This is a genomic window from Enterobacter sp. MGH 38 (assembly GCF_000492855.1).
Taxonomy (GTDB): Bacteria; Pseudomonadota; Gammaproteobacteria; order Enterobacterales; family Enterobacteriaceae; genus Enterobacter; species Enterobacter hormaechei_C.
In genome coordinates this window covers 779,318-836,988 of sequence record NZ_KI535607.1, presented here as the reverse complement: position 1 = coordinate 836,988, position 57,671 = coordinate 779,318, and the positions used below count along the sequence as shown (strand labels likewise).

51 protein-coding genes (2 of these 51 running past the window's edge) are annotated in these 57,671 nt (G+C 56.3%); 27 read left to right on the top strand and 24 right to left on the bottom strand.

Going from position 1 to position 57,671, the window contains the following annotated elements:
* Window positions 1–30, bottom strand: partial view of a glycerol-3-phosphate dehydrogenase gene (gene glpD, locus L384_RS16840; protein WP_023314965.1) — the 5' end (the start) only. It extends 1,479 nt beyond the left edge of the window; 30 of the gene's 1,509 nt are visible here — the first part of the coding sequence; it begins with the start codon at window positions 28–30; the stop codon falls past the left edge of the window.
* Window positions 31–284: 254 nt separating this feature from the next.
* Between glpD and glpE the strand changes: the two genes are divergently transcribed.
* From glpE to L384_RS16855, 3 genes are read left to right on the top strand one after another with little or no spacing between them, the layout of a single operon-like run.
* A complete protein-coding gene (gene glpE / locus L384_RS16845) occupies window positions 285–617 on the top strand; it encodes a thiosulfate sulfurtransferase GlpE (RefSeq protein WP_003861590.1) in 333 nt (110 codons plus the stop codon).
* A gap of 47 nt (window positions 618–664) precedes the next feature.
* Entirely contained in the window at window positions 665–1,495 is an 831-nt protein-coding gene (gene glpG / locus L384_RS16850) for a rhomboid family intramembrane serine protease GlpG (RefSeq protein WP_003861592.1), read from the top strand.
* 16 nt (window positions 1,496–1,511) lie between these two features.
* On the top strand, window positions 1,512–2,270 hold the full coding sequence (locus tag L384_RS16855; protein ID WP_003861593.1) for a DeoR/GlpR family transcriptional regulator: 759 nt from the start codon (window positions 1,512–1,514) through the stop codon (window positions 2,268–2,270).
* A gap of 62 nt (window positions 2,271–2,332) precedes the next feature.
* On the opposite strand, the gene malT is transcribed toward L384_RS16855, so the two are convergent.
* Window positions 2,333–5,038 carry an HTH-type transcriptional regulator MalT gene (gene malT, locus L384_RS16860; protein ID WP_003861595.1) on the bottom strand — a complete coding sequence of 902 codons (2,706 nt, stop codon included), beginning with the start codon at window positions 5,036–5,038 and terminating at the stop codon, window positions 2,333–2,335.
* Between the two features lie 572 nt (window positions 5,039–5,610).
* On the opposite strand from malT, the gene malP reads away from it, so the two are divergent.
* Both malP and malQ read left to right on the top strand, forming a co-directional pair.
* Window positions 5,611–8,004, top strand: coding sequence for a maltodextrin phosphorylase (malP, locus tag L384_RS16865; RefSeq protein ID WP_023323832.1), 2,394 nt, complete (start codon window positions 5,611–5,613; stop codon window positions 8,002–8,004).
* A 9-nt stretch (window positions 8,005–8,013) separates the two neighbouring features.
* Complete coding sequence (gene malQ / locus L384_RS16870) at window positions 8,014–10,095, top strand: 4-alpha-glucanotransferase (RefSeq protein ID WP_023323831.1); 2,082 nt, start codon at window positions 8,014–8,016, stop codon at window positions 10,093–10,095.
* A gap of 85 nt (window positions 10,096–10,180) precedes the next feature.
* Here the strand turns inward: malQ and gntT are convergent, their stop codons facing one another.
* The 3 genes from gntT to gntX all read right to left on the bottom strand — a co-directional run bounded on the left by gntT (window position 10,181) and on the right by gntX (window position 13,120).
* Window positions 10,181–11,497 (bottom strand): gluconate transporter, encoded by a 1,317-nt coding sequence (gntT, locus tag L384_RS16875; protein WP_017384145.1) that lies wholly within the window; start codon window positions 11,495–11,497, stop codon window positions 10,181–10,183.
* Window positions 11,498–11,802: 305 nt separating this feature from the next.
* On the bottom strand, window positions 11,803–12,378 hold the full coding sequence (gene nfuA / locus L384_RS16880; RefSeq protein ID WP_003861601.1) for a Fe-S biogenesis protein NfuA: 576 nt from the start codon (window positions 12,376–12,378) through the stop codon (window positions 11,803–11,805).
* Window positions 12,379–12,439: 61 nt separating this feature from the next.
* A complete protein-coding gene (gene gntX / locus L384_RS16885; protein ID WP_023323830.1) occupies window positions 12,440–13,120 on the bottom strand; it encodes a DNA utilization protein GntX in 681 nt (226 codons plus the stop codon).
* A gap of 36 nt (window positions 13,121–13,156) precedes the next feature.
* Here gntX and bioH point away from each other — a divergent pair, with 36 nt between their 5' ends.
* Window positions 13,157–13,939, top strand: a complete 783-nt coding sequence (gene bioH, locus L384_RS16890; protein ID WP_003861604.1) for a pimeloyl-ACP methyl ester esterase BioH — start codon at window positions 13,157–13,159, stop codon at window positions 13,937–13,939.
* On the opposite strand, the gene feoC is transcribed toward bioH, so the two are convergent.
* The 5 genes from feoC to greB form a co-directional block, all read right to left on the bottom strand.
* Window positions 13,914–14,150 (bottom strand): [Fe-S]-dependent transcriptional repressor FeoC, encoded by a 237-nt coding sequence (gene feoC / locus L384_RS16895; protein ID WP_017384148.1) that lies wholly within the window; start codon window positions 14,148–14,150, stop codon window positions 13,914–13,916. The two genes, bioH and feoC, sit on opposite strands and share 26 nt — an antisense overlap.
* 10 nt (window positions 14,151–14,160) lie before the next feature.
* Complete coding sequence (gene feoB / locus L384_RS16900; protein ID WP_003861609.1) at window positions 14,161–16,479, bottom strand: Fe(2+) transporter permease subunit FeoB; 2,319 nt, start codon at window positions 16,477–16,479, stop codon at window positions 14,161–14,163.
* A 30-nt stretch (window positions 16,480–16,509) separates the two neighbouring features.
* Window positions 16,510–16,737, bottom strand: a complete 228-nt coding sequence (feoA, locus tag L384_RS16905) for a ferrous iron transporter A (RefSeq protein ID WP_003861611.1) — start codon at window positions 16,735–16,737, stop codon at window positions 16,510–16,512.
* Window positions 16,738–17,056: 319 nt separating this feature from the next.
* Window positions 17,057–19,387: a Tex family protein gene (locus L384_RS16910; RefSeq protein ID WP_023314958.1), complete on the bottom strand. Its 2,331-nt coding sequence runs from the start codon at window positions 19,385–19,387 to the stop codon at window positions 17,057–17,059.
* A gap of 87 nt (window positions 19,388–19,474) precedes the next feature.
* A complete protein-coding gene (greB, locus tag L384_RS16915) occupies window positions 19,475–19,948 on the bottom strand; it encodes a transcription elongation factor GreB (RefSeq protein ID WP_003861614.1) in 474 nt (157 codons plus the stop codon).
* 228 nt (window positions 19,949–20,176) lie between these two features.
* Here greB and ompR point away from each other — a divergent pair, with 228 nt between their 5' ends.
* Window positions 20,177–20,896, top strand: coding sequence for an osmolarity response regulator transcription factor OmpR (gene ompR, locus L384_RS16920; RefSeq protein ID WP_001157751.1), 720 nt, complete (start codon window positions 20,177–20,179; stop codon window positions 20,894–20,896).
* Window positions 20,893–22,239, top strand: coding sequence for a two-component system sensor histidine kinase EnvZ (gene envZ, locus L384_RS16925; RefSeq protein WP_003861615.1), 1,347 nt, complete (start codon window positions 20,893–20,895; stop codon window positions 22,237–22,239). The genes ompR and envZ overlap by 4 nt, the downstream gene beginning before the upstream one ends.
* Window positions 22,240–22,336: 97 nt before the next feature.
* Here envZ and pckA read toward each other — a convergent pair whose 3' ends face one another.
* Window positions 22,337–23,956 (bottom strand): phosphoenolpyruvate carboxykinase (ATP), encoded by a 1,620-nt coding sequence (gene pckA, locus L384_RS16930; protein ID WP_003861616.1) that lies wholly within the window; start codon window positions 23,954–23,956, stop codon window positions 22,337–22,339.
* A 376-nt stretch (window positions 23,957–24,332) separates the two neighbouring features.
* Between pckA and L384_RS16935 the strand changes: the two genes are divergently transcribed.
* Window positions 24,333–26,090, top strand: a complete 1,758-nt coding sequence (locus L384_RS16935; RefSeq protein ID WP_023323829.1) for a DUF4153 domain-containing protein — start codon at window positions 24,333–24,335, stop codon at window positions 26,088–26,090.
* 122 nt (window positions 26,091–26,212) lie between these two features.
* Here the strand turns inward: L384_RS16935 and hslO are convergent, their stop codons facing one another.
* From hslO to L384_RS16955, 4 genes are all read right to left on the bottom strand, one after another.
* Window positions 26,213–27,097 carry an Hsp33 family molecular chaperone HslO gene (gene hslO, locus L384_RS16940; RefSeq protein ID WP_006812239.1) on the bottom strand — a complete coding sequence of 295 codons (885 nt, stop codon included), beginning with the start codon at window positions 27,095–27,097 and terminating at the stop codon, window positions 26,213–26,215.
* A gap of 18 nt (window positions 27,098–27,115) precedes the next feature.
* Window positions 27,116–27,517 (bottom strand): ribosome-associated heat shock protein Hsp15, encoded by a 402-nt coding sequence (gene hslR / locus L384_RS16945; protein WP_003861618.1) that lies wholly within the window; start codon window positions 27,515–27,517, stop codon window positions 27,116–27,118.
* Entirely contained in the window at window positions 27,514–28,197 is a 684-nt protein-coding gene (gene yrfG, locus L384_RS16950) for a GMP/IMP nucleotidase (RefSeq protein WP_023314955.1), read from the bottom strand. Before yrfG ends, hslR begins: the two co-directional genes overlap by 4 nt.
* Before the next feature lie 64 nt (window positions 28,198–28,261).
* Window positions 28,262–30,400, bottom strand: a complete 2,139-nt coding sequence (locus tag L384_RS16955) for an intracellular growth attenuator family protein (RefSeq protein ID WP_023314954.1) — start codon at window positions 30,398–30,400, stop codon at window positions 28,262–28,264.
* Between the two features lie 327 nt (window positions 30,401–30,727).
* Between L384_RS16955 and nudE the strand changes: the two genes are divergently transcribed.
* Entirely contained in the window at window positions 30,728–31,288 is a 561-nt protein-coding gene (gene nudE, locus L384_RS16960; RefSeq protein ID WP_003861622.1) for an ADP compounds hydrolase NudE, read from the top strand.
* A gap of 94 nt (window positions 31,289–31,382) precedes the next feature.
* Here the strand turns inward: nudE and mrcA are convergent, their stop codons facing one another.
* The gene (gene mrcA / locus L384_RS16965) at window positions 31,383–33,935 is read right to left on the bottom strand and encodes a peptidoglycan glycosyltransferase/peptidoglycan DD-transpeptidase MrcA (RefSeq protein WP_003861623.1); all 2,553 of its coding nucleotides are present in this window, start codon (window positions 33,933–33,935) and stop codon (window positions 31,383–31,385) included.
* 120 nt (window positions 33,936–34,055) lie between these two features.
* Between mrcA and pilM the strand changes: the two genes are divergently transcribed.
* From pilM to trpS, 12 genes are all read left to right on the top strand, one after another.
* Window positions 34,056–34,829, top strand: coding sequence for a type IV pilus biogenesis protein PilM (gene pilM, locus L384_RS16970; RefSeq protein ID WP_023323828.1), 774 nt, complete (start codon window positions 34,056–34,058; stop codon window positions 34,827–34,829).
* Window positions 34,829–35,320 (top strand): PilN domain-containing protein, encoded by a 492-nt coding sequence (locus L384_RS16975; RefSeq protein WP_023314951.1) that lies wholly within the window; start codon window positions 34,829–34,831, stop codon window positions 35,318–35,320. Before pilM ends, L384_RS16975 begins: the two co-directional genes overlap by 1 nt.
* Before the next feature lie 276 nt (window positions 35,321–35,596).
* Window positions 35,597–35,776, top strand: a complete 180-nt coding sequence (locus tag L384_RS22750) for a HofO family protein (RefSeq protein WP_022651950.1) — start codon at window positions 35,597–35,599, stop codon at window positions 35,774–35,776.
* Window positions 35,766–36,170, top strand: a complete 405-nt coding sequence (locus L384_RS0120945) for a HofP DNA utilization family protein (RefSeq protein WP_003861627.1) — start codon at window positions 35,766–35,768, stop codon at window positions 36,168–36,170. Before L384_RS22750 ends, L384_RS0120945 begins: the two co-directional genes overlap by 11 nt.
* Entirely contained in the window at window positions 36,082–37,320 is a 1,239-nt protein-coding gene (gene hofQ, locus L384_RS16985; protein ID WP_023323827.1) for a DNA uptake porin HofQ, read from the top strand. Before L384_RS0120945 ends, hofQ begins: the two co-directional genes overlap by 89 nt.
* Before the next feature lie 286 nt (window positions 37,321–37,606).
* The gene (aroK, locus tag L384_RS16995; RefSeq protein WP_003861630.1) at window positions 37,607–38,128 is read left to right on the top strand and encodes a shikimate kinase AroK; all 522 of its coding nucleotides are present in this window, start codon (window positions 37,607–37,609) and stop codon (window positions 38,126–38,128) included.
* Window positions 38,129–38,185: 57 nt separating this feature from the next.
* Window positions 38,186–39,274, top strand: coding sequence for a 3-dehydroquinate synthase (aroB, locus tag L384_RS17000; protein ID WP_003861631.1), 1,089 nt, complete (start codon window positions 38,186–38,188; stop codon window positions 39,272–39,274).
* A 92-nt stretch (window positions 39,275–39,366) separates the two neighbouring features.
* The gene (damX, locus tag L384_RS17005) at window positions 39,367–40,671 is read left to right on the top strand and encodes a cell division protein DamX (RefSeq protein WP_023323826.1); all 1,305 of its coding nucleotides are present in this window, start codon (window positions 39,367–39,369) and stop codon (window positions 40,669–40,671) included.
* Window positions 40,672–40,738: 67 nt separating this feature from the next.
* A complete protein-coding gene (dam, locus tag L384_RS17010) occupies window positions 40,739–41,551 on the top strand; it encodes an adenine-specific DNA-methyltransferase (protein ID WP_023323825.1) in 813 nt (270 codons plus the stop codon).
* A gap of 39 nt (window positions 41,552–41,590) precedes the next feature.
* A complete protein-coding gene (rpe, locus tag L384_RS17015; protein ID WP_003861634.1) occupies window positions 41,591–42,268 on the top strand; it encodes a ribulose-phosphate 3-epimerase in 678 nt (225 codons plus the stop codon).
* Complete coding sequence (gph, locus tag L384_RS17020; RefSeq protein ID WP_023323824.1) at window positions 42,261–43,022, top strand: phosphoglycolate phosphatase; 762 nt, start codon at window positions 42,261–42,263, stop codon at window positions 43,020–43,022. The genes rpe and gph overlap by 8 nt, the downstream gene beginning before the upstream one ends.
* Complete coding sequence (trpS, locus tag L384_RS17025) at window positions 43,015–44,019, top strand: tryptophan--tRNA ligase (RefSeq protein ID WP_023298773.1); 1,005 nt, start codon at window positions 43,015–43,017, stop codon at window positions 44,017–44,019. The genes gph and trpS overlap by 8 nt, the downstream gene beginning before the upstream one ends.
* A 72-nt stretch (window positions 44,020–44,091) precedes the next feature.
* Here trpS and L384_RS17030 read toward each other — a convergent pair whose 3' ends face one another.
* From L384_RS17030 to tsgA, 5 genes are all read right to left on the bottom strand, one after another.
* Window positions 44,092–44,262 carry a YhfL family protein gene (locus L384_RS17030; protein ID WP_008503029.1) on the bottom strand — a complete coding sequence of 57 codons (171 nt, stop codon included), beginning with the start codon at window positions 44,260–44,262 and terminating at the stop codon, window positions 44,092–44,094.
* Between the two features lie 144 nt (window positions 44,263–44,406).
* The gene (cysG, locus tag L384_RS17035; RefSeq protein WP_023323823.1) at window positions 44,407–45,780 is read right to left on the bottom strand and encodes a siroheme synthase CysG; all 1,374 of its coding nucleotides are present in this window, start codon (window positions 45,778–45,780) and stop codon (window positions 44,407–44,409) included.
* 134 nt (window positions 45,781–45,914) lie between these two features.
* Window positions 45,915–46,241, bottom strand: coding sequence for a nitrite reductase small subunit NirD (gene nirD / locus L384_RS17040; protein WP_015571429.1), 327 nt, complete (start codon window positions 46,239–46,241; stop codon window positions 45,915–45,917).
* Complete coding sequence (gene nirB, locus L384_RS17045; RefSeq protein ID WP_023323822.1) at window positions 46,238–48,781, bottom strand: nitrite reductase large subunit NirB; 2,544 nt, start codon at window positions 48,779–48,781, stop codon at window positions 46,238–46,240. Before nirB ends, nirD begins: the two co-directional genes overlap by 4 nt.
* A 259-nt stretch (window positions 48,782–49,040) precedes the next feature.
* On the bottom strand, window positions 49,041–50,225 hold the full coding sequence (gene tsgA, locus L384_RS17050; protein WP_003861648.1) for an MFS transporter TsgA: 1,185 nt from the start codon (window positions 50,223–50,225) through the stop codon (window positions 49,041–49,043).
* 278 nt (window positions 50,226–50,503) lie between these two features.
* Here tsgA and ppiA point away from each other — a divergent pair, with 278 nt between their 5' ends.
* The 4 genes from ppiA (at window position 50,504) to L384_RS17070 (ending at window position 53,668) form a co-directional block, all read left to right on the top strand.
* Window positions 50,504–51,076, top strand: coding sequence for a peptidylprolyl isomerase A (gene ppiA / locus L384_RS17055; protein WP_003861649.1), 573 nt, complete (start codon window positions 50,504–50,506; stop codon window positions 51,074–51,076).
* A 105-nt stretch (window positions 51,077–51,181) separates the two neighbouring features.
* Window positions 51,182–51,766, top strand: coding sequence for a putative adenosine monophosphate-protein transferase Fic (locus L384_RS17060; RefSeq protein ID WP_023323821.1), 585 nt, complete (start codon window positions 51,182–51,184; stop codon window positions 51,764–51,766).
* A gap of 30 nt (window positions 51,767–51,796) precedes the next feature.
* The gene (gene pabA / locus L384_RS17065; protein ID WP_003861654.1) at window positions 51,797–52,360 is read left to right on the top strand and encodes an aminodeoxychorismate synthase component 2; all 564 of its coding nucleotides are present in this window, start codon (window positions 51,797–51,799) and stop codon (window positions 52,358–52,360) included.
* Between the two features lie 87 nt (window positions 52,361–52,447).
* Window positions 52,448–53,668 carry a bifunctional acetylornithine/succinyldiaminopimelate transaminase gene (locus tag L384_RS17070; RefSeq protein ID WP_023323820.1) on the top strand — a complete coding sequence of 407 codons (1,221 nt, stop codon included), beginning with the start codon at window positions 52,448–52,450 and terminating at the stop codon, window positions 53,666–53,668.
* Here the strand turns inward: L384_RS17070 and L384_RS17075 are convergent.
* Both L384_RS17075 and crp read right to left on the bottom strand, forming a co-directional pair.
* Window positions 53,665–55,752 (bottom strand): YccS/YhfK family putative transporter, encoded by a 2,088-nt coding sequence (locus tag L384_RS17075; protein WP_003861657.1) that lies wholly within the window; start codon window positions 55,750–55,752, stop codon window positions 53,665–53,667. The two genes, L384_RS17070 and L384_RS17075, sit on opposite strands and share 4 nt — an antisense overlap.
* 57 nt (window positions 55,753–55,809) lie before the next feature.
* A complete protein-coding gene (crp, locus tag L384_RS17080) occupies window positions 55,810–56,442 on the bottom strand; it encodes a cAMP-activated global transcriptional regulator CRP (RefSeq protein ID WP_000242758.1) in 633 nt (210 codons plus the stop codon).
* 310 nt (window positions 56,443–56,752) lie between these two features.
* On the opposite strand from crp, the gene L384_RS17085 reads away from it, so the two are divergent.
* Window positions 56,753–57,157: an OsmC family protein gene (locus tag L384_RS17085; protein WP_023323819.1), complete on the top strand. Its 405-nt coding sequence runs from the start codon at window positions 56,753–56,755 to the stop codon at window positions 57,155–57,157.
* Window positions 57,158–57,223: 66 nt separating this feature from the next.
* Here L384_RS17085 and L384_RS17090 read toward each other — a convergent pair whose 3' ends face one another.
* On the bottom strand, window positions 57,224–57,671 hold the 3' portion of the coding sequence (locus tag L384_RS17090) for a phosphoribulokinase (RefSeq protein ID WP_003861663.1). The gene runs 422 nt beyond the window's last position; the window shows 448 of its 870 coding nt (coding positions 423–870); the start codon falls outside the window, past its right edge; it ends in the stop codon at window positions 57,224–57,226.

Here is a 57,671-nt window from a genome sequence, read left to right as displayed (position 1 = left end):
GCCTATCACAATCAGATCTTTGGTTTCCATAACACCCTCATGCACTTTCGTTAAAGCTCAAAAATGTTCGATATCGCTCATAATAGCAAAGGAACGCGCTTTTGGTAACATCAAAAAAACAATTTAGAGTGATATGGATAACATAATGGCGTTTACCCGCCGCCAGGACGTACACTACGGGGTAAAATCGTGCGGTCTGATGCCCTCACCCCAGCCCTCACCCTCCGGGAGAGGGTAGGGTGAGGGGAAAACCGCACCACACCTGAATATAAGATGAGAACACCATGGATCAGTTTGAATGTATTAACGTAGAAGAAGCCCACCAGAAGATGCACCAGGGAAAAGCGGTGCTGGTGGATATCCGCGATCCGCAGAGCTTTGCGATGGGCCACACGCCGGGCGCGTTCCATCTCACCAACGACACGCTGGGCGCGTTTATGCGCGATAACGACTTCGATACCCCGGTGATGGTGATGTGCTATCACGGCAACAGCAGTAAAGGCGCGGCGCAGTATCTGCTCCAGCAGGGTTACGAGGCGGTATACAGCGTCGATGGCGGCTTCGATGCCTGGCATCGTCATTTCCCGGCAGAAGTTGAATACGCGTTTGAGCGCTGATCCCGCTATACTGTCCCCTTTTGTGTGGAAATAAGCGACCGCTGCCCATGTTGATGATCACCTCTTTTAGCAACCCGCGCGTCGCCCAGGCGTTTGTCGACTATATGGCGACGCAGGGCATTATCCTGACTATTCAGCAGCATACACAGACGGATGTCTGGCTGGCAGACGAAAGCCAGGCTGGGCGCGTGAACGCCGAGCTGGCGCGTTTCCTGGAAAACCCGGGCGACCCGCGTTATCTGGCGGCAAGCTGGCAATCCGGCCAGACCGGCAGTGGCCTGCACTATCAACGTTTTCCGTTTCTCGCCACCCTCCGCGAGCGCGCAGGACCGTTTACGCTGCTTTTAATGGTAGCCTGCATCATCGTCTTCATTATTATGAGCGTGGTGGGTGACCAGAGCGTGATGATTGCCCTCGCATGGCCGTACGATCCCTCCCTGCAATTTGACGTCTGGCGCTACTTCACGCATGCGCTGATGCACTTCTCGGTGATGCATATCCTCTTTAACCTGCTGTGGTGGTGGTATCTCGGCGGGGCGGTGGAGAAGCGGCTCGGCAGCGGCAAGCTGATTGTGATCACCCTTATCAGCGCCCTGTTAAGCGGCTACGTGCAGCATAAATTCAGCGGTCCATGGTTTGGCGGGTTATCCGGCGTGGTGTACGCCCTGATGGGTTACGCCTGGCTCAGAGGCGAGCGCGACCCGGATAGCGGCATCTATTTACAACGTGGATTAATAACCTTTGCATTAATATGGCTTATTGCCGGATGGTTTGATCTGTTTGGTATGTCTATCGCCAATGGTGCGCACGTTACCGGCCTGGCGGTCGGGCTGGCGATGGCGCTGGCCGATACGCTCCATGCGCGAAAGCGAACATAATTCCCAGGGATATTTCATGAAACAAACACAACGTCATGACGCCATTATCGAACTGGTAAAAAAACAGGGATACGTCAGTACTGAAGAGCTGGTGGAGCAGTTTGCCGTTAGCCCGCAAACCATCCGTCGTGACCTCAACGACCTGGCCGATCAGAACCGTATTCTGCGTCACCACGGCGGTGCCGCGCTGCCGTCCAGCTCGGTGAACACCTCATGGCATGACCGTAAGGCGACGCAAACGGCAGAGAAAGAGCGTATCGCCCGTAAAGTGGCGAGCCAGATCCCGAACGGCGCGACGCTGTTTATTGATATCGGCACCACGCCGGAAGCGGTCGCCCATGCGCTGCTGAACCACGAGAACCTCCGCGTGGTGACCAACAACCTGAACGTGGCCAACACGTTGATGCAGAAAGACGATTTCCGCATCATCCTCGCGGGCGGCGAACTGCGCAGCCGCGACGGGGGCATTATCGGCGAAGCGACGCTCGATTTTATCTCTCAGTTTCGCCTCGATTTCGGCATTCTGGGGATCAGCGGCATCGACACCGACGGCTCGCTGCTGGAGTTTGATTACCACGAGGTGCGCACCAAGCGCGCGATCATTGAAAACTCACGTCATGTGATGCTGGTGGTGGATCATTCCAAGTTTGGTCGTAACGCGATGGTGAACATGGGCAGCATCAGCATGGTGGATGCGGTTTATACTGATGTGATGCCACCGGCGGGCGTGATGCAGGTGATTAAAGATAATAATTTGCAGTTAGAGTTATGTTGAGAAGCCATTCTCCCTCTCCCTGTGGGAGAGGGCCGGGGTGAGGGCATCAGACCGCAGAGGATTTACACTCCGTACCCCATCATCTTCAACAGCTGCTGCGCATGCTGCACCGCATCCTGACGGTGCGCCACGCCCAGCTTCTGATACAGATTGCGAATGTGCGTTTTGATGGTGGTCGCCGCCACCGCCAGCTCACCGGCAATCTGCTCGTTGCTGTAGCCTGAATAGATCAGCCCCAGCACCTGCCATTCACGCTGGGTGAGCGGGCTGGTACGGATAAGCTCCGGCACTTCCGGATGGTTCAGCAGACGTTCAACAAAGTTCTCATCGAAGTGCGCAAACTTGTGGCGATGATGCTGGTTAATCTCGCGCAGAATGCGCTGGGCGCGATGCTGATCGAGTTCCGGCAGCGTGTTGAGTTGAATCAGCTGGCGCAGCTGCTGGGCCATCACTTCACCCTCAATTACAAAGTGGCTGATAAACCCGGTGCGGTTCGCCAGCTGCAACGCTTCCAGCAGTACGCGCTGGGCATCGTTTTTACGTCCTGCCTGCCAGTAAAGCTGGTTTAACAGCAGCAGGTTGCGGTTTAAATCGCTCATCAGGCGCAGGCTGCGGGCGTTTTCGTTTAACTCTTCCAGCACGATCTCGGCAGGCTCAAAGTCACCCAGCAGGATCTGCACGCGGGCAATATTGCGCCACTGGCTTTGCAGGAAGTGGTTATTGGCAAATTCCGGTTTAGGCGTGTGACGCAGCCAGTTGGCGGCGGACTTTTTATCGCCGGTCATCTGCCAGTAAATCACCCTGACCTTATCGGCGTTGGAGACCCAGTCGCTATGGTACTGTCCGTTGCCGAGCAGATTTTCCAGGCGGTTAAGGTGGTTACGGGCATTATCCAGGTCGCCGCGTGCCAGCGAGCACTGCACCAGCAGAGCCAGACACTGGAGCTGCTGCTGCGGCTGGAAGCTCGAAAGGACATTCAGACCCTGGCGGGCGCAGCTTTCTGCTTCATCCAGACGCGACCATGCCCACAGCAGCTGAGCGCGAATACGCAACAGGAACTCGTGCATCGGCAGCTGTTCCAGATGTTGTTCACGGATCAGCTGGAACGCTTTCTCCTGGTTTTCCCAGGCTGCTTGCAGAAACCCCTGAGCAAATAAAATCTCGCTTTGCTGGATCAGGCTCCACAGGGCGTAATGCCAGACATCGTGGCGGCGCGCCATCTGTTCGGTTTGCTGCATGAGTGAAAGCGAACGCGTGAGATCGCCCTTACAGTGCAGCACTTCGCCGTGTACCGAGGTGGCCACAATACGGCTGTAAAAATTCGCCAGCGGCAGCTCATCCAGCGCGACCATCGCCAGCCGTTCAGCTTCATCCGGGTCCCCGTCGTTAATCGCCACCTGTGCGCGCAGGGCGTTAAATTCGCCGTGCAGGGTGGTATCCATCTCGCTTTCCATCTCCTGCTCGGCGCGCGCCAGCAGGGTGTTCACTTCGCTGTAGCGATGCTGGCTCTGCATCAGCCAGGCCTGGAGCAGCACCAGACGCGGATTCTCCAGCAGGCTTTCCCACGGCAGCGCTTTTAACGACTCTTCCAGCAGCGTCAGTTCGCTGTGGTTGAACAGTCCCCACGCGTGGTTGAGCAGAATATCGCGCAGCATACCGGCATCCCCGGCGGCCAGCGCATGGTGGATAGCCTCGCTCGGGAAACCTTGCGCCATCCAGCTTTCGGCGGCGGCGCGGTGAATGTCAGGCAGCTCTGCGGCCAGCTCCCACTGGCAACGCTGGCGCAGGAAGCTGCCAAACAGCGGATGGTAGCTAAACCATTCGCCGTGATCGTCCATGCGCGTCAGGAACAGACCCTGACGTTCAATCTCTTCGAGCTGGAGCTGCCCGTTTTCAATACCGGTGACGCGCACAATCAGCGCGTCGTTCATGGAGCGCAGCAGGGAGCTTTTCAGCAGGAAATGGCGGGTGGAGAGGTCAACGCTGTCGAGTACCTCATCCACCAGATAATCCGACAGGTGGCTGGCGTTGATGCCCGCCAGGCGGCGTGCGGACTGATGCGTCGGGCTGTTGTTTTGCCGCGCGGAGAGGGCAATCAGCTGAAGCGCCGTGGCCCAGCCGGCAACGTCATCGCACAGGCGGCTGCTTTCAGACGCCTCAATCGGAGACGTCAGACGGCAGTCAAAGAACTGCTTCGCTTCCTGATGGGTAAAGGCCAGCTGCTGACTGCCGATTTCCAGAAGCTGATCGCGCACCCGCAGGTTGGCAATGCCCAACTGCGGAAGGTTACGCGACAGGACAACCAGCGTCAGGTTTTCCGGCTGATGGCGCAGGAAGAAACGCATGGACTCGTGAATAACCGGGTTGGTGATCAGATGATAATCATCAATCACCACATACAGCGGGCGATGCCATTCGGCCAGCTCGATAAACAGCTGGGAGAAAAGAGAGGACAGGCTGGCGTACTGGCGCTTTTGCACCATCACCTCGCTGGTGACGCAGTGTCCGTTGGTCGCCTGCTGAATCGCGGCAATTAAATAGCTGGCAAAACGCTCCTGCTGGTTATCACCTTCATCCAGGGAGTACCAGCCAAGATCGCTTTTACCTGCCGCCCATTGCGAAATGAGCGTTGTTTTTCCATAACCCGCAGGACTCGTAACCAGCGCCAGTCGGAAATTATGCGCACCGGAAAGTTTAGCCAGCAGGCGCTCGCGGACCACAGTATGGTCAAGACGAACCGGGCGACTTAATTTGGACGGAATCAACATAGTTTTCACTTCACTGTGGGGAACGAGAGAATTTATTTTTTTTGCGCTTCGTAATTAATATCTATAAGTTCGGCCAATAGAGGAACTATTGCAAGTTATGTCTGGGTTTGGAGGCTCTGAATTTGCACTCTGTCACAAAACATTCTCATCACTGATGGAACTTTCCGTAAATGGCTGGATGCCGCGCTGCTTCTGGCTTGTCTGCATGACGCTCGGTTGCGCTGAAACTGGTTTCAGAAAGAGATAATGACGGTGAAGTTAATTAACTTTGGGGAAAGTTGCATGGGCTTAATAGTGGTGCTGAATAATCCCGACGCGCGGAAATATTATTCTACGTAAGTAATCATTTCAGCGATGATTAATTTCTTCCGAAACTGCATTTCATTTCTTTGAGGTTCTTCCGGGATCGCTTTTTCCGCGAAGCGCACACTTACACAGTGGCCTCGATCACACTTTTATGCTCATCCCCGCTACTCCTCCCTGCCTAATCCCCGACAGGAGGAGGAAGAGGCGCAATGAGCCAGGCACACTAGCGCCAAATGTGTTTTCTCTCTACAGGATGCCGATTCCCTATGTCACAGCCTACTTTCAACAAAGCTCAATTTCAGGCTGCCCTGACGCGTCAGTGGCAGCGTTTTGGCCTTCATGCTGCAAACGAGATGACGCCTCACCAGTGGTGGCAGGCGGTGAGCGGGGCGCTCGCAGAACAGCTGGACGCTCAGCCTGTGGCGAAGCCTGTGAAAGGCCAGCGTCACGTCAACTACATTTCGATGGAGTTCCTGATTGGCCGTCTGACGGGTAACAATCTGCTGAACCTTGGCTGGTATCAGGAGGTCGGTGACGTGCTGAAAGAACACGACATCAACCTGACCGATCTGCTGGAAGAAGAGGTTGACCCGGCGCTGGGTAACGGCGGTCTGGGACGTCTGGCAGCCTGCTTCCTGGATTCCATGGCAACGGTGGGCCAGTCGGCGATTGGCTATGGCCTGAACTATCAGTACGGCCTGTTCCGTCAGTCATTTGCCGACGGCCATCAGATGGAAGCGCCGGACGACTGGCACCGCAATACCTATCCGTGGTTCCGCCACAACGCGCAGCTGGATGTGCAGGTCGGGATTGGCGGGAAAGTCACGAAGCAGGGACTCTGGGAACCGGCGTTCACCATTACCGGTGAAGCCTGGGACCTGCCGGTACTCGGCTACCGTAACGGCGTGGCGCAGCCGCTGCGTCTGTGGCAGGCGAAGCACGCGCATCCGTTTAACCTGACCAAATTCAACGACGGTGACTTCCTGCGCGCCGAGCAGCAGGGGATCGACGCCGAGAAGCTGACTAAAGTCCTCTATCCGAACGATAATCATCTGGCGGGTAAAAAGCTGCGTCTGATGCAGCAGTACTTCCAGTGCGCCTGCTCCGTGGCGGACATTCTGCGTCGACACCACCTGGCGGGCCGCAAGCTGGCTCAACTGCCGGACTTCGAAGTTATTCAGCTTAACGACACGCATCCGACCATTGCCATCCCGGAACTGCTGCGCGTGCTGATCGACGAGCATCAGCTGAGCTGGGACGACGCCTGGGCCATCACTAGCCGCACCTTCGCCTACACCAACCACACCCTGATGCCGGAAGCGCTGGAGTGCTGGGATGAGAAGCTGGTGAAAACGCTGCTGCCGCGCCATATGCAGATCATCAATAAGATTAACGACCAGTTCAAAACGCTGGTGGAGAAAACCTGGCCGGGTGACAAAGCCGTCTGGGCGAAGCTGGCCGTGGTACACGACAAACAGGTGCGCATGGCGAACATGTGCGTGGTCAGCGGCTTTGCGGTGAACGGCGTGGCGGCGCTGCACTCGGATCTGGTGGTCAAAGATCTCTTCCCGGAATACCACCAGCTGTGGCCGACCAAATTCCATAACGTGACCAACGGCATCACGCCGCGTCGCTGGATCAAGCAGTGCAACCCGCTGCTGGCCGGCCTGCTGGACAAAACCCTGAAGAAAGAGTGGGCCAACGATCTGGACCAGCTCATCAACCTGGAAAAATACGCTGACGACGCGAAATTCCGCGAACAGTACCGCGCGATTAAGCTGGAGAACAAAGTTCGCCTGGCTGAGTTCGTGAAAATGCGCACCGGGATTGAGATCAACCCGAATGCGATTTTCGATATCCAGATCAAACGTCTGCACGAGTACAAACGTCAGCACCTGAACCTGCTGCACATTCTGGCGCTGTATAAAGAGATCCGCGAGAATCCACAGGCCGACCGCGTTCCGCGCGTGTTCCTGTTCGGTGCGAAAGCGGCGCCGGGCTACTACCTGGCGAAAAACATTATCCTCGCCATTAATAAAGTGGCGGCGGCGATCAACAACGATCCGAAAGTGGGCGATAAGCTGAAGGTGGTGTTCCTGCCGGACTACTGCGTTTCTGCGGCTGAAATGCTGATCCCGGCGGCGGATATTTCCGAGCAGATCTCTACCGCCGGTAAAGAAGCGTCCGGTACCGGCAACATGAAGCTGGCCCTGAACGGTGCGCTGACCGTCGGCACGCTGGACGGTGCGAACGTCGAAATTGCCGAGAAGGTCGGCGAAGAGAACATCTTTATCTTCGGCCATACTGTTGAAGAAGTGAAAGCCATCAAAGCCAAAGGGTACGACCCGGTGAAATGGCGTAAAAAAGACAAAGTGCTGGATGCGGTGCTCAAAGAGCTGGAAAGCGGGAAGTACAGCGACGGCGACAAGCACGCGTTTGACCAGATGCTGCACAGCATGGACAAACAGGGCGGCGACCCGTACCTGGTGATGGCTGACTTCTCGGCTTATGTTGAAGCGCAGAAGCAGGTCGACGTGCTGTATCGCGACCAGGATGCCTGGACCCGCGCGTGTATCCTGAACACCGCGCGCTGCGGTATGTTCAGCTCTGACCGCTCAATCCGTGATTATCAGGCTCGTATCTGGCAGGCAAAACGCTAAGGAAGCGCGATGGAGAGTAAACGTCTGGACAGTGCCGCGCAGGCGGCGGGAATTAGCCTCAGTTACATCAATGCGCACGGCAAACCGCAGTCTATTGGTGCGGACACCAAAAGACGTTTGCTGGATGCCATGCACAAAACCGACGCGAAAGCGTCGGGTGCGCCGGTGCCGAACGTGAAGGTCTTTACCGCGGGCAAAAAGATGCCGCTGGCGGTGGAAGGGCGTGGCGAGTTCAGCTGGCTGCTCACCACCGAAGAGGGGCATCAGCACAAAGGCCATGCCACAGGCGGCAAAACCCTTAACCTTCCGGCGAAGCTGCCGGAGGGCTACCACACGCTTACGCTTACCCGGGACGACCAGCGTTTTCACTGTCGGGTGATTGTGGCGCCAAAGCGTTGCTATGAGCCGCAGGCGCTGCTTGAAGGCAAAAAGCTGTGGGGCGCCTGCGTGCAGCTCTATACCCTGCGTTCGGACAGTAACTGGGGCATTGGCGATTTTGGCGACCTGAAAAAGATGCTGGCATCCGTGGGCGAACGCGGCGGCGCGTTCATCGGCCTCAACCCGATCCACGCCCTCTATCCGGCCAACCCGGAAAGCGCCAGCCCGTACAGCCCGTCGTCCCGTCGCTGGCTGAACGTGATTTATATCGACGTTAACGCGTTAGACGATTTCAAAAACAGCAAAGAGGCGCAGGCGTGGTGGAAGCTTGAGACCACCCAACAGATGCTGAAACAGGCCCGCGATGCGGACTGGGTCGATTATGCCTCCGTGACCGCGCTGAAAATGGCGGCGCTGCGTCTGGCATGGAAGGGCTTTGCGAAGCGTGACGACGAGCAGATGGCAGCCTTCCGCCAGTTTGTGATGCAGGAAGGCGAGAGCCTTTACTGGCAGGCAGCGTTTGATGCGCTGCATGCGTATCAGGTCCAGGAGGATGAGATGCGCTGGGGCTGGCCGGTGTGGCCGGAAGCGTATCAGTCCGTGGATACCCCGGAAGTGAAGGCGTTCTGTGAGACGCATGCCGACGAGGTGGATTTCTATCTCTGGTTGCAGTGGCTGGCGTACAGCCAGTTTGCCGCCTGCTGGCAGGTGAGCCAGGGCTATAACATGCCGATCGGGCTGTATCGCGATCTGGCCGTCGGCGTGGCGGAAGGCGGGGCGGAGACCTGGTGTGACCGTGAACTTTACTGTCTGAAAGCCTCCGTCGGTGCGCCGCCGGATATTCTGGGCCCGCTTGGTCAGAACTGGGGCTTACCGCCAATGGATCCGCACGTGATGGCGGCGCGTGCCTACGAGCCGTTTATCGACCTGCTGCGCGCTAACATGCAGAACTGCGGCGCGTTGCGTATCGACCACGTGATGTCCGTGCTGCGCCTGTGGTGGATCCCGTACGGTGAAACGGCTGACCACGGGGCGTACGTGCAATATCCGGTGGACGATTTGCTCTCAATCCTCGCGCTGGAGAGTAAACGTCATCAGTGCATGGTGATTGGCGAAGATCTCGGAACCGTGCCGGTGGAAATTGTCAGTAAGCTCCGCGACAGCGGCGTCTACTCCTACAAAGTGCTGTATTTTGAAAACGACCATGAGAAAACCTTCCGCGCGCCGAAAGCGTACCCTGAACAGTCAATGGCAGTCGCGACGACGCATGATCTTCCTACGCTCAGAGGCTACTGGGAAAGCGGCGACCTGACGCTCGGCAAAACGTTAGGTCTCTACCCGGATGAAGAGGTGCTGCGCGGGCTATATCAGGATCGCGAGCTGGCGAAGCAGGGGCTGCTGGACGCGCTGCATAAGCATGGCTGTCTGCCGAAGCGCGCCGGGCATAAGGCGTCGCTGATGTCGATGACGCCAACGCTTAATCGTGGCTTACAGCGCTATATTGCCGACAGCAACAGCGCATTGCTCGGTCTGCAACCGGAAGACTGGATTGATATGGCGGAGCCGGTAAACATCCCCGGCACCAGCTATCAATACAAAAACTGGCGACGCAAACTGTCCACCACGCTTGAGGCGATGTTTGCCGATGATGGGGTGAACAGGTTGATTAAGGATTTGGACAAGCGCAGAAGAGCGGTGGGTAATAAGCGGTAGTTTCACCCTCACCCTAACCCTCTCCCAGAGGGAGAGGGAATAGAATGTAGGCCGGGTAAGCGTCAGCGCTACCCGGCTTTTTACATCAAACCACCATATTCAACAGCAGCACCCCGACCAGACCGCACACCGAAATAATGGTTTCCAGCGCGGACCAGGACTTGATGGTTTCACCGATGGTCAGGTTGAAGTACTCCTTGAACAGCCAGAAGCCCGGATCGTTCACGTGGGAGAAAATCACGCTGCCCGAACCGACCGCGATAACCATCAGTTCAGGGCTGACGCCCGTCGTGGCAATCAGCGGTGCCACGATGCCGCCTGCGGTAATCGCCGCAACGGTCGCAGAGCCCAGCGCAATACGCAGAACGGCGGCGATAGACCACGCCATCAGCAGCGGAGAGACGTTGGTTTCGTGCATCATGGCAGCGATGTATTTATCCACGCCGCTGTCGACCAGCACCTGCTTGAACGCGCCGCCGCCGCCGATGATCAGCAGCATCATGGCGATGATTTTGATGGAAGAGGTCAGCGTATCGTTGATCTGATCCATGGAGCGACCGCGGTTAAGACCGAAGGTAAACATCGCAATCAATACCGCAATCAGCGTTGCCATTACCGGGTCGCCCAGGAACTCCGCAACGGACAGGAACGCGTGACCTTTTGGCAGAACCATCTCTGCTATGGCACGCATCGCCATCAGGATCACCGGTACCAGTGAGGTCCAGACGCTGACGCCAAAGCCTGGCATCTCTTCTTCAGTAAAGGTTTTGGCGCTGTACAGCCCTTCCGGGATAGGCTTATCGATGCCTTTCAGGAAGCGCGCATACACCGGGCCTGCCAGAATCACCGTCGGGATCGCCAGAATCGTACCGAACAGCAGGGTTTTACCCATATCGGCGTGGAAGATGGTGGCGATAGCCGTTGGACCCGGGTGCGGCGGCAGGAAACCGTGGGTGACGGACAGCGCCGCAGCCATCGGCACGCCCACGAACAGCAGCGGGATGTTGGCGGCAGCGGCGATGGTGAACACCAGCGGCAGCATCAGAACGAAGCCCACTTCATAGAACAGCGCGAAACCGACGGTAAAACCGGTTAACACCACTGCCCATTGAATGTTCTTCTTACCAAATTTGTCGATCAGCGTGGTGGCAATACGCTGTGCGCCACCGCAGTCCGCGAGCATTTTACCGAGCATGGCGCCGAAGCCCATGATCAGCGCCAGGCTGCCGAGCGTACCGCCGACACCGGCTTTAATGGAGCTGATAACTTTAACCAGCGGCATTCCCTGCATCAGACCGACTGCAAGTGCCACCAGAACCAGAGCGATAAATCCGTTCATTTTGAAGCGGATCATCAAGAGCAGTAATAACACAACACCGATAGCGACGATGACTAATGGCATGATTGACCTGGCCTTTGAATTGTTATGGGTAACGTCATTGTTTCAACGACAAATTCCGGTTGTCCCAACTGGGAACAGAGTGTTAACGGCACTCATACTGATGCCTGCGAAAACGTTAAGTTTAGTCGGCTGTTATAAGGGTGTTGAGTGCCCACGAGAATGATACGGGTAACATGATGTGATTGAGAATCACCCAGGGAGGCAAAATTTGAATTATGAGACGCAGGTCAACATATAGAGGGGGAGGCAAGAAAATGTAGGCCCGGTAAGCGCAGCGCCACCGGGCAATACAGACGGGCACTGAATCAGTAGTAGGAGTGCTCGCCGCGCTGGTGCTCAGTCAGATCGCGCACGCCTTTCAGTTCCGGGAATTCGTTCAGCAGCTGCTTCTCGATCCCTTCTTTCAGGGTGACATCGACCATGGAGCAGCCGTTACAGCCGCCGCCGAATTGCAGGATTGCCAGACCATCTTCGGTGATTTCCATCAGGGAAACACGCCCCCCGTGGCCGGCCAGCTGCGGGTTGATCTGCGATTGCAGCAGATATTCCACACGCTCCATCAGCGGGGCATCGTCAGAGACTTTACGCATTTTCGCGTTCGGTGCCTTCAGCGTCAGCTGAGAACCCAGCTGGTCGGTGACGAAATCAATCTCCGCATCTTCAAGATACGGCGCGCTCAGCTCATCAACGTACGCGGTGAGCTGTTCAAATTTAAGGGCAGTGTCAGTTGCTTCCACTGCATCCGGAGGACAATAAGAGACACCACATTCTGCATTCGGAGTGCCTGGATTGATCACAAACACGCGGATCTGCGTCCCTTCTTCCTGATTTGCCAGCAGTTTGGCAAAGTGCGCTTGTGCAGAATCGGAAATACGGATCATAGCTTTGGCCTAATAGTTGACTAAATTACCTGGGTATAATCATACGCCCATTGAAGAAGGGCTACAAGGTACGGCACAGACACCATACCTGAACTGACGCGGCGCCGCTTTGCAAAAGCAGTCGGGAAAGTTCAGCCACGGTACTGCCCGTGGTGACGACATCATCCACAATCGCGATATGGAGACCGTTGACCGGCAATTCAAGGCGAAAGGCGTTTTTCAGGTTCCTTTTGCGCGACCGGGCGTTGAGCCGGTGCTGAACGGCAGTGGCATGAATACGTTTCAGCGCAGAGGCGGGGTACCGGCAACCCAGCCAGTGGGCGAGCGGACGACACAGCAGGTCGCTTTGATTGTATCCCCGCCGCCAGTGGCGGCGCTGAAACAGTGGCACGTTCACAAGCGTGTCGACCGGCGGCAGTCCTCGCGTTCTTCGCGCCTGCAATACCGCCAGTAATAACAGGCGTGCCAGCGGCTGCGCCAGCGCGATCTGGCTGGAAAACTTGAACTGATGAACCAGACGACTCAGCGGCAATACATAATCATCCACCGCCACCAGCGCGCTCCACGGCGGCGCTTTTTTCAGGCATCGGCCGCAGGGAAGCGTCTGGCTGACGGCAGGCAAGCCGCATTGCGGACAGCCCTTCAGGTAACCCAGCGCTCGCGTGCAAACGGAACAGACGCCCCACGCGCTCATCGCAAGTGGCATTCGGCATAGCCAGCACAAGCCGGGCACTGTTAGCATACGCAACCTCCATGTGAAAAAAGAGAACGTTAACTGATGAAGACGCTGTGGTGGCAGACCGTTGGGACGGGAAATTGTCATCTTGTGCTGCTGCACGGATGGGGACTGAACGCCGAAGTGTGGCGTTGCATAAGTGAGGAACTGGCCTCGCAATTCACGGTACACCTGGTGGATCTACCGGGCTATGGCCGTAGCCACGGCTATGGCGCGATGACGCTTGACGACATGGCGGAGCAGGTTCTGGAAGCGGCGCCGCAAAAAGCCGTCTGGCTCGGCTGGAGCCTGGGCGGGCTGGTGGTAAGCCAGATTGCGCTGCGCCATCCTGAGCGGGTCCAGGCGCTGATCACCGTTGCCTCATCACCCTGTTTCAGCGCCCGCGAGGCGTGGCCGGGCATTAAACCCGAGGTGCTGGCCGGGTTCCAGCATCAGCTGAGCGAAGACTTCCAGCGGACGGTGGAGCGTTTTCTGGCGCTACAAACCATGGGAACAGAAACCGCCCGTCAGGACGCACGGACGTTGAAGCAGACGGTGCTTTCTCTGCCGATGCCGGAGGTTGAGGTGCTGAACGGTGGACTGGAGATCCTGAAAACGGCCGATCTGCGCGAGCCGCTGGCGTCGTTAACGGTGCCGCATCTGCGTATTTATGGCTATCTGGATGGACTGGTTCCGCGCAAGGTGGTTCCGCTGCTGGATGCGCTGTGGCCGGAGAGTAAATCAATGGTGGTTGCCAAAGCGGCACATGCGCCGTTCATCTCTCATCCTGCTGAGTTTTGTTCGGCGCTGTCCGGTTTTATCAGCGAAGCGTCCACCACTCCCTGAGACAGGCTTTACCTTCAGGACAACTCTTACAACTGCCGGACAGACAACCGTCCGGCTCTTCCTGAATGCGCACGGCTTTCCCCATCGCCTCCAGCCTTTCCAGCATGGCATCGATCATCGGCTGCGGCGTATGCAGGCTGAGGCTGAGCTGCTTCGCCTCCATTCGTCCCTGTAACGCCAGTAAGTCACGAACCTGAATCAACGATGCCATCTTTTTCCCCTCAGTGACAGTCGCCTGCTGGGCTGTTACAGCAGGTCGTTGGGGTTTTGCGCGTTGCCAGCAGGTTAACGTCAACGCGGCTACGCGCCCGGCGCAGCAGGCCAATCACCATTACGTTAAACAGGATCACCGCGAGGATACAGACCAGGCTGTAGCGCGGATGCTGGCTGTAATTGACGGCCTGATAAAACACGGTCGCCAGCGAGTAGGCAATGTTCAGCCCCCACAGAATGGAGAAGCCCATCCAGCCGCGGCTGGACTCACGGGCAATGGCGCCCATGACCGAGATGCATGGAATATAGAGCAGGACGAAGATCAGGTAGCTGTAGGCCGCCGACGCGCTGCCAAATTTCTGGCCCATCACGCCCATTGCTCCGGTCGCCATTTCGCCGTCGCCTTTGCTGGCTTCAATCGGGTTCGCCAGTACGCTCAGGCTGAAGGTGTCTTTCAGGCTCTGCCAGGTCTCTTCCACCGCGCCAAGCAGTTCATCGCCGAGGTTGAACGCTGCCGGGTTGAACTCCTCTTCCTGGATGTTTTCCGCGGTGTAAAGCGTGTTCAGGGTGCCGACAACCACCTCTTTTGCCATCGCGCCGGTGAACAGGCCCACGGTTGCCTGCCAGTTGTCTTCCTGAACGCCAATCGGTTTGAAGACCGGCGTAATGATCCGGCTGACGGAGGCCAGGGCAGAGTCATTAATGTTGTCCGCGGCCTGGCCGCTCAGGGTGAAGCTGTTCAGGGCGCTCAGGAAAATGCTGACCACCACAATCACCTTACCGGCGCGCAGAACGAAGCCCTTCAGGCGCTGCCATGTCTGAATAATCAGGCTTTTCAGATGCGGAACGTGATAAACCGGCAGTTCCATCACGAACGGCGACGCTTCGCCACGCATGATGGTGTGCTTCAGCATCAGGCCGGTGAGAATAGCCATCACGATACCCAGCACATACAGGGAGAAGACGGCCAGCGCCCCTTCCTGACCAAAGAACGCCGCGGCAAAGACCGCGAAGATCGCCAGACGCGCGCCGCAGGACATGAACGGCGCCATCATGATGGTCATCAGGCGTTCGCGCGGGGCATCCAGCGTACGCGCGCCCATGACTGACGGCACGTTACAGCCAAAACCGACAATCAGCGGCACGAAGGATTTACCCGGCAGCCCCAGCGCCTGCATCAGGCGGTCCATTACGAAGGCCGCGCGCGCCATGTAGCCGGAATCCTCAAGGAAGGAGAGGAACAGGTACATCATGCCGATCTGCGGTACTAGTGGCAGGACGGTATTAATCCCGCCGCCGATCCCCTGCGCAAGGAAGATGGTCAACCATTCCGGGAAGTGGAGGGTGTAGCCCAGCCACTGAATACCGTGCACGAAGATAGCGACAGAGCCGCCATCAAAGATAGGTTGTAATGCACCGCCGATGTTAATGGCGAGCAGGAACATCACGTACATCACCAGTAAAAAGATCGGCAAACCGAGGAAGCGGTTGAGCACAATCTTATCCACGGCGGCGGTGAAGCGGCTGGGTTCAGCGGTTAATGCATTGCTGACCACGTCACAGATAGCGGCGATGGCCTGATAGCGCGCATCCGCAATATGCAGAGCGGGATCGTCCAGCTCGTCGCTCAGGCGAGCCTGCGCGACGCCCAGCTTATCAGCCGCATCGCCTGCGTAGGCGCGGCTGTAGATATCGCCTTCCAGCATTTGCAGGCCAAGCCACAGACGTTGTCTGGCGGGCATGCTGTTGTCCATCTCCTGCGCCAGTTGCCCGGCTTCGCGCAGCAGCGGCTGGGCGTAGTGGACCAGTTCGACGTCGGCATTGCCCGTGTGGCGGTCAATCGCCAGCTTCAGGGCGTCAATGCCGCGCGCGCGGGTAGAAACCAGCGGAACCACCGGGCAGCCCAGACGGGCGGAGAGGGCGTCGACGTCGATGCGCAGCTTTTGCTTCTCGGCGATGTCGAGCATGTTAAGCGCTACGATGCAGGGAATACCCAGCTCCAGCAGCTGTAACGTGAGATACAGATTTCGTTCGAGATTGGAGGCATCCACCACATTGATGAGCAGATCCGCGTCGCCGCTCAGAATATAGTGGCAGGCAATTTGCTCATCGAGTGAGGTCTGGGATGAAATCGTGGTGAGTGAATAGGTCCCCGGTAAATCAACCAGCGTGACCTGATTATCTGTTGTAGTGAACTGGCCCTCTTTGCGTTCAACCGTTACGCCTGCCCAATTTCCCACACGCTGGCGTGCGCCGGTTAACTGATTAAATAAGGTTGTCTTGCCGGAATTAGGATTGCCAATTAAGCCAATAGTTAATTTTTTCATTGTAATAGACTCACTGAAACCGCTGGCTTGTTAACGGGATAAAGATTCAACTTCAATTAATGCGAGGTCTTTTTTACGCAGAACCAGATTAACGCGTCGGGTTTCGATATGAACAGGATCGCCCAACGGCGCAACGCGCACCACCTGGAACGATGAGCCGGGTAGCATGCCCAGGGACAGCAGCTTCTGCCGATAGGCCGGGCTTATCTCACGGGTAAAACCGATAATTTTCCACGCACTGTCTGGAGTGAATTGCATAGCGCCTGATTCCACGAGAGGTTAAATAATCTACACTGCGATGATAATGAGAATAGTTTTTATCAGCAATAATAAAAATGTGACGGGATGTTGTTAATCGTATTAATTTGCGGTCTGCTTGACCTTGCTCAATATTTGCGAAATTGAGGTGAAAATAAAAAGAAGGCTATTTGTTAATGAGGTGATAATTCGTGGTTTAAATATGGATACAACTTATTTATTTTAATTCCCTGCGGCCTGCTTGCCGGGCGGCACTGCGTTTGCCCGGCCTACAAAACCGTAGGCCCGGTAAGCGTCGCGCCACCGGGCATTTACAGCATTAGCGTTTCTTACCCATCGCCGCTGCCAGCGCATCCATCATCGCGCTGTTGCCTGCTGGCTGTGCGTCACGTCCGCGTGGCTTCGCGGCTTTCGCTGCCGGACGCTGCTGTTCACGGCCACCGCCATTACCGCCACGGCGCGCGTTAGTGTCGCCCGGCTGCTCGTCCAGACGCATGGTCAGGGCAATACGCTTGCGCTGGAGATCCACTTCCAGCACTTTCACCTTCACGATGTCGCCCGCTTTGACAACGGTGTGCGGATCTTCAACGAACTTGTCTGCGAGGGAAGAGATATGCACCAGACCGTCCTGATGCACACCGATATCCACAAACGCGCCAAAGTTGGTGACGTTGGTTACCGCCCCCTCCAGCACCATGCCCGGCAGCAGGTCGTTCATGGTTTCCACGCCGTCAGCAAAGGTCGCGGTTTTAAACTCAGGACGCGGATCGCGGCCCGGTTTTTCCAGCTCTTTGATGATGTCAGTGACCGTCGGCACACCGAACTGTTCGTCGGTGAAATCCACCGCTTTCAGGTTACGCAGCGCGCTGCTGTCGCCCATCAGGTCTTTAAGCGCCTGCTGAGTCGCGGCCAGGATGCGCTCAACAACAGGGTACGCTTCCGGGTGAACGGTAGAGGCATCCAGCGGGTTATCGCCGTGGTTGATGCGCAGGAAGCCCGCGCACTGTTCAAATGCTTTCGGCCCCAGACGGCTCACCTTCAGCAGCTGCTGACGGTTCTGGAACTGACCGTTCTCATCACGCCAGGCGACGATATTCTGTGCCATCATACGGGTCAGGCCCGCCACGCGGGTCAGCAGGGGAACGGAAGCGGTGTTCAGGTCCACGCCGACGGCGTTAACACAGTCTTCCACTACCGCATCCAGCTTGCGCGCCAGCTGCGTCTGGCTCACGTCGTGCTGATACTGGCCCACACCGATGGATTTCGGGTCGATCTTCACCAGCTCCGCCAGCGGATCCTGCAAACGACGGGCGATAGAGACCGCGCCGCGCAGGGAAACGTCCAGATCCGGGAACTCCTGCGCTGCCAGCTCAGAGGCGGAGTAGACTGATGCCCCCGCTTCGCTGACGATCACTTTCTGCGCCGTCACTTTCGGGAACTGCTTCTGCACGTCGAGATAGAAACGTTCGGTTTCGCGGGACGCCGTACCGTTACCGATGGCAACCAGCTCAACGTTGTACTTCTCGCACAGCGCGGCGACGACGACAGCCGCTTTCGCTGCCTGACCGGTGTGCGGGTAAATGGTGTCGGTGGCAACCAGCTTGCCGGTGCCGTCAACCACGGCCACCTTCACGCCGGTACGCAGACCCGGATCGAGACCCATGGTGGCGCGCAGGCCAGCTGGCGCAGCCATCAGCAGATCGTGCAGGTTACGGGCGAAGACGTTGATCGCTTCGTCTTCGGCGCGCTCGCGCACGGTGCCCATCAGCTCGGTTTCGAGGTGCATCAGCACCTTAATGCGCCAGGTCCAGCTCACCACGCCTTTGCGCCAGCTGTCCGCCGGGGCGTTGTTCAGGCGCAGACCGAGGTGATCCATAATGATCTGCTCGCAGTGGCTCTCTTTTGGCGGCTCGTCAAACTGCGGATCGGCATTCAGGGAGAGTTGCAGCACGCCTTCGTTACGGCCGCGGAACATCGCCAGCGCGCGGTGAGACGGCGCGGTAGAAATGGGTTCGTGGTGATCGAAATAGTCGCGGAATTTCGCGCCTTCTTCCTCTTTGCCGGACACCACGGTGGAGACGATATGCGCGTTCTTCCACAGGTAATCACGCACTTTGGCCAGCAGCGCCGCGTCTTCGGCGAAGCGCTCCATCAGAATATAGCGAGCACCGTCCAGCGCGGCTTTGGTGTCTGCTACGCCTTTATCGGCGTCGATAAACTTGGCGGCTTCGGTTTCCGGATCGTGAGACGGCTCGTTCCACAGCAGATCGGCCAGTGGCTCAAGGCCGGCTTCGATCGCAATCTGCCCGCGCGTGCGGCGCTTCGGTTTATACGGCAGATAGAGGTCTTCGAGTTCGGTTTTACTCAGGGTACCGTTAATGGCTTTTTCCAGGTCACTGGTCAGCTTGCCCTGCTCGCCGATAGATTTGAGGATCGCCTGACGTCGGTCTTCCAGCTCGCGCAGATAGCCCAGACGGGTCTCAAGGTTTCGCAGCTGCGTGTCATCCAGACCGCCGGTGACTTCCTTACGATAACGTGCAATAAACGGCACGGTGTTCCCTTCATCAAGCAGGCGAACGGCAGCTTCTACCTGTTCGGCTCTGGCCTGAAGTTCACCCGCAATAATGCGGCAGAGCGACTCTTTCATCATGATCAGTTCATCTTGTGGATCGAAAATCAGGGGGATAGTTATACGGGCTGACACTAAAAAATGCCAGCCGGGGAGGGCGCTCTCGGACTATTTAACATACACGATTTCGTTGACGTACCAGCTTGCTTCACCCGCGGGCGTCTGGACAACGGCTAAATCGCCCACCTCTTTTTTCAGCAGGGCGCGGGCCATGGGTGAATCGATAGAAATGTAATCCTTACGACCAAAAATTTCATCATAGCCGACGATACGAAAACGCAGGGTGTCGCCGTTGTCGTTTTCAATTTCGACCCACGCGCCGAAGAACACTTTACCTTCCTGCTGCGGGGAGTAATCGACAATTTTGAGATTCTCGAGACACTTCGTCAGGTAGCGTACCCGGCGATCGATTTCGCGCAGTCGCTTTTTATTGTACTGATAGTCCGCATTCTCGCTGCGGTCGCCCAGACTTGCGGCCCAGGTGACTTTTTTGGTCACTTCCGGACGCTCTTCGCGCCACAGGTAATCCATCTCTTTTTTGAGTTTCTCGTACCCTTCGCGGGTGATCAGAGGCGTTTTCATGGTGCAGCCTTTAATGCCGGTTAACTGTCTTTGCGCACAATACGTAGCGCACAGTGTAACAGACAAGATTAATAATGATTTATGTGATGAAATGAACAGATAAGCTGCTGTTAAATATGCTTTGTAACAATTTCGTCTAGAATTTATACCAGAATTTGCTGGTCGAACCCGTGCACTTTTTTAGAATACGCTGTTCCAGGCTTATCCGAACCTTTGGGAGTACACACAATGCAAGAGAACTACAAAATTCTGGTCGTAGATGACGACATGCGCCTGCGTGCGCTGCTGGAACGTTATCTGACCGAGCAGGGCTTCCAGGTTCGTAGCGTCGCGAACGCGGAACAGATGGATCGTCTGCTGACGCGTGAATCTTTCCACCTGATGGTGTTGGACCTGATGCTGCCTGGCGAAGACGGGCTCTCTATTTGCCGCCGTCTGCGCAGCCAGAGCAACCCGATGCCGATCATCATGGTGACGGCGAAGGGTGAAGAAGTCGACCGTATTGTCGGCCTTGAGATTGGCGCTGATGACTACATTCCAAAGCCGTTTAACCCGCGTGAACTGCTGGCGCGTATTCGCGCCGTGCTGCGTCGTCAGGCGAACGAACTGCCGGGCGCGCCATCTCAGGAAGAGGCCGTCATTGCATTCGGTAAGTTCAAGCTGAACCTCGGCACCCGTGAGATGTTCCGTGAAGATGAGCCAATGCCGCTCACCAGCGGTGAGTTCGCGGTGCTGAAAGCGCTGGTCAGCCACCCGCGTGAGCCGCTCTCCCGTGACAAGCTGATGAACCTGGCGCGTGGTCGTGAATACTCCGCGATGGAGCGTTCTATCGACGTGCAAATCTCTCGTCTGCGTCGTATGGTGGAAGAAGATCCGGCGCATCCTCGTTATATTCAGACCGTTTGGGGTCTGGGCTACGTGTTTGTCCCGGACGGCTCTAAAGCATGAGGCGAATGCGCTTCTCGCCGCGAAGTTCGTTTGCCCGCACGCTGTTATTGATCGTCACCCTGCTGTTTGTCAGTCTGGTGACGACCTACCTGGTGGTGCTGAACTTTGCAATCCTGCCGAGCCTCCAGCAGTTTAATAAGGTGCTAGCATACGAAGTGCGTATGCTGATGACCGACAAACTGCAACTGGAGGACGGCACGCAGTTGGTTGTTCCCCCGGCGTTCCGTCGGGAAATCTACCGTGAGCTGGGCATTTCTCTCTACTCGAACGAAGCGGCGGAAGATGCCGGCCTGCGCTGGGCGCAGCACTATGAATTCCTCAGCCAGCAGATGGCGCAGCAGCTTGGCGGCCCGACGGAAGTGCGCGTTGAGGTCAATAAAAGCTCGCCGGTTGTCTGGCTGAAAACCTGGCTGTCACCCAACATCTGGGTGCGTGTTCCGCTCACCGAGATTCATCAGGGCGACTTCTCACCGCTGTTCCGATACACCCTGGCGATCATGCTGCTGGCCATCGGCGGCGCATGGCTGTTTATTCGTATCCAGAACCGACCGCTGGTCGACCTGGAGCATGCGGCATTACAGGTCGGTAAAGGTATTATCCCACCGCCGCTGCGCGAGTATGGCGCATCGGAAGTGCGCTCGGTAACGCGTGCGTTTAACCACATGGCGGCAGGCGTTAAACAGCTGGCGGACGACCGTACGCTGCTGATGGCGGGGGTCAGCCATGACCTTCGCACGCCCCTGACGCGTATCCGGCTGGCGACGGAGATGATGGGCGAGCAGGATGGTTATCTTGCAGAGTCCATCAACAAGGATATCGAAGAGTGTAACGCCATCATCGAGCAGTTTATCGACTACCTGCGCACCGGGCAGGAGATGCCGATGGAGATGGCGGATCTGAATGCGGTTCTGGGCGAAGTGGTTGCTGCCGAAAGCGGCTACGAACGTGAAATTGCGACCGACCTTCAGGCAGGTGAGATTCAGGTACGTATGCACCCGCTCTCCATTAAACGCGCGGTGGCGAATATGGTGGTCAACGCGGCGCGCTACGGCAACGGCTGGATCAAAGTCAGCAGCGGTACGGAACTCAACCGCGCCTGGTTCCAGGTGGAAGACGATGGCCCGGGCATCAAGCCTGAGCAGCGTAAGCACCTGTTCCAGCCATTTGTGCGCGGCGACAGCGCGCGCAGCACCAGCGGAACCGGCTTAGGCCTGGCGATTGTGCAGCGTATTGTGGATAACCATAACGGACTGCTGGAAATTGGCACCAGCGAGCGGGGTGGTTTGAGCATTCGTGCGTGGTTACCGGTGCCGGTTTTACGGGGTCAGGTGAAAGAGAGTTAAAAAAGGGTGGGGCCTGATGCCCTCACCCCGGCCCTCTCCCACGGGGAGAGGGAAAAAACATTAAAAAAGGCAACTTTCGTTGCCTTTTTGCTTTTACCTACAGCTTCGGTCCAGCACTCACCAGCGCAGCACCCGCCGGGGTGTCGGTATACTTCTCGAAGTTTTCGATAAACAGTTTCGCCAGCGATTCAGCCTTCTCACGCCACTGTTCCGGTGAACCGTAGGTGTTACGCGGATCCAGGATACGCGTATCCACGCCCGGCAGCGCTGTTGGGATCGCCAGATCGAACATCGGCAGCGTAAAGGTCTCGGCGTTATCCAGCGAACCATCCAGAATCGCGTCGATGATGGCGCGTGTATCTTTGATGGAGATACGTTTGCCCGTACCGTTCCAGCCGGTGTTTACCAGGTATGCCTGGGCGCCGGATGCCTGCATGCGTTTCACCAGCACTTCCGCGTACTGCGTTGGGTGCAGCGACAGGAACGCCGCGCCGAAGCAGGCGGAGAAGGTTGGGGTTGGCTCGGTCACACCGCGCTCGGTACCCGCCAGTTTAGCGGTAAAGCCGGAGAGGAAATGGTACTGCGTCTGGCTGGCGGTCAGGCGGGAAACCGGTGGCAGCACGCCGAATGCATCTGCGGTCAGGAAAATCACCTTCGTGGCGTGACCCGCCTTCGATACCGGCTTGACGATGTTCTCGATGTGGTAGATCGGGTAAGAGACGCGGGTGTTTTCGGTTTTAGACGCATCGTCGAAGTCGATAGAGCCATCGGCACGCACGGTGACGTTTTCCAGCAGCGCATCGCGGCGAATCGCGTGGTAGATATCCGGCTCTGCCTCTTCCGACAGGCGAATGGTCTTCGCGTAGCAGCCGCCTTCAAAGTTAAACACGCCGTCATCATCCCAGCCATGTTCATCGTCGCCAATCAGACGACGTTTTGGATCGGTGGACAGCGTTGTTTTACCGGTGCCGGAAAGGCCGAAGAACACTGCTACATCGCCTTTTTCCCCGACGTTCGCCGAGCAGTGCATGGAGGCGATACCGCGCAACGGCAGCAGGTAGTTCATGACCGAGAACATCCCTTTCTTCATTTCGCCGCCGTACCAGGTACCGCCGATCAGCTGGATACGCTCGGTCAGGTTGAAGGCGATAAAGTTTTCGGAGTTCAGACCCTGCTCTTTCCACTGTGGGTTGGTGCATTTCGCGCCGTTCATCACGATAAAGTCAGGGGTGAAGTCTTGCAGTTCTTCATCAGTTGGACGAATGAACATGTTCTTCACAAAATGCGCCTGCCAGGCCACTTCGGTGATAAATCGTACGGAGAGACGGGTGTCGGCGTTAGCGCCGCAGAACGCATCAATAATAAACAGACGCTTGCCGGAAAGCTGATGGGTGACAAGTCCTTTCAGATGCTGCCAGGTTTCCGGGGAGAGCGGTTTGTTATCGTTCTTCCCTTTGCCCTTATCAGCCCACCACAGCGTATCGCGGGTGGTGTCATCTCGGACGATATACTTATCTTTCGGCGAACGACCGGTAAAAATACCCGTATCGACGGCGATAGCACCCAGGTTCGTCAACACACCACGCTCGTATCCTTCCAGTGCCGGATTGAGCTCTTCCTGATACAGCGTATCGTAATCGGGGTTGTAGACCACTTCCTGGACGTCGTGAATACCATAAGCCTTGAGATCTTGCGGGGTTAAACCATTAACACGCATATCACTGCTCCTTAGCCAATATGTACTGCCTGAAATTGTAGGGTTTTTCTGGGGATGTTAACCGCGACGGGGCTCATAGATTTACGTATCTGGTCAAAACCCTTACTAACGGAAAACGCTGCGACTCCAGTCACAGGGCGGGCAGATTATCGCAGGAATCGCTTTTTGGATGGGGAAAATGTTCTTAAAAGGTTAATCTCTGGTGAATTTATCCAGAAGAATGTGAATGTAATCGCATACATGTAAGAAAATTACGTAAGGGTTACACTGGGAAAACGATTCAGGTCTCTTGGGTCAGCTATTTTCAGAGTTTGAGGTGGGGGCCAGAGTTTTGCTTTGATGAGACAATAGATTTTTCATGAACAAGGGATGAGAAATGGAAAACCGTGAGACGTTATCCGCTTTAACGCGCGTAGCCGTCGTGCTGGCGGGGGCTCTACAGGGCGTAATTTGCTATGTAATTACGTGGTATATCGAGTACGCAAAATTGCCATCGGATACGCTGTGGCTGATGTGTGTAGTACCTGCCACCGTGGTAATGACAACCACGTTGTCTCTTGCCATGACGTCATCCAGAAAGCCATTTTTGTGGCTGTCACTCGGGATGATCGGCGCGGCAGTCGCGGGTATGGGCGGCTGGCTTAAGTGGAGCGTTGCAGGACTCGAAAGCTGGAATCTCAGAGATGAGATGCTCGTTTTCGGCTTTCATCTGCTGCTGATGATGCTGTTCGTGTTGCCATGGCTTCAGCGGCGTCTGGATCCCGTCCCGACTACCTCGTTCTACAGCGACTTTTATCAACGAAACTGGCATAACGCGCTGACACTGCTCATTATTTTTGTTTCGAATGGTCTCTTCTGGCTGGTGCTTTTCCTCTGGGCCGAGCTTTTCGAACTTATCGGCATCGGCTTTTTTGATCGTCTTTTCTTTCATTCTGACGGGTTTATTTCAGTGGCGATTGGCGTGGTTTCAGCCAGTGCGGCCGTGCTCACGCGCATGCAGGTAAGGTTAATCTTTGCCCTGCAAAATCTGCTGACCCTCATCGCCACCGGTCTGCTTCCCCTAATGGCGGCGCTGGCGCTGCTCTTTATTGGCGCGTTGCCTTTTGTCGGCTTTGAATCCATTTCAGCCAGACTATCCGCCGCGGGCTTGCTGACCACCTTAGCGCTGCTGCTGTTATTCCTGGTGACGATAGTGTGGCATCCACAGCGTCAAACACTGCCTTACTATGCCCCGCTGCGAGGGATGATTCGCCTCGCTGTGGCTATCGTACCCGCGTATCCGGTTCTGGCGGGGTGGGCGCTGTGGCTACGCATTTCGCAATACGGCTGGTCACCCGAGCGTCTGTACGGGGTATTGATAACCATCGTGGCGCTGGTCTGGGCGATCGGTTTTTGCGCCAGCGCTCTGATTCAGCGCCGTGAACCGCAGAAGATCCATGCGTACGTCATCCCGGCGACCGGGCTGCTTTCCCTCATTTTCCTGGCGTTGGTCCATACCCCCGTGCTGGATCCGTGGCGAATAAGTGTTGCAAGCCATATGGCCCGCTATCAGGACGGCAGAATAACTGCGGATCAAGTCAGCCTGTATATGCTCAGTAACGCTGGACGAAAGGGGCGGGAGGCGATGCTCACGCTGCAAAACGATCCGCAGTTTATCTCTAACCCAAAACGCCAGCGTGAAATAAATGGTCTTCTCTCCAGGAATGCTGGCGGAGCAGGTAAGATGACCGCCGCGATGCTGGAAAAACAGGTCCAGCTCGCACCGGGAATGGCTCATCCTGATAAGACATTTTGGCAAGCCATGCTCAGCAATCAGTATCGCTTCGAGAGCTGCGATAGCGCCCAGAGTAACTGTTTACTTATGCCGCTGGATCTTAACAGCGACGGCAAGCCGGAAGCCGTGCTATTTCAATTTACCGATCGCACGATCGTGGCTTACACACAAACTAACACGGGCTGGAGGATCGCCGGGGACGCGTGGAAAATGCCGGAGGCATTGACCAGAGGAGAACTTGACCGCGCATTAAGGCAGAGGAAAGTGAAATCTGTCGTGAAGCCCTGGGCGGATATTGAGATTTTTGGGGAGCGTGTCGATATGAGCTACGACAGTTACAATAATGCGCAGTGGCGTTAGTGCTTTTTCTTGCCGGGTGGCGCTACGCTTACCCGGCCTACAATTAGCAATCATATCAAAAAATTGCACAATTCATTGTAGGCCCGTGCGAGCATAGCGCCGCCGGGCATCAGGCTCAGAGCTTAGTGAACCTGCGGATCCGCCGGAGAGGCGTTATTGCGGATCTCCGCGATATCCATCGAATTGAACACGTAGTGCGTACCGCAGTAGTCACAGTGCATATCGATTTCACCGTCTTCCGCCATGATGCTGTCGATCTCTTCATCCGGCAGCGTTTTCAGGGCACCAGCACAACGCTCGCGGGAGCAGGTGCACTTAAATTCCACCGCCTGCGGATCGTAAACCGTCACTTCTTCTTCGTGGTAGAGACGCCACAGCACGTCGGTCGCCGACAGGGTGAACAGCTCTTCCGCTTTGATGGTTTCCGTCAGCGTTGCCAGATGCTCGAAATCATTGGTCTGTGCATCCTGCGCAGGCAGAACCTGAAGCAGCATACCACCGGCAGCAGGCTGACCATCTACTTCACCGGTGCGGATGAACAGACGGGTTGGCAGCTGTTCGGAACGCATGAAGTAATCTTCCAGGCAGGCGGCAAGCGTGTCGCCTTCCAGACCGACAACGCCCTGATAGCGCTCACCCTCTTCAGGCGAAATCGTGATAACCAGGTAGCCATTTCCGACCAGCGTTTTCAGATCCGCATTTTCAGGGATATCGCCCTGAACGCGCGCCACGCCGCGCATTTGCTGCTGGTTATTACCGTTGATCACCGCCAGCGACATCGGGCCATCACCCTGCAACTGAACGGTAATATCGCCAGCGAACTTCAGCGTGGCGGTCAGCAGACTGGTGGCAACCAGCAGTTCGCCCAACAGGGTTTTCACCGGCAGCGGGTAGTTGTGGTTTTCCAGAATCTGTTTCCAGGTTTCGGATACGGTGACCAGCTCGCCGCGCACGGCGAATTGTTCAAACAGATAGCGGTGTAATTGGTCGTGTTGGGCCATTTTCATCTCTCGTGCAGGTGAGGGTTACTCGCTCTCACCGTGTTTAAATTTCATCAGATCGCGGCGCTCTTTTTTATCCGGTCGCCGGTCCGGGTGAGGCATAGTTAGCGCGTTCATTTTGCGCGCCAGCGCGGTTTTCTCGCGCTTCTCTATGCTTTCGGCCGTCTCTTCATACAGCAAAACGGCTTCGGTTGCGGGCCGCCGTTGTTCGGTAATGGCTTTCACCACCACTGTTTTCTCATCGTTGCCCTGGCGAAGCGTTAACGTGGCATTCAGTTCAACCAGCTTGCTCGGTTTGCTGCGCTGACCGTTGTAATGCACCTTTCCGCCGTCAACCATTTCACGGGCAAGGGCGCGCGTTTTGTAAAAACGGGCGGCCCACAGCCATTTATCCAGTCTTACCCCATCAGAGGGTTTTTCTTTCATGGCGTCTCCTTCACGGTGAGTGAGGGGATCATCCGGCGATAGTCGTTCAGCCCCGGATGTCGCAGATAGCTTTTTTCAGCCAGGCCGGAATCCGGATTAGTCACGCCCAGACAATAGCGAATGCCAAAAGCGGCCGCAGAATCCAGAATCGGCTCGCTGTCGTCAATAAACAGCGTGCGTTCCGGCTGTAAACCGGTCTCTTCCACCACGGCATGCCACAACCGCTGATCCTCTTTCGGATAACCAAATGTGTGGGTGGAAAGCAATAAATCAAGGTGCGAAGCAAGACCGGTATGTTCCAGCTTCACGGCCAGGTTATGGGGATGCGCATTTGTCAGCAAAATACGGCGCTTACCGCAGGCTTTCAGCGCGTCCAGGAACGGGACCGTATCTTCGCGCAGTACGGCGCGTGCGCCCTGGGCGGTGGTCATGGCACAAATATCCAAACCGAGTCGCTCGCTCCAGTAGTCAAGACAGTACCAGTTTAGCGTATGCTGCACCGCGCTATATTGCGAACGAATGAATTCCTGCGCTTCTGCCGGGGAGATCCCCTGCTGTTCACCGTAAGTTTCCGGGACCAGCTTTTGCCAGAAATAGTTATCAAAGGCGAGATCAAGCAGCGTGCCGTCCATATCAAGCAGGACGGTATCGACCGCCTGCCAGTCGATATCAAGATGCATAAGGGGGAACTCCAGCCAGAAGAAACGTGCGCGACAGGGTAGCACAACTTGTCGCGCAGGGACGTTATCCGATCAGGCTCTCAGAAGAGGAGATCAGTTTCGGGTTAAGGCAATTTTCGTAGTAGGCCTGGATTTCTGCCAGCCGCGTGCGGGAACGCTGATAGCGGCGTACGGCCTGATAACCGTTCCAGACGATGCACGCCAGCATCGCAATCAGCAGCAGGGATGTCCCTATATAGCGCCACAGGCCAGCGCTATCCGGCATACGGTGCAGGCCAATATGACGCGTGCCGTTGGCGTCGGTGAAGAGGGTGGTGACGATCCCTTCCGCGCTGAATGGCGTCTGCATCAGCATCTGCGCCAGACGCTGGAATTCGCTCCACTGCTCCTGGGCAGGATAGTCATACAGCGAAACCTGCGGATAAGGTTGATCCACCAGGTCGCTGCCTTCATCGCTGGCAATCACAAAACCGCCCGGCGCCGGGCTGTTAAGCGCCTGGGCGGCACGGGTGGTTTCACGCATCACGAAGGGGGCGGTAGAGGTCGCCACCAGATTATCCAGCGACTCGGCGCTGACCGGACGCAGAAGCACGTTCACACCGTCCAGGCGTCCCGCTTCGGCGCGTTTCACCAGCGCGTCCCAGTCTTTGCTGTTGCCGAGGTTGACCAGCGCGTTCTTCAGCCGGATACAGTCATCCTGGGCGGAACAGAGATCCTCTGTTTTCAGGACGATTTCGCCAAAGTCATCCAGCAGCACCATACCCGACTTCTGAATAGCCGAACGCAGGGCAGGGCTGACGCGAGAATCATCATCCGGTTTTGGATGGAGCTGGCGATTAATCGTCTGGGTGAGCGCAGTGGCCTTATTGACCACATCCGATTCCGGCAGCGGCAGCGGAGAGGCGTCATTCCAGATGATCTGAGAGCAGTCGAACGGCGCGAACGGCGAGTTCTGGCGCGTGTTCCAGGCACCCGGTGAGTGGATATTACACATCCCGGTGCCTTTGAGGCGCAACGTATCCCCCACGCGTACACCCGCTTCTTCGAGCTGCTGTACGCTGGTGGCTTCCACGGTTTGCGCCCCTTTAATCCATGACAGGGTAAATTTAATTGGCATATCCAGCGGCACGAAAAGCAGCAGCATGAGGAAGATTAACGCGGCGCCACCGGCAATCACCGCGCTGCGAAGCCAGTGCTGAAGCGGGAAGTTTTTCACTTCGTCGTGCAGGGATAAGTAGCGCCCCTGGCGTACAACGTGGCGGTCGAGATAGATATCAATATCCGTTTTGTGGCCCAGGTCCTGCGCAATCCACGGCTGCCAGTGGCGTGGATAGATAAGATCGATGATCCCGAGCGAGATATTGTTGATATGTTCCTGATCGTTCTCACCGAACAGTCCCCAGCGTTTTGGGGTTCCGCGCAGGCAGTGAATTTCGCGTAATGACGTTTTTGCCGGCGGGGCAAATATGCCCCACAGCCCGGCGGCCAGAAGCAGTACTGCGCCACCCGCGAGCCACGGAACAAACACGTCCGGCGTCAGCAGGCAGATGAAAAAGAGCAGGAACGAGACGACAATCAGCACCGCTTCGCGAATGCCATCCGGGCGGCTCAGGACGTACTCTTCATGCGTTTCCTGGCGGATGTTGAGCAGTTCAATCTGCTCTGTCTCTTCACCACGAATAGAGGCCTGCGTTCCGCTCGCGCGTTCCAGCGCAAAGCGTGGCGCTTCCTGAACATATTCGCTCAGAGTATGACCATTGAGGGAGATAACCAGCGGCAGCGTATCGGTATGGATGAGCTCGACGCTGTTTTCGTCGTTAATATACTGTTCCCAGAAGGGAGGCAGGTGTACTTCAACAGAGTCGAGATAGTAACGCCATTTGTTGGGATCGTCGGTTGTGATGCCATAGCGGGTAATGGAGCGCGTCACGCACAGAACGGTGTCGCTTTGGGCGTTAAGGTTGAGCGATACGGGGGCGGTGCTGGCGCCGGTAGGGCCAGGCGAAAGCCGGGATCGGTTCAGCGTGTCGAGATACTGCTCAACGGTGCTGCGTTCCTCTGGCGAAAGCTTGCGCGTGTTTGCCCCGGCGAACGCGTTTAAAAAGGGCAGCCGATAACGGCGATGTACGCGGCGCCTGAATACCCACACCGCAATCGACGCGCAGGCCAGCACAGCAGCGAGAAAAATCAAAATGGTGCTCATGCTTTCCCCATCTTACTTATCTTCTTACAGGTGTTGTCAGTCGCACCTTTTGTACAATGAATGAGATTCTGTGGTCGGCTATCGGCAAGTATGGAGTCTAACTTGAGCATGTTGACGCGCATCCCAGTGACCGGTAATGATAACAAAGCCTGTTCCGGCGCGATATCAGCAAATTCCTGGAAACATTTCAACCTCTTGACATTTGTTTTGAAATGAGAATCGCATTCAATTACGTTGCATAAATGTAAATAAAGAGCAATTGACATTGCCGAAACCGTGCGGCGTATCGCACAATAAAGCCAGTTCACCCAGCAAAGACCCGTCAAGATGACCAAACCCTTACAAAAGCCCACCATTCTGAATGTTGAAACCGTCGCGAAATCGCGTCTGTTTAATGTCGAAAGCGTGGATCTGGAGTTCAGCAACGGTGTGCGTCGTGTTTATGAGCGTATGCGCCCCTCCTCGCGTGAAGCGGTGATGATAGTGCCTATCGTCGACGAGCACCTGATCCTCATTCGTGAATACGCCGTGGGCACTGAATCCTACGAGCTGGGCTTCTCCAAAGGACTGATCGATCCGGGCGAAACGGTGTTTGAAGCGGCAAACCGGGAGCTGAAAGAAGAGGTCGGTTTTGGCGCGAAAGAGCTGACGTTCCTGAAAAAGCTGAGCATGGCGCCGTCCTATTTCTCCAGCAAAATGAACATCGTTGTCGCGGAAGATCTCTATCCTGAATCGCTGGAAGGAGACGAGCCGGAACCGCTGCCGCAGGTTCGCTGGCCGCTGGCTCATCTGATGGATTTGCTGGAAGATCCTGACTTTAACGAGGCACGCAACGTGAGCGCACTGTTCCTGGTACGAGAGTGGCTGAAGGGGCAGGGTCGTTTGTAGCGCCACCATTAAAAACGGCAACCGAAGGTTGCCGTTTTGCATTGATGTTGTAGGCCGGGTCAGGCGTAGTCGCCACCCGGCTTTTTAGTTGGCGTCAGAACAGTTCGTGCGTCTCGCCGTTATCAATGATCTCTGTACCCACCTCATGCACCGCCTGCGTGGTTGGCTGCGTACCCTCGATGAAATACTCGGCACGGCTATTACCGCCATTCGCGAGCTGTCCAGTGCTGCGGTCAATATTGATCGTGACAATGCCCGGCGGAGGCGTTAGCGGCTGCTCCGGCACGCCCTCGAGAGCGGCCTTCATGTAAGCATCCCAGGCCGGTTGCGCACTCTTAGCCCCACCCTCGTAACCGGAAATCTGATCTTTAATCGCGCCAGAAGCGGTTGTGCGCCCCAGAGTGCGGCGGTGATCGTCAAAACCAATCCAGACCGAGGTGACAACGCCCGGGCCATAACCTGAGAACCAGGCATCTTTTGAACTGTTGGTTGTCCCGGTTTTGCCGCCGATGTCGTGGCGCTGCAAATCGCGGCCCGCTCGCCAGCCGGTGCCTTGCCAGCCCGGTTCGCCAAAGATGTTGGTGTTCAGTGCGCTCTTAATCAGGAACGACAGCGGCGTGCTGATCACGTGCGGGGCGTACTCCTGCGCGCCACTCTGGGCGACCAGCGCCTGATTGGCCTGTTCCAGCTGAGGCTGCGGCACCGCCAGATTCTGACGTTCCTGAGAGATCGCCACATCTTCCATATCCTTGTTTTCCAGGACATTGGATTTTGGCGTGTCGCCGTAAATCACCGGAATATCGCATTCAGGGCAGGCAATTTTCGGTTTCGCTTCAAACAGTACGCCGCCCTGATCGTTCTCGATTTTGCTGATGAAATACGGATCGACCAGGAATCCCCCGTTCGCCATCACCGAGTAGCCACGAGCGACCTGGAGCGGCGTAAAGGACGCGGAGCCGAGCGCCAGAGATTCGGTATGAACAATGTTTTGCGCCGGGAAGCCGAAGCGTTGCAGATACTCTGCCGCATAATCAACGCCCATCGCACGCATCGCGCGAACCATGACCACGTTCTTCGACTGGCCAAGGCCCTGACGCAGACGGATAGGGCCAGCGTATTGCGCCGGAGAGTTCTTCGGCTGCCAGTCAGAGCCCGCACCGGCATCCCAGCGGGAAATTGGCACGTCGTTGAGAATGCTGGCGAGCGTCAGCCCCTTATCCATCGCCGCGGTATACAGGAACGGTTTGATGTTCGAACCAACCTGACGCAGTGCCTGGGTCGCGCGGTTAAATTTGCTCTGGTTGAAATCGAACCCGCCAACCAGCGCCATCACGGCACCGTTCTGCGGATTGATGGAGACCAGCGCAGAGTTGACGTCCGGCACCTGCGCCAGCCACCAGGCATCACCGACCTGACGGACCCAGATTTGTTGTCCGGTTTGTACCACATCGGTCACTTTACGTGGCGTCGGGCCCTGAAGAGTGTCAGAGCGGTACGGACGCGCCCAGCGGACACCCTCCATGCGCAGCGAAACGGATGTGCCATCGGCCATCATCGCCACCGCTTCCTGTGGATCGGCCTGGGTGACGACAGCCGGACGCAGCGGGCCATAGGTCGGCAGCGCTTTCAGGGAATCAGTGATTTTTTTACTGTCCCATGCGCCTTCCCCCACTTTCCACAGCACGTTGGACGGGCCGCGATAGCCGTGACGCATATCGTAATCCATCACGTTATTACGCACCGCCTGCTGGGCAGCCTGCTGCACTTTGCGGGTCACGGTGGTATAGACGCGATAACCATCTTCATACGCTTTATCACCGTAGCGACTCACCATCTCCTGGCGAACCATTTCAGTGAGATACGGTGCAGAGAAGGCGATTTCCGGCGCATGGTAATTGGCGTCAATAACGTCGCTGCGCGCCTTATCGTACTCAGACTGACTGATGTAGCCTTCGCTCAACATACGCGACAGCACCACGTTACGGCGCGCGGTGGCGCGGTCCAGCGAGTAGAGCGGGTTAAAGGTGGATGGCGCTTTTGGCAGGCCGGCAATGGTCGCCATTTCGCTCAGCGTGAGCTGATCGATCGGCTTACCAAAATAGACCTGAGCCGCAGCCCCTACGCCATAGGCGCGGTAGCCCAGATAGATCTTGTTGAGGTAAAGCTCAAGGATCTCGTCTTTGCTCAGCAGTTGCTCAATGCGGATCGCGAGGAACACCTCTTTGATCTTACGCATCAGCGTCTTTTCCGGGCTGAGGAAGAAGTTACGCGCCAGCTGCTGGGTAATGGTACTTGCCCCCTGAGAGGCATGACCGGAGAACAGCGCCACGCTTGCCGCACGGAAAATACCGACCGGATCGACACCGTGGTGCTCGTAAAAACGGCTGTCCTCGGTGGCGATAAAAGCCTTCACCATCACGGGTGGGATTTGATTTAAGGTCAAAGGGATACGACGTTTCTCGCCGTATTGCGCCATCAGTTCACCATCGGCGCTATAGACCTGCATAGGGATCTGAAGCCGCACATCACGAAGCGTGGCGACATCAGGGAGTTGCGGCTCGACATATTTGTACAAACCAATAATCGAGCCTGCTCCCAGCAGAATGCAACAGACTGCAAGGATCAATAAATACTTTACGAACTTCACCGGAGATTTCCCATTTGGTTTAGCCTGGGCAGTTTCTAAACAATCGCGCGGTAGTATAAAGGCAAGCCTGATTCATTGATATAGCCGTCACTCCGACGGGCGATAAGGAGATCGTGAAGCATGGCTTTTAAAACGTGGCAAACAGGTGTTCATATTCAACAGGATAAGGTGGTTGCGGTAGCGCTGACCAGAGAGCGGGCCGGATGGCGTTTACGGCGCTGGTGGGCGGTGCCGCTGTCGGACGGCGTTATCGGGGAAGGCAAAATACTTAAGCCAGAAGAACTGGTTAACGCATTACGTGGCTGGCGGAAAACATTGCCGCACTCGCATCGGGTATTCCTCTCATTTCCGGCAACGCGCGTTCTGCAACGCGCGTTGCCCCGTCCATCCGTTACCTTGCGTGACAGCGAACAGCTCACCTGGGTAGGCGCCGCATTAGCGCGTGAGCTGGAGATGCCCGCCGATACGCTCTGCTTTGACTACGCGCAGGATACGTTCAGCAACACTTTTCAGGTTACCGCAGCGCAAAACAGAGAGGTCGATACCCTGTTGACGCTGGCGAACGCGCTGCGTTTGCGTCTGGCAGCAATCGCCCCGGATGCCGGTGCGCTGGCTAATCTTCTCTCTGCTGTTGCCCCCGCCCGGTGCGTCGCCTGGAGAGATCAGCACCAGTGGCTATGGGCGATGCGTCACCAGTGGGGGCGGCGCTACACCACAGAAGCGGCGACGGTGAATGAACTGGCGGCGCTGCTTGCGCTTTCTTCTTCTGATATCGCCGTGTTTGATGCTGCCCGCGATCCCTGGGAAGCGGTGACGCTGTGCCAGCCGCCGCTGCCGGAATGCGGTGCTGATTACACCGTCTCCCTGGCGCTGGCCATGAGCGAGGCGCCGTAATGAGCATGCCCAATCTTTTACCCTGGCGTCGGCAGCAACGTAATCAGCGCCTGCGTTTCTGGGGGCTGCTGTTTGCCGCCTCATTGCTGGTGATGCTGGCGGGTGGTTTCAGTCTGCGGGCGACGCAGTCTCTCGCGTTACAGGCGTTGCAGAGCGAACTGGCGGGGACTCGGGCGGTGCAGAAAGTATTGAGAGCCCGTCAGCCGCAGTCAGCGGGGCTGAAAACCCCTTCGCCGCCGTCTGATCCGGCCTGGCAACCCGCGCTGGAATCGCTTGCCAGCGCAATGCCCCGGCAGGCGTGGCTGACGGCGCTGCGTTATCAGCCACCCTCGCTGACCCTGACCGGCTATACCACTTCACTGCCAGCGCTCGCAGCCATGACCGATGCGCTGAAAAGGGTGACGGGATTTAACCCCGGACCGGCAGGCGAACTGCAACAGGATAGCCTGGGGCGATGGATGTTCTCTTTTAAACTGCATAGCCGGAGGTAGCCGGTGGGTATCTGGTATCAACGCTGGGCTGATGCACGTCCTTCCCGGCGCGTCCTTTGCTGGTTGATCGCGTCGGGGCTTGTTGCGTGGGCAATTTGGGGACTGCTGCTCAGGCCCGCTGCTCTGCGTTACGCCGATGTTCAGGCGCAGGCCATCAGTGCGAAGCGAATCAACGCCTCGCTGTGGCCAGAGGCCGGACGGCAAGCAGTGTTTACGCAAGTGACGCCCTCGCGGCCCTTTTCTCCCCTGGCATTTCAGCGTGAGGACGCAAGGCTGGTGTACTGGAAGCCGCAGCAGAGTGGGGGAGAGCTGGCGCTGGATGCCTCATGGGGCGCGGTTCCGGCGCTCTTTTCCCGGCTGGCGCTTGAGAACGTGCGGGTGAGTGCGTTTTCCATCATCCCACAGGGCAAACAGTTACGCCTCAGCCTGCAACTGGAGATCGGTCATGCGCAGTAAAGCCCGTTTAGTCATCCTGCTTTCTCCGCTTTTCCTGACCGGGATGCGGGATCCCTTCTCTGTGCCGGAAGAGCGTTGCGCAGCCGGGCAGCTCAGCCAGTGGCGGTATCAGGGGATAGTCAGCGGCAGCAGGGATATCGGCCTTATGCAGGACGGGCAGAAACGCTGGCACCGGGTAAAAACGCAGATGCGGTTACCGACAGGCTGGCGGGTGAGCGCGATAGATAGACAACAACTGACCGTTGATGTCGGCGATATGTGCGAGCCGAAGCGATGGACATGGCAACGAGAAGGAACGAAAAAAAGTGAAGATAAGGATAGGGCTGTTACTGGCGGTACTCAGCCAGCCCCTGTGGGCCGCGACGCCAAAACCGGTCACCCTGCTGGTGGATGATGTCCCGGTGGTGCAAATATTACAGGCGCTGGTAGCGCAGGAGGAGCGCAATCTGGTGGTGTCGCCGGATGTCAGCGGTTCGCTTTCGCTGAATTTAACGCGGGTGCCCTGGAGGCAGGCGCTTCAGACGGTAGTGAACAGCGCCGGGCTGGTATTGCGGGAAGAGGGCGGCATTTTTTATGTGCATACGGCGGCCTGGCAACGGGAGCAACAGACGCGTAAAGAGCAGGAGCGGGCCCAGCGTCTGCTCGACGCCCCGCTGCACTCTCACAGCATTCCGTTTGCTTATGCGGATGCGGCCGAATTGCAAAAAGCGGCGGAAAAGCTCTTAAGCCCGAAAGGCAGTCTCTCCGTCGACAAGCGCACCAACCGTTTCCTGGTCAGGGATAACCAGACGGTGGTGGATATGCTCCAGCGCTGGGCTGTGCAGATGGATCTGCCCGTCGAGCAGGTGGAACTGGCGGCGCAGATTGTGACCATCAGTGAAAAAAGCCTGCGTGAACTGGGGGTGAAATGGAACCTCGCTGACGCAACGGAGGCCAGTAAAGTGGGTCAGGTCACGACGCTGGGTGCGGACCTGTCGGTGGCCAGTGCGACCACCCACGCAGGGTTTAACATCGGGCGCATCAACGGCAGGATGCTGGATCTTGAGTTGTCGGCGCTTGAGCAAAAGCAGCAGGTGGATATCATCGCCAGCCCGCGGCTGCTGGCATCGCACATGCAGCCGGCCAGCATCAAGCAGGGCAGCGAAATTCCGTATCAGGTTTCCAGCGGCGAGAGCGGGGCGACATCCGTTGAATTTAAAGAAGCGGTATTAGGCATGGAGGTCACGCCGGTGGTTCTGCCGGGTGGTCGTGTGCGCCTGAAATTGCATATCAGTGAAAATATGCCCGGCCAGGTGCTGCAACAGGCAGACGGCGAAACGCTGGCGATCGATAAGCAGGAGATCGAAACGCAGGTTGAGGTAAAAAGTGGGGAAACGCTCGCGCTGGGCGGGATCTTTTCGCAAAAGAATAAAACCGGACGCGACAGCGTGCCCGTGCTGGGCAACATTCCGTGGCTGGGTCAGCTGTTCCGCCATGACGGAAAAGATAACGAACGGCGCGAGTTAGTGGTGTTTATCACGCCACGTCTGGTCAGTATTCAGTAATGGGTAACGATCCCCGCAATGATTTTGCATTCAGTTTGTTGCAGATGTTTGACGTGGGGCATGAATTAGCATACAAGGAGTACCGATTTGAGTTGGACTTACGTCTTATTTCCTTATGCGCCGGGAACGGTGATTTAATCAGTTGCCAAACAAGCCGGAGTATTGAGATAATTTTTCGTCTGACTCTCGCTCTATTGCAAATGAGGTTTCAGTTCATGTCCTGCTACGCCGGGTGTCTGCGCAGCGGGGATTACCATTAACGAATAGTCTTAGTAGTACCGAAAAAATGGCAGAGAAACGCAATATCTTTCTGGTTGGGCCTATGGGTGCCGGCAAAAGCACTATTGGGCGTCAGTTAGCTCAACAACTCAATATGGAATTTTACGATTCTGATCAAGAGATTGAGAAACGAACCGGAGCGGATGTGGGCTGGGTCTTCGACGTAGAAGGCGAAGAAGGTTTCCGTGACCGAGAAGAAAAAGTGATCAACGAACTCACGGAAAAACAGGGCATTGTGCTGGCAACTGGCGGCGGCTCTGTAAAATCTCGCGAAACCCGCAACCGTCTCTCCGCCCGTGGCGTAGTGGTCTATCTTGAGACGACCATCGAAAAACAGCTGGCACGCACGCAGCGTGATAAAAAGCGCCCGTTGTTGCAGGTTGAAACACCGCCACGTGAAGTTCTGGAAGCTTTGGCCGATGAACGCAATCCTCTGTACGAAGAGATTGCTGATGTGACCATTCGTACTGACGATCAAAGCGCTAAAGTGGTTGCAAACCAGATTATTCATATGCTGGAAAGCAACTGATTCTGGCTATATATACACTCGCCTGCGGGTAAAAGCATTTAAGGTGGATGTCGCGTCATGGAGAGGATTACAGTTACTCTCGGGGAACGTAGTTACCCTATCACCATCGCGGCTGGTTTGTTTAACGACCCAGCTTCCTTCTTACCACTGAAAGCGGGTGATCAGGCGATGCTGGTCACCAACGAGACGCTGGCTCCGCTTTATCTCGACCGTGTACGTCACCTGCTTGAGCAGGCGGGCGTGAAGGTCGACAGTGTGATTCTGCCCGATGGCGAGCAGTACAAAAGCCTGACGGTACTGGATACCGTCTTTACCGCACTTCTGCAAAAACCGCACGGTCGTGATACAACACTGCTTGCCCTGGGCGGCGGCGTTGTGGGCGATCTGACCGGTTTTGCAGCCGCCAGCTACCAGCGCGGCGTGCGCTTTATTCAAATTCCAACCACGTTGCTCTCACAGGTCGATTCTTCTGTGGGCGGTAAAACGGCGGTTAACCATCCGCTCGGCAAAAACATGATTGGCGCGTTCTACCAGCCCGCCTCGGTGGTGGTGGATCTCGACTGTCTGAAAACCTTGCCAGCGCGCGAACTGGCGTCCGGCCTTGCAGAAGTGATCAAATACGGCATTATTCTTGACGGGGAGTTCTTCACCTGGCTGGAAGAGAATATGGATGCGCTGCTGCGCCTCGACGGGCAGGCAATGGCCTACTGTATTCGCCGTTGTTGTGAGCTGAAAGCAGAAGTCGTTGCCGCAGATGAGCGTGAAACCGGCTTACGTGCTTTACTGAATCTGGGGCATACGTTTGGTCATGCGATCGAAGCCGAAATGGGCTACGGTAACTGGCTTCACGGTGAAGCTGTCGCTGCCGGAATGGTTATGGCGGCGCGGGCCTCTGAACGTCTGGGGCAGTTCAGGCCGGAAGAGACAGCACGTATCATCGCGTTGCTTAAACGTGCTGGCTTGCCGGTAAGTGGTCCGCAGGAAATGTCTGCGCAGGCGTACCTTCCCCACATGATGCGCGATAAAAAAGTATTGGCAGGTGAGATGCGTCTGGTACTCCCGCTTGCAATAGGGAAAAGTGAAGTGCGCGGCGGAGTGCCGCACGAAGTCGTACTTGGCGCTATTGCTGATTGTCAGCAAGCGTAACAACTAGAAAGGTCAGACCGCTGTAACAGGTGGTCGTTTTAGCTTCAGGTTAATGCAGAGTCGTTGGCAGAAGCCTTTGAGTGGGGTGTTAAATGGATGAATTCAAACCAGAAGACGAGCTGAAACCCGATCCCAGCGATCGTCGTACTGGTCGTTCTCGTCAATCTTCAGAACGTGATAACGAGCCGCAGATCAACTTTGACGATGTCGATCTGGATGCAGACGATCGTCGCCCTTCGCGTAGCCGCAACGCGCGCAATGAGCGTGAAGACGAGGAGTTTGAATCCGAAGAAGAGTTAATGGATGAACAGCCTGTTGAACGTCGACCGCGCAAGCGTAAAAAAGCGGTAGCGGCAAAACCGGCCTCCCGTCAGTACATCATGATGGGCCTTGGCGTTCTGGTGCTGGTATTGCTTATTGTCGGCATTGGTTCCGCGCTAAAAGCCCCTTCTACCCATTCTACCGAGCAGACCGCGTCTGCCGAGAAGAGCATCGACCTGTCTGGTAACGATGCGAGCAACCAGGCGAATGGCGCTCAGCCTGCGCCGGGCACCACTTCCGCAGAGCAGACCGCAGGCAATACCAGCGCCGGTCAGGATATTTCTCTGCCGCCTGTCTCTTCTACCCCGACTCAGGGCCAGGCGCCAGCTACGCCTGAAGGCCAGCAGCGTGTTGAGGTTCAGGGCGATCTGAACAACGCGCTGATGCAGCCGCAGAATCAGGAACAGGTTAACGCTGCCGTGGTGAACTCCACGCTGCCAACTGAACCAGCCACCGTTGCGCCAGTTCATGGCAGCAATGCCCAGCAGCAGACGGCGGCAACGGAAACCAAACCGCGCCAGACGCAGACTGCACCACGCCAGGAGCGTAAGCAGGCTGTGATTGAGCCGAAGCGTGAGACGAAACCACAGACCGTGGCAAAAGCGCCAGAAACGAAAGCGCCAGCGCAGACAAAACCTGCGGTGAGCCAGCCGGTTAAAGCGCCAACGCCTGCGGCAACCGCTGCACCGAAAGCAACGGCGACCACAACCGCACCTGCTGCAACAACACCTGCTGCAACAACACCTGCGGCTCCCGCAGCCAAAACGGGCGCTTCGCCAGGTAAAACGACGGGCAACGTGGGTTCTTTGCAGTCGGCCTCTTCCAGCAACTACACCCTTCAGCTGAGCAGTTCGTCTAACTATGACAACCTCAACGCCTGGGCGAAGAAATCGAATCTGAAAAACTACGTGGTTTATCAGACGACCCGTAACGGTCAACCGTGGTATGTGCTGGTGAGTGGTATTTATGCTTCCAAAGATGAAGCAAAACGTGCCGTTTCCACGCTGCCAGCCGACGTGCAGGCGAAAAACCCGTGGGCGAAGCCGATTCATCAGGTGCAGGCCGATCTGAAGTAATGTTTAAAGCGCAGGATGCTGTCGGAGCTTTCTCCACAGCCGGAGAAGGTGTAATCAGTTAGTCAGCATGAAAAAAAATCGCGCTTTTCTGAAATGGGCAGGGGGGAAATACCCCCTGCTCGACGATATTAAAAAGCACCTGCCGAAAGGCGAGTGTCTTATCGAGCCCTTCGTGGGTGCTGGATCGGTGTTCCTGAATACCGATTTTTCTCGTTATATCCTGGCGGATATCAACAGCGACCTTATTAGCCTCTATAACATCGTCAAACTGCGTACCGATGAGTATGTGGAAGAGGCACGGAAGCTGTTTACGCCAGAGAACAACAACCCGGACGTCTACTATCAGTTCCGCGCTGAGTTTAATCAAAGCCAGGATCCGTTCCGTCGCGCGCTGTTGTTTCTTTATCTCAACCGCCATGGCTACAACGGTCTGTGCCGGTATAATCTGCGTGGCGAGTTTAACGTGCCGTTTGGCCGCTATAAGCGTCCCTATTTCCCGCAGGACGAGCTGTATCACTTTGCTGAAAAAGCGCAGAATGCCGAGTTCTACTGTCTCTCATATGAAAAGTGCATGGAACTGGCGGGCGTAAACTCGGTGGTCTACTGCGACCCGCCTTACGCGCCGCTGTCTGCCACGGCAAATTTCACCGCCTACCACACCAATAGCTTCAGCCCGGCCGAGCAGGCTCGTCTGGCTGAGATGGCGGAAAAGCTGGTCAGCAAAAGAATTCCGGTGTTAATTTCGAATCACGACACGCCTGATACGCGCGAATGGTACAAAGCCGCGAAGCATTTTCAGGTAAAAGTGCGGCGTAGCATTAGCAGCAACGGCGGCACACGTAAAAAGGTGGACGAACTTCTGGCGCTTTATCGACCCTGAGCCTTTGCCCGCCGGTAAACACATTTCAAGGAGATGCGGATGAAACAGTTTTTGATTGCCCCCTCAATTCTGTCGGCCGATTTTGCCCGCCTGGGTGAAGACACTGCCAAAGCTCTCGCGGCTGGCGCGGATGTCGTCCATTTCGACGTTATGGATAACCACTACGTTCCCAACCTGACCATCGGTCCGATGGTGCTTAAAGCGCTGCGTAACTACGGGATCACCGCGCCCATTGACGTGCATCTGATGGTGAAACCGGTTGACCGCATCGTACCCGATTTCGCCGCGGCGGGTGCCAGCATCATCACTTTCCACCCGGAAGCCTCCGAACACGTTGACCGCACGCTACAGCTGATCAAAGAGAATGGCTGTAAGGCGGGGCTGGTCTTTAACCCGGCGACCCCGCTGAGCTATCTCGACTACGTGATGGACAAGCTGGACGTGATCCTGCTGATGTCCGTCAACCCGGGCTTTGGTGGTCAGTCATTTATCCCTCAGACCCTCGACAAACTGCGTGAAGTGCGCCGCCGTATCGATGAGTCTGGCTATGATATTCGTCTGGAAGTGGACGGCGGCGTGAAGGTCAATAACATCGGTGAGATTGCGGCGGCAGGGGCGGATATGTTCGTCGCAGGCTCCGCCATCTTCGATCAACCGGATTACAAAAAAGTCATTGATGAAATGCGCCGTGAACTGGCGAAGGTAAGTCATGGATAAATTGCAGGCTATTCGGGGTGTAGCATTTGACCTCGACGGCACGCTGGTCGACAGCGCGCCAGGATTAACCAGCGCCGTCGATCAGGCGCTGTATGCCCTTGAACTCCCCGTTGCAGGCGAAGAGCGCGTCGTGACGTGGATTGGTAACGGTGCAGACGTGCTGATGGAGCGCGCGCTGACCTGGGCTCGTCAGGAGCGTGCCTCTCAGCGTTCCGCGCAAGGTAAACCGAGTGTTGACCACGCGGATATTCCCCAGGATGAGCAGCAGCGTATTCTGCGCAAACTGTTCGACCGTTTCTACGAAGAGACCGTCGAAGAGGGCAGCTTCCTGTTCCCGGATGTCGCTGAAACGCTGAGCGCGCTACATGCTAAAGGCATCCCGCTGGGGCTGGTGACTAACAAGCCGACACCGTTCGTTGCGCCTCTGCTGGAAGCGCTGGATATCGCGAAATACTTCTCCGTAATTGTGGGCGGCGATGACGTACAGAATAAAAAGCCGCATCCGGAACCGCTATTGCTGGTGGCAGGAAAATTATCCTTAGCACCTGCGGAGCTGCTCTTTGTCGGGGATTCCCGCAATGATATTCTGGCTGCCAGAGCGGCAGGTTGCCCGTCGGTTGGCTTGACCTACGGCTACAACTACGGTGAAGCCATTACGCTGAGTGAGCCGGACGTTGTGTTCGACCACTTCAAAGATTTGTTGCCCGCACTCGGGCTCTCGCACAGTGAACATCAGGAATTGAATAATGACTAAGCCCATCGTTTTTAGTGGCGCACAGCCTTCAGGTGAACTGACCATTGGTAACTACATGGGTGCGTTACGTCAGTGGGTGAGCATGCAGGATGACTACCACTGCATATACTGCATCGTGGATTTGCATGCTATCACCGCGCGTCAGGATCCCGAGAAGCTGCGCAAGGCGACGCTCGATACGCTGGCGCTGTACCTGGCGTGCGGTATCGATCCAGAGAAGAGCACCATTTTCGTTCAGTCTCACGTACCAGAGCACGCGCAGCTGGGCTGGGCGCTGAACTGCTACACCTATTTCGGCGAGCTGAGCCGCATGACCCAGTTCAAGGATAAGTCTGCGCGCTACTCTGAGAACATCAACGCCGGTCTGTTTGACTATCCGGTGCTGATGGCGGCCGACATTCTGCTGTACCAGACCAACCAGGTGCCGGTGGGTGAAGACCAGAAGCAGCACCTGGAGCTGAGCCGCGATATTGCCCAGCGCTTCAATGCGCTTTACGGCGACGTGTTCAAAGTGCCTGAGCCGTTTATTCCGAAATCCGGCGCGCGCGTGATGTCCCTGCTGGAGCCGACCAAAAAGATGTCCAAGTCTGACGATAACCGCAACAACGTTATCGGCCTGCTGGAAGATCCGAAATCGGTGGTGAAAAAGCTCAAGCGTGCGGTGACCGACTCCGATGAGCCGCCAGTGGTGCGCTACGACGTGCAGAACAAAGCGGGCGTATCCAACCTGCTGGACATTCTCTCCGGTGTGACCGGACAGAGCATCCCTGAGCTGGAAAAACACTTTGAAGGCAAGATGTACGGCCACCTGAAAGGCGAAGTGGCAGACGCCGTTTCCGGCATGCTGACCGAGTTGCAGGAGCGCTATCACCGTTACCGTAACGACGAAGCGTTCCTGCAAAAAGTGATGAAAGAGGGCGCAGAAAAAGCCAGCGCGCGCGCCTCCGAAACCCTGAAAGCGGTGTACGAGGCGATTGGGTTTGTGGCGAAACCTTAAGCCGCCACCCGACAAATACGGACTCAATAAAAAAACCGGGACATCCCCGGTTTTTTTACGCCTGAAAAACGCTTACTGCTGTGCCGCCGGGCCGCAACCGCCGATGATCTTCGAAATGGAGATCGCCGGATGCAGCAGGTAATCGTAGCTGCAATTATTTTTAGTATTTTGAACGTGACCGGTGCAGGCCGTCAGAGTTGATAACAGGCCGACCAGAACGGCAGCTTTTGCCAGTTTGAACATACGCATTCCTTGTCTAAAAATCTAAAATTGGATGTAACACGAGGGAATAAATGGAAAAGTTCCATTACGCGGGCGGTATGTTATCGATTGAGGTAAGAAGGGAGTAGTCCGCTTCAAGACTACTCCCGGGAGAGAGATTGTGCGTTAGTGGCTGGAGAACCAGTTCAGTTTTTCACGCAGTGCTACCACGCGGCCCACCACGATCAGCGCCGGGCTTTCAACCTGCTGCGCCAGCTCACCCAGCTGCGTCAGCACGCCATCGACCACGCGCTGCGTAATGGCGGTGCCGTTTTCCACCAGTGCGACCGGCATATCTGCTTCCATGCCGTGCTCCAGCAGTTTCGCCTGAATCGTGGCTGCCTGATTTAGCCCCATGTAGAAGACCAGCGTCTGCTTTTCAGCGGCCAGATTATGCCAGTCCAGCTCGCTGCCGGTTTTCAGGTGGCCCGTCACCAGGCGCACGCTCTGGGCATAGTCGCGATGGGTTAACGGAATGCCGGAATAGGCAGAACAGCCGGATGCCGCCGTAATACCCGGCACCACGGAGAATGGAATGCCCGCGTTGCAGAGAGTTTCCAGCTCCTCGCCGCCGCGACCAAAGATAAAGGGATCGCCCCCTTTCAGACGCACCACACGCTTACCTTTCTGCGCTTCCCGCAGCAGGATCTGGTTGATCTCCTCCTGCGGTACGCAGTGATAACCTGCCCGTTTGCCGACGAACACGCGGTCAGCATCGCGGCGCACCAGATTCATGATGTCATCAGAGACCAGACGGTCATACACCACGATGTCCGCCTGCTGGATCTGCTGGAGACCCTTCAGCGTCAGCAAGCCCGCATCGCCGGGACCTGCGCCCACCAGTACCACTTCACCGCGATGGTCCAGCGGCTCGCTCAGGAGCTGTTCGGTCGTCTCTTCAACGGCTTTGGTGTCCTGATTGGCCAGCGACTGCGCCAGCCTGTCATTGACAAAGAACTTCTCCCAGAAGCGACGGCGTTCGCCCACGGTTGCGAAGGTTTGCTTCACGCGGGAACGCAGCTGCCCGGCGTATTGGGCAATCTGGCCAAGATGCTGCGGCAGCACGGCTTCCAGTTTTTCCCGCAGCAGACGGGCAAGAACGGGCGAGCGGCCACCGGACGACACCGCAATCATCAGCGGTGAACGGTCGATAATCGACGGCATGATAAAGCTCGCCTCTTTCGGCGCATCCACAACGTTACAGAAGATGCGGCGCGCTTCGCAGGCGTCGCTGACGCGCTGGTTAACGTCATCGTTATCCGTTGCGGCGATGGTCAGCCAGCAGGTATCCAGCAGGGATTCATCAAATTCGCCCTGCACCTGGGTGAGCATCCCTTCCTGCGCCCAGACGTCAAACTGTGGGGCGAAGGTGAGGGCGTTAACGGTCAGTCGGGCGCCCGCCTCTAACAGCAGGCGCGCCTTGCGTTCAGCCACATCGCCGCCGCCCACGAGCAGGCAGTCGCGGTTGCGTAATTGACAAAAAATCGGCAGGTGATCCACGACGTTACCTCACAGCATTCATGGCGGGGGAAGAATTGACGTCAGGATAACAGCAGGAATCGTACAGAACATACGGTTTTTCCTGCCGTTACCCATAAGGGGTCATAAGCCTTTCCTATTGAAAAGGCGAGAGGTTACGCTTTCAGCTGCACCTCGCCGTCCTTCACGCGGACGTCGTAGTGTTTGACCGAGAAGCTTTCATCTTCCATGCAGAGTCCGTCGGTTAAGCGGAAGCGCTGCTTTTTCAGCGGGCTGGCAACCCACAGCTCGCCCTGGTGCTCCGCAATCAGACCGCGGGAGAGCACGCTGGCCTCGAAGAACGGGTCGATATTGCTGATGGCATAGACCTGTTCATCGTGGCGAGGACGGAAAATCGCCACCTGCTCGTTGCCCAGCAGGGCACAGACGCCGGTTGCTGGCAGAATGTCGTTAATATTGCAGATGTTTACCCACTGGCTCATGCGTTTTCCTCCACCAGCATCACCGGAATACGTTCATACGGGGTCGCTGGACGATGCTGTTCACGCTCCGGCACCACCTGCACGTTCGGGTCGCGCTGGGTGCTGTTGATAAAGTGTTTGAAGCGCGTCTGCGCCGCTGGCGTGTTCACGGTTTCGGTCCACTCGCAGATCACCGCCTCGCGCAGTCGAGTCATCTCGGATTCCAGCTGTTCATTCAGGCCCAGCTTGTCGTCGATAATGACCGACTTCAGGTAGTCGATGCCGCCTTCGAGATTATCCAGCCAGGACGCGGTACGGGTCAGCTTATCGGCGGTACGAATGTAGAACATCATGAAGCGGTCGAGGTATTTGATCAGCGTATCGCGATCGAGATCGGCGGCCAGCAGATCCGCGTGGCGAGGTTTCATCCCGCCGTTACCGCACACGTACAGGTTCCAGCCTTTCTCCGTGGCAATGATACCCACGTCTTTACCCTGCGCTTCTGCACATTCACGTGTACACCCTGAGACGCCGAACTTCATTTTGTGCGGCGTACGGATGCCTTTGTAGCGGTTTTCCAGCTCTACGCCGAAGCCCACGCTGTCGCCCACGCCGTAGCGGCACCAGGTGCTGCCCACGCAGGTTTTCGCCATGCGCAGCGCCTTGGCGTACGCGTGACCGGTTTCGAAGCCCGCTTCAATCAGCTGACGCCAGATTTCCGGCAGGTCATCTTTCTGCGCGCCGAACAGGCCGATACGCTGGGAACCGGTGATTTTGGTGTACAGGTTAAACTCACGGGCGATACGACCCACGGCGACCAGCCCTTCCGGGGTGATTTCCCCTCCGGCAGAACGCGGGATCACCGAGTAAGTCCCGTCTTTCTGAATATTGGCCAGGAAGTTATCGTTGGTGTCCTGAAGCGGAGTGTGTTCTGGTTTGAGCACATATTCGTTCCAGCAGGACGCCAGCAGCGAACCGACGGTAGGCTTACATATCTCACAGCCATAGCCTTGGCCGTGTTTCTCCAGCAGTTCGTCAAAGGACTTAATGCCCTCCACGCGGATCAGGTGGTACAGCTCCTGGCGAGAGTAAGCGAAGTGCTCGCACAGGTTGTTGTTCACTTCAATGCCCTGTTTTGCCAGCTCGGCGTTCAGCACCTGGGTGACCAGCGGGATACAGCCGCCGCAGCCGGTCCCGGCTTTGGTTTCCGCCTTCAGCGCCGCAACGGTGTGGCAGCCTTTGTTAATGGCGGAGATCAGCATGCCTTTGGTGACGTCGAAGCAGGAACAGATTTGCGCGCTGTCCGGCAGTTTATCCACGCCAATGGACGGCTTACCGCTGGAGGCGTGCGCCGGGAGGATCAGCGCGTCCGGGTTTTCCGGCAGCTCAATGGCGTTCAGCACCAGCTGGAGCAGGTTGCCGAAGTCGCTGGTGTCGCCCACCAGCACCGCCCCGAGCAGGGTTTTGTTGTCCTGGCTGACGATAAGACGTTTGTAGACTTCTTTGCTTTCGTCCAGATAAACATAGCTGCGGGAGTTCGGGGTGCGACCATGCGCATCGCCAATACCGCCCACGTCCACGCCCAGCAGCTTCAGCTTGGCGCTCATGTCTGCGCCGGTGAAGGCGTTTTCGCTGCCGAGGATATGGTCAACGGCGACCTGCGCCATTTTGTACCCAGGCGCGACCAGGCCGAATACGCGGTTGTTCCAGCTGGCGCATTCGCCGATGGCGTAAATATCCGGGTCGGAGGTCTGGCAGGTGTCGTTAATCATGATCCCACCGCGCTGCGCGACGGCCAGACCGCATTGCGTTGCCAGCTTGTCGCGCGGGCGGATACCGGTGGAGAAGACGATGAAGTCCACTTCCAGCTCGCTGCCGTCGGCAAAGCGCATGGTTTTGCGTGCTTCAGTCCCTTCCTGAACGATCTCTTTGGTGTTTTTGCTGGTGTGAACTTTCACGCCCATGCTTTCGATCTTACGGCGCAGCTGATCGCCACCCATGTGGTCGAGCTGTTCGGCCATCAGCATCGGGGCAAATTCGATAACGTGGGTTTCAACGCCGAGGTTTTTCAGCGCGCCTGCCGCTTCCAGACCCAGCAGACCACCGCCGACAACCGCGCCGCGTTTGCTTCGACGTGCGCAGGATTCGATGGCGTTGAGGTCTTCAATGGTACGGTAAACGAAACAATCTTGGGTTTCCGACCCTTTAATAGGCGGGATCCACGGATACGAGCCCGTCGCCATGATCAGCTTATCGTAAAAAACCGTACGTCCGGCGCTGGAGTGGATTACTTTCTCCTGACGGTTGATGGTGATAGCGCGTTCGCCCACCAGCACTTTTACGCCATGCTTCTCGTAGAACCCTTCACGCACCAGAGAGAGCTCTTCGGCGGTATGGTGAGAGAAGTAAGAAGACAAGTGCACACGGTCGTACGCCTTGCGGGGTTCTTCACAGAACACGGTAATATCGAACTGCTCAGCATCGGCTTTATCGAGAAGATCCTCAATAAAGCGGTGGCCGACCATGCCGTTACCGATGATAGCGAGTCTGACTTTGCTCATTTTTGCCTCGATTTCTTTTCTATTACTGCCTACCTTAACGATTCAGCAGGGGCACTTATTGATGCAAATCAAATACGCCTTCACCTACCCCTTAGGGGGTATATCTATGATTTGTCAGGATTTTTATAAGTGACGGATATTGTTTGATTTTTGTGCTTGTTCGTTTTTCGCACAAAATTAATGGGGTTTTTACCCATCGGCGGGCAGGGCGGGTGAGCTGGGGGAAACCCCTTTGCAGTACGCAAAGGGGTTACGGCGATTAGTGGGTAGCTGTTGCCGGGTTGTGTTGACGGTGACGGGTCACAAAGCCCAGCACGAAGCACATGATAAACACCACGGCGTACAGACCGTTAGCGGTATGCAGCGCCGCCAGCGGGCCGCTGTGCGCAACAATCGGGCCCGTGACCACGAAGGTCAGCATGGTGCCGATGGTGCCGCAGGTCAGCACGAAGTTCACCAGCTTTGGCGAGGCCACTTTGGTCTGAAGAGAGCCAAGGGTGATGATCGAGGTATAAATCGCGCTGGAGAAGAAGCCCAGGGTCAGGATGAACCACGGCATATGCTCCGGGGAACCGTTGATGAACAGATACATCAGCACGGTCGCCAGACCCGCCAGAACGGTCAGGATCCGTTGCAGGTCGAAGAAGCGCAGGATAAAGCTAAACGCCCACATGCCGAACATGTAAGACATCCAGAAATCGCTCACCAGTTTACCCGCGTCGTTCAGGCTCATGCCCAGACCTTTAGCATACTCTGGAACCCAGGAGATAAAGCCCAGCTGGCCGAGGATGTAACACAGCGCGGCGATGGAGAGGAACAGTACGCCGATACCCCATTTTTCTTTCGCAACCGGCTCGGATGTTGTCTGCGCTTTTTTGCCCAGCACCGGGAACTCGCAGCCGAAGGTGAGAATAAAGATCGCGACATAGACCAGACCAATGCAGGCATATACCCAGTACCACTCAATGCTGCGCGCCAGAAGATACGCGGCGACCATCGGGAAAATCATCCCGGCCATGCTGAAGAAGGAGTCGGTGAACAGCAGACGCGCGCCGCGCTGGCGGCCTTCATACATGTGCGTAATCAGAAACGTACCGATCGACATGGTGATCCCGCTCACCAGGCCCAGTACGAACATGGCGGCAGAGAAGAGGGCGATGCTGTGGCTCAACATCAGGCCCGCCACGGCGGCAACCATCAGCACGAAGCCAAAACGCAGCTGCGTTTTCAGCGGCACGATTTCCATCAGCCAGGCATTAAGGAAAATAGAGATCAGGATCCCCGCGTTCAGGAAGGTGAAGGTGTTACTCATGCTGGAAACGGGCAACTGGAAGTAGTCTGCGATATTTCCCATCACCATCCCGGTGACGATCACCAACGCGCCGGTCAGGGCGTAAGAGAAGAAGCTAATCCATGTGAGCTTGATGCGATTGCTGTTAGTCATGTCTGGCCTGTTAAAAGTAAAGAAAAACGCAATGACTGCGTTTGAGCGGGCAGATTTTAGTCGCGAAAGTGATCTAATTAAATCTTTTCAGAAAATTTTGAGCACAATTGCAGGTTTTAACGTGATGCAGATCACATTACGTTGCGGGATGAACAATCGTTTGCGCGGAAATAATTGTTTCAATTTGGTAAAATTAGGTAAAAGACTGGTCTGGGTTCATACTGCTCTTTAGAATCAAGCCATTCGCTTTTTATACTGCGCTTTGTTAAGGAATTCTCATGCTCAAATCAACACTGGCGGCTGTTGCAGCTGTGTTTGCTCTTTCTGCCGTTTCCCCTGCTGCGCTGGCCGCTAAAGGAGACCCTCACGTCCTGCTGACTACCTCTGCGGGGAATATTGAGCTGGAGCTGGATAGCCAGAAAGCCCCTGTTTCGGTGAAAAACTTCCTCGACTACGTGAACAGTGGTTTTTATAACAACACCACGTTCCACCGCGTGATCCCGGGCTTTATGATTCAGGGTGGCGGTTTTAACGAGCAGATGCAGCAGAAACAGCCTAACCCGCCCATCAAAAATGAAGCTGACAACGGCCTGCTGAACAAGCGCGGCACCATCTCGATGGCGCGTACGGCGGACAAAGACAGCGCCACCAGCCAGTTCTTCCTCAACGTGGCTGATAACGCCTTCCTGGACCACGGTCAGCGCGACTTTGGCTACGCGGTGTTTGGCAAAGTGGTGAAAGGCATGGACGTGGCGGATAAGATCTCTCAGGTTCAGACTCACGATGTCGGTCCATACCAGAATGTGCCGACTAAGCCTGTCGTCATTCTCTCCGCGAAAGTGCTGCCGTAATCGTTCCCTCACACGGGCACATCTTGCCCGTGTCTTTCCGCCCTCCCTGCGAAAGCGCGTTTTGCTGCTTATACTTGTGGCAAACGGACTATTCAGGGAGGCGTAGTGAAAAAACTCACCGACAAGCAAAAATCCCGTCTCTGGGAGCAACAACGTAATGTCAATTTTCAGGCCAGCTGCCTCCTTGAAAAAGGTAAGGGGCCCGCTGAACCCGATATCGAGACGCTGGAACTGGGGCCTTCCGCACCGGGTTTACCCCATCTGTGTCTTATTCACCGCCATTTATTCCGCAACGAAATGAAAGGCGCGGGCGAGCTGCGCACCGCCGATATTTCCAAGGGCGACATTCCTTTTTGCCATTTCGAGTACATCGAGAAAGTGGGTAATGAGCTGATGGCTTCGCTGGAAAGTGATAAATATCTGGTAGGCCTTCAGAAAGAAGAGTTTACAGACAGAATCAGTCATTACTACTGTGAAATCAACATGCTACATCCGTTTATGAGCGGTAATGGCGTGGCCCAGCGGATCTTCTTTGAACAACTGGCTATTCATGCGGGCTACGTGCTGAACTGGCAGGGGATCGACCCGGACGACTGGGCTGCCGCCAACCAGAGCGGGGCGATGGGGGATTTGACCGCCCTGAACGTCATCTTCGCCAAAGTTGTGAGCGAAGCGCGGGAATCTGCGTAAAATAGGGCGGCCATTTTTTCAGGAGCCGCCATGATTCTGCTGATTGATAACTATGATTCCTTTACCTGGAACCTCTACCAGTATTTTTGCGAGCTGGGGGCAGAGGTGGTTGTCCGCCGTAACGATGAGATCGCGCTGGATGACATTGACGCGCTGGCACCTCAGAAAATCGTGATTTCGCCCGGGCCGTGTACCCCGTCGGAGTCCGGCATCTCGCTGGCGGTAATCCAACACTATGCGGGCAAACTGCCGATTCTGGGCGTCTGCCTGGGTCACCAGGCCATTGCGCAGGTCTTTGGCGCCACCATTGTCCGTGCCGCGAAAGTCATGCATGGCAAAACCTCACCGATCACACACACCGGTACCGGCGCATTCCTGGGGCTAAACAATCCGTTAACCGTGACGCGCTACCATTCTCTGATTATTGATCCTCCGACCCTGCCGGCCTGCTTTGAGGTTACCGCCTGGAGCGAGACGCAGGAGATCATGGGCATTCGCCACCGCGAGTACGATCTGGAAGGTGTGCAGTTCCACCCGGAAAGCATTCTCAGCGAACAGGGGCACGCGCTGCTGGCCAATTTCCTTAATCGCTGAATATCGGTTGCCTTGCTGTGATTTTTTATGCATATTTTGTGATTATATTTTCACAATAACTGTGACATAAAAATGGATGGTCATGACATGGCAACTGAACAACCAGCAATTACCCGCGCGACATTCGATGAAGTGATCCTGCCGATTTATGCACCGGCTGAATTTATCCCGGTGAAAGGGAGAGGCAGCCGCGTCTGGGATCAGCAGGGCAACGAGTATGTTGATTTCGCAGGCGGTATTGCGGTGACGGCACTGGGCCATTGCCATCCTGCGCTGGTGGACGCGCTGAAAACGCAGGGCGAAACGCTGTGGCACACCAGCAACGTGTTCACCAACGAACCGGCGCTGCGTCTGGGGCGTAAGATCATCGATGCCACCTTCGCCGAACGCGTGCTGTTTATGAACTCCGGCACCGAAGCCAACGAAACCGCCTTTAAGCTGGCGCGCTACTACGCAACCACGCGTCATAGTCCGTACAAAACCAAAATCATCGCCTTCCATAACGCCTTCCACGGTCGCTCGTTCTTTACCGTTTCCGTGGGCGGCCAGCCGAAGTATTCCGACGGCTTTGGTCCGAAACCTGCGGATATCATCCACGTGCCGTTTAACGATCTGCACGCCGTTAAAGCGGTGATGGACGATCACACCTGTGCCGTGGTGGTCGAGCCCATTCAGGGGGAAAGCGGCGTCACGGCGGCCACCCCGGAATTTCTGCAAGGGCTGCGCGAACTGTGCGACGAGCACCAGGCGCTGCTGGTGTTTGATGAAGTGCAGTGTGGGATGGGGCGTACCGGGGATCTGTTCGCTTATATGCACTACGGCGTAACGCCGGATATTCTGACCAGCGCGAAAGCGCTCGGCGGCGGTTTCCCGGTCAGTGCGGTCCTCACTACCCAGGATATCGCTTCCGCATTTCATGTGGGCTCACACGGCTCCACCTACGGCGGTAATCCGCTGGCGTGTGCCGTGGCGGGTGCGGCGTTCGATATCATTAATACGCCGGACGTCCTGAATGGCGTGAATGCGAAACGCGATCTGTTTTTGAAACATCTTCAGCAGATTGACGAACAGTTTGATGTCTTCAGCGAAATCCGCGGAATGGGGCTGCTGATTGGCGCCGAGTTGAAGCCTCAGTATAAAGGCCGCGCGCGCGATTTCCTGCACGCCGCCGCGCACGAAGGCGTCATGGTGCTCAATGCCGGGCCGGACGTGATGCGCTTTGCGCCATCGCTTGTGGTGGAAGACAAAGACATCGAAGACGGATTAACCCGTTTTGCCGCGGCAGTCGCGAAGATCGTCAGCGGCTAATACGCGGTTCGTTTTAACCGGCGCGTTAACCAAATCCCGTGATGCGGGCGCTGACGCCATGCCACCGACGAAATGGTATGCATGGTGTTCAGGTGGCCGAGAACGCGCTGTAAATGCTGCTCAAGGGTGCTCATCGGCCCATGGGTCAGCGTCTCCGGCGCTTCCAGAATGTTCGAATCCCCTGACTCGCCCGGTGCATCATACTCCAGGCGCTGCTGACAGCGCTGCAACGCAATTTCACACGACTGCAAATAGCGCTGCGCCAGATCCGGCGTCAGCATCGTGTGCTCCCGCGCCAGCGTCGTCATGGCATTGATATGCTCGACGATAAACTGGCTGTGCGTGACCCACAGCTTCATGTCAGCCAGATAGTGCGCGTTAAAGCCCGGCTCCTGCATGGCCTGGTTAAGGGAGTTGAACAGGGCGTTATGCGCCTGGTTGACCTTCATGCGCTCGTAGGCCAGCGGAGAGGGCTGTGGGTCATCGCTCAGGATCAGACGAATGGCCTGCTGGTCAGCTTCCAGCGCGTCGTGGGCGTTCTGCCTCAACAGCCCACTCTGCCACTGCGGCCACAGCCAGACCATGCCGCCAAAGGCGATCAGGCAGCCAATCAGCGTATCGACCAGACGGGCAATAATAAACTGTTCCCCGTTAAGCGTGAGCAGTTGAAGGGTATACACCGCCGTCACCGTAAAGCCCACCATCGCCCAGCCGTAGTTTTTGCGGATAATCAGATAGCTCACCAGCGTGATTGCCAGCATACCGGCCAGGGTATAGCCCTCCGGCACGTGGAAGTGCAGCGTCACGCCCGCGATAATCAGCCCCGCCATCGTGCCGCCCGCCCGATGCAGAATACGGACCCGCGTGGCGCCATAGCCGTTCTGGGTAACAAACAGTACGGTCATTAAGATCCAGTAGGGTTTCGGCAGGTGCAGGGCCATTCCCATCAGGCTGGCGATGCTCAGCATCACACTGATCCGTGCGGCATTGCGCAGGGCAGAAGATTTCAGCGAAAGATAGCTTTTGAGCGCGGGCAGCAGCGGCAGCCGTTTTTGCTTATCGGCCATCAGGTCGCGGGCATAAAGCGGGCGCTGGGTGCGTAACACCCGGGCGATGCGGCTGAAATGCCAGGCAGCAAATTGCCCGACCGGGTTATCCGCGTGCTGACGCGCAATCTTTTCCAGCGCGCCGAGCTGTTTGTCCATGTTAAAGCGCGTCGGGTAGCGGTGATAGAGGATATCGTCAGCCAGCACCCGCAGGCGGGCCGCGACGGTCTGCGCGTTCCAGCGGATCACCGCTTCTGCATGGCTGCGCTCCACCAGCTTTTGCACCTCTTCCGGATTATGAAGGCTGACGGAGATATGCTCCTGCAAATCCAGCCCGACCTGGAAGATTCGCAGCAGCCGCTTGTATTCATGATTTTTGTTGGCGGCAAGCATGTGCAACTGCTGATAGCACTGGCTGATCAGATCCACCACTTTTTGCTGGCGCGCCAGTAGCGGCGGCAGGGATTTTTCCGGGTCGGTATGTTGAGTGAGCAGGGTGTATTTTGCTTCGCAGTATTCAGCAAGCTGCACGTAGAGCAGGCTCAGGGATTCGCGCAGCGGCTGTTCCCGCCACAGCCAGAACCAGAACCAGTTAAACAGCCCGTACCACAGCGTGCCGAGGGCGTAGATCAGCAATGGCTCCCACACCGGCATATTACCTGCAAGGCTTAAGGTGAAGATGGCGGCAATCAGCGACGCGGGAAGCAGGCGGGCGTGCAGCGAGCTGATTTCGGCGGTGACGCCGAGCGTCATCGCCAGCACGGTCAGGATCAGCGGCAGAGGAATGTCGCGGGCCAGTAAGAGTTGTACGGCAAGGCTACAGCCGGCAAACAGGCAGCCGCCAATAATCAGACGTTTAAAAAAGCGTTTATGGGGCGTATCCAGACCGGCAATGTTGCAGCAGGCGGGCACGAGGGAAAACAGCAGGCCTTGCTGAAGATGTCCGAGGAGCAGGCCCACGGCCACGGGAAGACACAACACCAGCGTTTGTCGTAGTGCGTAGTTAACTTCCGGGTGATAGATCAGCCTGCGCCACATGAGGAGTAGAGACAAAAACGGCGTGCCACCCTGCGGCGGCACGCCGTTTGACCGGAATTAACGGGTCCCGTAAACCACGATGGTTTTACCGTGGGCGGAGATCAGGTTCTGATCTTCCAGCATCTTCAGGATACGGCCCACTGTTTCACGGGAGCAGCCGACGATCTGACCGATTTCCTGGCGGGTAATTTTAATTTGCATACCGTCAGGGTGAGTCATGGCGTCTGGTTGTTTCGCCAGGTTCAGCAGCGTCTGCGCGATACGACCGGTTACGTCCAGGAAGGCGAGGTTACCTACCTTCTCAGAGGTCACTTGCAGACGGCGTGCCATCTGGGAAGAGAGACGCATCAGGATGTCAGGGTTGACCTGAATCAGCTGACGGAATTTCTTATAAGAAATTTCAGCCACTTCACATGCTGTTTTTGCACGAACCCAGGCGCTACGTTCCTGGCCTTCTTCAAACAGGCCCAGTTCACCGATAAAATCGCCCTGGTTCAGATAAGAAAGGATCATCTCTTTCCCTTCTTCATCTTTGATCAGCACGGCCACCGAGCCTTTAACGATGTAATACAACGTTTCCGCTTTTTCACCCTGGTGAATCAGCGTGCTCTTTGATGGGTACTTATGAATGTGGCAATGAGACAAGAACCATTCGAGAGTCGGGTCTGTTTGCGGTTTGCCAAGCACCATGCGCTGTTATCCTCTGTTATAAGCTGTCACCAGAGTCATAAGATGCATCCGGACTCTGGGGTTGCAATCGAATTCTTACCCATACCTGGGAAGTCGGCTGTCGTAACGTTTCGCAGCCAGTAAAGTTTGATGTCCTCTGCATACATGTGTAACGTCAATGTATTACTGTAGCATCCAGAGTGTTTTAGCATAGCTTTCGCCGCGTGTCTCCTGGTGTCTCGCTTCAGCATGACGCAGGTCGCCTTCCGTTGCGAGAAATGTAACGTACACGTAATCTGTCATAAAAAATGCAACGTTGGAGTGAGTGAATATGCAAGCGCGTGTGAAATGGGTTGAAGGGTTAACGTTCCTGGGCGAGTCTGCTTCCGGGCATCAGGTTTTGATGGATGGCAACTCCGGCGATAAAGCGCCAAGCCCGATGGAGATGGTGCTGATGGCGGCGGGCGGATGCAGCGCGATCGACGTGGTGTCGATCCTGCAAAAAGGCCGTCATGACGTGACCGATTGTGAAGTGAAGCTGACGTCAGAACGTCGCGAAGAGGCGCCACGCCTGTTCACGCATATTAATCTGCACTTTATCGTCACCGGCAAAGAACTGAAGGATGCGGCGGTCTCGCGTGCGGTTGACCTTTCTGCGGAGAAATACTGCTCTGTGGCGTTAATGCTGGAGAAAGCGGTAAAAATCACCCATTCTTATGAAGTGATAGAGGCTTAATTATTGGGGCATCGTGCGTGTTGATGCCCTCACCCTAACCCTCTCCCACGGGGAGAGGGAACATGTTCACGCGATCTGCTTCCCTTCCATCAGCCGCTGCACCAGCGGTGTCATGATAAGTTCCATTGCCAGCCCCATTTTTCCCCCGGGCACCACTAACGTATTCATGTGCGAAATAAACGAACCTTGTAGCATCGCCAGCAGCCAGGGGTAATCAATGCCTTCCAGGTTGCGGAAGTGGATCACCACAAAGCTCTCGTCCAGGGAAGGGATGCTTTTTGCGGCGAACGGGTTGGAGGTGTCCACGGTGGGGACGCGCTGGAAGTTAATGTGGGTTCGGGAGAACTGCGGCGTCAGGAAGTTGATGTAATCTTCCATGGAGCGCACCACCGAATCCATGACCGCCTCTCGCGAATGGCCGCGCTCGCTCATGTCACGCGTCAGCTTCTGGATCCACTCAAGGTTAACAATCGGCACCACCCCCACCAGCAAATCCACGTGGCGCGCCACGTCG

Excerpts from the sequence above, each read along its gene's own strand:
- L384_RS16975 (WP_023314951.1), top strand. The coding sequence starts at position 34,829 with ATGAGCATGCCCAATCTTTTACCCTGGCGTCGGCAGCAACGTAATCAG.
- glpG (WP_003861592.1), top strand. The coding sequence starts at position 665 with ATGTTGATGATCACCTCTTTTAGCAACCCGCGCGTCGCCCAGGCGTTT.
- nirD (WP_015571429.1), bottom strand. The coding sequence starts at position 46,241 with ATGAGCCAGTGGGTAAACATCTGCAATATTAACGACATTCTGCCAGCA.
- envZ (WP_003861615.1), top strand. The coding sequence starts at position 20,893 with ATGAGGCGAATGCGCTTCTCGCCGCGAAGTTCGTTTGCCCGCACGCTG.
- gntT (WP_017384145.1), bottom strand. The coding sequence starts at position 11,497 with ATGCCATTAGTCATCGTCGCTATCGGTGTTGTGTTATTACTGCTCTTG.
- rpe (WP_003861634.1), top strand. The coding sequence starts at position 41,591 with ATGAAACAGTTTTTGATTGCCCCCTCAATTCTGTCGGCCGATTTTGCC.
- pilM (WP_023323828.1), top strand. The coding sequence starts at position 34,056 with ATGGCTTTTAAAACGTGGCAAACAGGTGTTCATATTCAACAGGATAAG.
- L384_RS17070 (WP_023323820.1), top strand. The coding sequence starts at position 52,448 with ATGGCAACTGAACAACCAGCAATTACCCGCGCGACATTCGATGAAGTG.
- nudE (WP_003861622.1), top strand. The coding sequence starts at position 30,728 with ATGACCAAACCCTTACAAAAGCCCACCATTCTGAATGTTGAAACCGTC.
- malP (WP_023323832.1), top strand. The coding sequence starts at position 5,611 with ATGTCACAGCCTACTTTCAACAAAGCTCAATTTCAGGCTGCCCTGACG.
- L384_RS17085 (WP_023323819.1), top strand. The coding sequence starts at position 56,753 with ATGCAAGCGCGTGTGAAATGGGTTGAAGGGTTAACGTTCCTGGGCGAG.
- damX (WP_023323826.1), top strand. The coding sequence starts at position 39,367 with ATGGATGAATTCAAACCAGAAGACGAGCTGAAACCCGATCCCAGCGAT.
- hslO (WP_006812239.1), bottom strand. The coding sequence starts at position 27,097 with ATGAAAATGGCCCAACACGACCAATTACACCGCTATCTGTTTGAACAA.
- feoA (WP_003861611.1), bottom strand. The coding sequence starts at position 16,737 with ATGCAATTCACTCCAGACAGTGCGTGGAAAATTATCGGTTTTACCCGT.
- nfuA (WP_003861601.1), bottom strand. The coding sequence starts at position 12,378 with ATGATCCGTATTTCCGATTCTGCACAAGCGCACTTTGCCAAACTGCTG.
- malQ (WP_023323831.1), top strand. The coding sequence starts at position 8,014 with ATGGAGAGTAAACGTCTGGACAGTGCCGCGCAGGCGGCGGGAATTAGC.
- pabA (WP_003861654.1), top strand. The coding sequence starts at position 51,797 with ATGATTCTGCTGATTGATAACTATGATTCCTTTACCTGGAACCTCTAC.
- trpS (WP_023298773.1), top strand. The coding sequence starts at position 43,015 with ATGACTAAGCCCATCGTTTTTAGTGGCGCACAGCCTTCAGGTGAACTG.
- L384_RS16910 (WP_023314958.1), bottom strand. The coding sequence starts at position 19,387 with ATGATGAAAGAGTCGCTCTGCCGCATTATTGCGGGTGAACTTCAGGCC.
- L384_RS0120945 (WP_003861627.1), top strand. The coding sequence starts at position 35,766 with ATGCGCAGTAAAGCCCGTTTAGTCATCCTGCTTTCTCCGCTTTTCCTG.
- malT (WP_003861595.1), bottom strand. The coding sequence starts at position 5,038 with ATGTTGATTCCGTCCAAATTAAGTCGCCCGGTTCGTCTTGACCATACT.
- hslR (WP_003861618.1), bottom strand. The coding sequence starts at position 27,517 with ATGAAAGAAAAACCCTCTGATGGGGTAAGACTGGATAAATGGCTGTGG.
- gntX (WP_023323830.1), bottom strand. The coding sequence starts at position 13,120 with ATGCTAACAGTGCCCGGCTTGTGCTGGCTATGCCGAATGCCACTTGCG.
- greB (WP_003861614.1), bottom strand. The coding sequence starts at position 19,948 with ATGAAAACGCCTCTGATCACCCGCGAAGGGTACGAGAAACTCAAAAAA.
- ompR (WP_001157751.1), top strand. The coding sequence starts at position 20,177 with ATGCAAGAGAACTACAAAATTCTGGTCGTAGATGACGACATGCGCCTG.
- feoB (WP_003861609.1), bottom strand. The coding sequence starts at position 16,479 with ATGAAAAAATTAACTATTGGCTTAATTGGCAATCCTAATTCCGGCAAG.
- yrfG (WP_023314955.1), bottom strand. The coding sequence starts at position 28,197 with ATGCATCTTGATATCGACTGGCAGGCGGTCGATACCGTCCTGCTTGAT.
- dam (WP_023323825.1), top strand. The coding sequence starts at position 40,739 with ATGAAAAAAAATCGCGCTTTTCTGAAATGGGCAGGGGGGAAATACCCC.
- aroK (WP_003861630.1), top strand. The coding sequence starts at position 37,607 with ATGGCAGAGAAACGCAATATCTTTCTGGTTGGGCCTATGGGTGCCGGC.
- L384_RS16955 (WP_023314954.1), bottom strand. The coding sequence starts at position 30,400 with ATGAGCACCATTTTGATTTTTCTCGCTGCTGTGCTGGCCTGCGCGTCG.
- L384_RS16855 (WP_003861593.1), top strand. The coding sequence starts at position 1,512 with ATGAAACAAACACAACGTCATGACGCCATTATCGAACTGGTAAAAAAA.
- nirB (WP_023323822.1), bottom strand. The coding sequence starts at position 48,781 with ATGAGCAAAGTCAGACTCGCTATCATCGGTAACGGCATGGTCGGCCAC.
- L384_RS16935 (WP_023323829.1), top strand. The coding sequence starts at position 24,333 with ATGGAAAACCGTGAGACGTTATCCGCTTTAACGCGCGTAGCCGTCGTG.
- aroB (WP_003861631.1), top strand. The coding sequence starts at position 38,186 with ATGGAGAGGATTACAGTTACTCTCGGGGAACGTAGTTACCCTATCACC.
- L384_RS17030 (WP_008503029.1), bottom strand. The coding sequence starts at position 44,262 with ATGTTCAAACTGGCAAAAGCTGCCGTTCTGGTCGGCCTGTTATCAACT.
- bioH (WP_003861604.1), top strand. The coding sequence starts at position 13,157 with ATGAAGACGCTGTGGTGGCAGACCGTTGGGACGGGAAATTGTCATCTT.
- glpE (WP_003861590.1), top strand. The coding sequence starts at position 285 with ATGGATCAGTTTGAATGTATTAACGTAGAAGAAGCCCACCAGAAGATG.
- L384_RS17075 (WP_003861657.1), bottom strand. The coding sequence starts at position 55,752 with ATGTGGCGCAGGCTGATCTATCACCCGGAAGTTAACTACGCACTACGA.
- crp (WP_000242758.1), bottom strand. The coding sequence starts at position 56,442 with ATGGTGCTTGGCAAACCGCAAACAGACCCGACTCTCGAATGGTTCTTG.
- pckA (WP_003861616.1), bottom strand. The coding sequence starts at position 23,956 with ATGCGTGTTAATGGTTTAACCCCGCAAGATCTCAAGGCTTATGGTATT.
- tsgA (WP_003861648.1), bottom strand. The coding sequence starts at position 50,225 with ATGACTAACAGCAATCGCATCAAGCTCACATGGATTAGCTTCTTCTCT.
- gph (WP_023323824.1), top strand. The coding sequence starts at position 42,261 with ATGGATAAATTGCAGGCTATTCGGGGTGTAGCATTTGACCTCGACGGC.
- ppiA (WP_003861649.1), top strand. The coding sequence starts at position 50,504 with ATGCTCAAATCAACACTGGCGGCTGTTGCAGCTGTGTTTGCTCTTTCT.
- feoC (WP_017384148.1), bottom strand. The coding sequence starts at position 14,150 with ATGGCATCGTTGATTCAGGTTCGTGACTTACTGGCGTTACAGGGACGA.